43 protein-coding genes and 1 rRNA gene (1 of these 44 running past the window's edge) are annotated in these 57,671 nt (G+C 50.6%); 34 read left to right on the top strand and 10 right to left on the bottom strand.

Annotated elements, in window-relative coordinates; genetic code table 11:
* The 12 genes from FCN15_RS05915 to FCN15_RS05860 form a co-directional block, all read left to right on the top strand.
* Positions 1–433: the end of a HAMP domain-containing sensor histidine kinase gene (locus tag FCN15_RS05915; protein WP_138494280.1), read on the top strand. It extends 602 nt beyond the left edge of the window; the window shows 433 of its 1,035 coding nt (coding positions 603–1,035); its start codon lies beyond the left edge, outside the window; its stop codon occupies positions 431–433.
* A complete protein-coding gene (locus FCN15_RS05910; protein WP_420819549.1) occupies positions 430–1,089 on the top strand; it encodes a response regulator in 660 nt (219 codons plus the stop codon). Before FCN15_RS05915 ends, FCN15_RS05910 begins: the two co-directional genes overlap by 4 nt.
* A 206-nt stretch (positions 1,090–1,295) precedes the next feature.
* Complete coding sequence (locus tag FCN15_RS05905) at positions 1,296–3,152, top strand: S1C family serine protease (protein ID WP_238996527.1); 1,857 nt, start codon at positions 1,296–1,298, stop codon at positions 3,150–3,152.
* Between the two features lie 105 nt (positions 3,153–3,257).
* Positions 3,258–3,947, top strand: a complete 690-nt coding sequence (locus tag FCN15_RS05900; RefSeq protein ID WP_138494088.1) for a response regulator transcription factor — start codon at positions 3,258–3,260, stop codon at positions 3,945–3,947.
* Position 3,948: 1 nt separating this feature from the next.
* Complete coding sequence (locus FCN15_RS05895) at positions 3,949–5,424, top strand: sensor histidine kinase (RefSeq protein WP_138494087.1); 1,476 nt, start codon at positions 3,949–3,951, stop codon at positions 5,422–5,424.
* An 80-nt stretch (positions 5,425–5,504) separates the two neighbouring features.
* Positions 5,505–6,467: a 4-hydroxy-3-methylbut-2-enyl diphosphate reductase gene (locus FCN15_RS05890; RefSeq protein WP_138494086.1), complete on the top strand. Its 963-nt coding sequence runs from the start codon at positions 5,505–5,507 to the stop codon at positions 6,465–6,467.
* A gap of 218 nt (positions 6,468–6,685) precedes the next feature.
* Positions 6,686–7,546, top strand: a complete 861-nt coding sequence (locus tag FCN15_RS05885; protein WP_138494085.1) for an Hpt domain-containing protein — start codon at positions 6,686–6,688, stop codon at positions 7,544–7,546.
* Positions 7,547–7,788: 242 nt separating this feature from the next.
* Positions 7,789–8,847 (top strand): 3-deoxy-7-phosphoheptulonate synthase, encoded by a 1,059-nt coding sequence (gene aroF, locus FCN15_RS05880; RefSeq protein ID WP_138494084.1) that lies wholly within the window; start codon positions 7,789–7,791, stop codon positions 8,845–8,847.
* 284 nt (positions 8,848–9,131) lie between these two features.
* The gene (gene glnA / locus FCN15_RS05875) at positions 9,132–10,556 is read left to right on the top strand and encodes a type I glutamate--ammonia ligase (protein WP_138494083.1); all 1,425 of its coding nucleotides are present in this window, start codon (positions 9,132–9,134) and stop codon (positions 10,554–10,556) included.
* A gap of 200 nt (positions 10,557–10,756) precedes the next feature.
* Complete coding sequence (gene serC / locus FCN15_RS05870; protein WP_138494082.1) at positions 10,757–11,845, top strand: 3-phosphoserine/phosphohydroxythreonine transaminase; 1,089 nt, start codon at positions 10,757–10,759, stop codon at positions 11,843–11,845.
* 145 nt (positions 11,846–11,990) lie between these two features.
* Positions 11,991–12,455 (top strand): tRNA (uridine(34)/cytosine(34)/5-carboxymethylaminomethyluridine(34)-2'-O)-methyltransferase TrmL, encoded by a 465-nt coding sequence (gene trmL / locus FCN15_RS05865; protein ID WP_138494081.1) that lies wholly within the window; start codon positions 11,991–11,993, stop codon positions 12,453–12,455.
* 268 nt (positions 12,456–12,723) lie between these two features.
* A complete protein-coding gene (locus tag FCN15_RS05860) occupies positions 12,724–12,978 on the top strand; it encodes an AbrB/MazE/SpoVT family DNA-binding domain-containing protein (RefSeq protein ID WP_138494080.1) in 255 nt (84 codons plus the stop codon).
* A 96-nt stretch (positions 12,979–13,074) separates the two neighbouring features.
* Here the strand turns inward: FCN15_RS05860 and FCN15_RS05855 are convergent, their stop codons facing one another.
* Together FCN15_RS05855 and FCN15_RS05850 are read right to left on the bottom strand one after the other, a co-directional pair.
* The gene (locus tag FCN15_RS05855; RefSeq protein WP_138494079.1) at positions 13,075–14,148 is read right to left on the bottom strand and encodes a phosphodiester glycosidase family protein; all 1,074 of its coding nucleotides are present in this window, start codon (positions 14,146–14,148) and stop codon (positions 13,075–13,077) included.
* Positions 14,145–14,555 carry a hypothetical protein gene (locus tag FCN15_RS05850; RefSeq protein WP_138494078.1) on the bottom strand — a complete coding sequence of 137 codons (411 nt, stop codon included), beginning with the start codon at positions 14,553–14,555 and terminating at the stop codon, positions 14,145–14,147. The genes FCN15_RS05855 and FCN15_RS05850 overlap by 4 nt, the downstream gene beginning before the upstream one ends.
* A gap of 218 nt (positions 14,556–14,773) precedes the next feature.
* Between FCN15_RS05850 and FCN15_RS05845 the strand changes: the two genes are divergently transcribed.
* Positions 14,774–15,913 carry an aminotransferase-like domain-containing protein gene (locus tag FCN15_RS05845; protein WP_138494077.1) on the top strand — a complete coding sequence of 380 codons (1,140 nt, stop codon included), beginning with the start codon at positions 14,774–14,776 and terminating at the stop codon, positions 15,911–15,913.
* Between the two features lie 42 nt (positions 15,914–15,955).
* On the opposite strand, the gene FCN15_RS05840 is transcribed toward FCN15_RS05845, so the two are convergent.
* The gene (locus FCN15_RS05840) at positions 15,956–16,702 is read right to left on the bottom strand and encodes a DUF2161 family putative PD-(D/E)XK-type phosphodiesterase (RefSeq protein WP_138494076.1); all 747 of its coding nucleotides are present in this window, start codon (positions 16,700–16,702) and stop codon (positions 15,956–15,958) included.
* Positions 16,703–16,958: 256 nt separating this feature from the next.
* On the opposite strand from FCN15_RS05840, the gene FCN15_RS05835 reads away from it, so the two are divergent.
* Positions 16,959–18,854 carry a PrkA family serine protein kinase gene (locus FCN15_RS05835; protein WP_138494075.1) on the top strand — a complete coding sequence of 632 codons (1,896 nt, stop codon included), beginning with the start codon at positions 16,959–16,961 and terminating at the stop codon, positions 18,852–18,854.
* Between the two features lie 230 nt (positions 18,855–19,084).
* On the opposite strand, the gene FCN15_RS05830 is transcribed toward FCN15_RS05835, so the two are convergent.
* The 3 genes from FCN15_RS05830 to FCN15_RS05820 all read right to left on the bottom strand — a co-directional run bounded on the left by FCN15_RS05830 (position 19,085) and on the right by FCN15_RS05820 (position 22,423).
* The gene (locus tag FCN15_RS05830) at positions 19,085–19,447 is read right to left on the bottom strand and encodes a nucleotidyltransferase domain-containing protein (RefSeq protein ID WP_138494074.1); all 363 of its coding nucleotides are present in this window, start codon (positions 19,445–19,447) and stop codon (positions 19,085–19,087) included.
* A gap of 260 nt (positions 19,448–19,707) precedes the next feature.
* Positions 19,708–20,748 (bottom strand): HEAT repeat domain-containing protein, encoded by a 1,041-nt coding sequence (locus FCN15_RS05825; protein ID WP_138494073.1) that lies wholly within the window; start codon positions 20,746–20,748, stop codon positions 19,708–19,710.
* A gap of 220 nt (positions 20,749–20,968) precedes the next feature.
* Positions 20,969–22,423: a SpoVR family protein gene (locus FCN15_RS05820; protein WP_138494072.1), complete on the bottom strand. Its 1,455-nt coding sequence runs from the start codon at positions 22,421–22,423 to the stop codon at positions 20,969–20,971.
* A 256-nt stretch (positions 22,424–22,679) separates the two neighbouring features.
* Here FCN15_RS05820 and FCN15_RS05815 point away from each other — a divergent pair, with 256 nt between their 5' ends.
* The 3 genes from FCN15_RS05815 (at position 22,680) to FCN15_RS05805 (ending at position 27,437) form a co-directional block, all read left to right on the top strand.
* On the top strand, positions 22,680–24,143 hold the full coding sequence (locus tag FCN15_RS05815; RefSeq protein WP_138494071.1) for a methyl-accepting chemotaxis protein: 1,464 nt from the start codon (positions 22,680–22,682) through the stop codon (positions 24,141–24,143).
* Between the two features lie 87 nt (positions 24,144–24,230).
* On the top strand, positions 24,231–24,749 hold the full coding sequence (locus FCN15_RS05810) for an acyl-CoA thioesterase (protein ID WP_138494070.1): 519 nt from the start codon (positions 24,231–24,233) through the stop codon (positions 24,747–24,749).
* Between the two features lie 342 nt (positions 24,750–25,091).
* Entirely contained in the window at positions 25,092–27,437 is a 2,346-nt protein-coding gene (locus tag FCN15_RS05805; RefSeq protein ID WP_138494069.1) for an ATP-dependent DNA helicase, read from the top strand.
* A 201-nt stretch (positions 27,438–27,638) separates the two neighbouring features.
* Here FCN15_RS05805 and FCN15_RS05800 read toward each other — a convergent pair whose 3' ends face one another.
* Together FCN15_RS05800 and FCN15_RS05795 are read right to left on the bottom strand one after the other, a co-directional pair.
* Positions 27,639–29,129, bottom strand: coding sequence for a peptide MFS transporter (locus tag FCN15_RS05800; RefSeq protein ID WP_138494068.1), 1,491 nt, complete (start codon positions 29,127–29,129; stop codon positions 27,639–27,641).
* A 330-nt stretch (positions 29,130–29,459) separates the two neighbouring features.
* Positions 29,460–30,425 (bottom strand): quinone oxidoreductase family protein, encoded by a 966-nt coding sequence (locus tag FCN15_RS05795; protein WP_138494067.1) that lies wholly within the window; start codon positions 30,423–30,425, stop codon positions 29,460–29,462.
* A gap of 229 nt (positions 30,426–30,654) precedes the next feature.
* Between FCN15_RS05795 and FCN15_RS05790 the strand changes: the two genes are divergently transcribed.
* The 9 genes from FCN15_RS05790 (at position 30,655) to FCN15_RS05750 (ending at position 45,369) form a co-directional block, all read left to right on the top strand.
* Positions 30,655–31,419 (top strand): SDR family NAD(P)-dependent oxidoreductase, encoded by a 765-nt coding sequence (locus tag FCN15_RS05790; RefSeq protein ID WP_138494066.1) that lies wholly within the window; start codon positions 30,655–30,657, stop codon positions 31,417–31,419.
* Position 31,420: 1 nt separating this feature from the next.
* Positions 31,421–31,717 carry an ArsR/SmtB family transcription factor gene (locus tag FCN15_RS05785; protein WP_138494065.1) on the top strand — a complete coding sequence of 99 codons (297 nt, stop codon included), beginning with the start codon at positions 31,421–31,423 and terminating at the stop codon, positions 31,715–31,717.
* Between the two features lie 228 nt (positions 31,718–31,945).
* Positions 31,946–32,896, top strand: a complete 951-nt coding sequence (locus tag FCN15_RS05780; RefSeq protein ID WP_138494064.1) for a helix-turn-helix transcriptional regulator — start codon at positions 31,946–31,948, stop codon at positions 32,894–32,896.
* A 163-nt stretch (positions 32,897–33,059) separates the two neighbouring features.
* Entirely contained in the window at positions 33,060–34,307 is a 1,248-nt protein-coding gene (locus tag FCN15_RS05775) for a vWA domain-containing protein (RefSeq protein ID WP_138494063.1), read from the top strand.
* Between the two features lie 42 nt (positions 34,308–34,349).
* Positions 34,350–35,150: a hypothetical protein gene (locus tag FCN15_RS05770; protein ID WP_138494062.1), complete on the top strand. Its 801-nt coding sequence runs from the start codon at positions 34,350–34,352 to the stop codon at positions 35,148–35,150.
* Positions 35,151–35,303: 153 nt separating this feature from the next.
* Entirely contained in the window at positions 35,304–38,138 is a 2,835-nt protein-coding gene (locus FCN15_RS05765; protein WP_138494061.1) for a PD-(D/E)XK nuclease family protein, read from the top strand.
* Positions 38,131–41,433, top strand: a complete 3,303-nt coding sequence (locus FCN15_RS05760) for a UvrD-helicase domain-containing protein (protein ID WP_138494060.1) — start codon at positions 38,131–38,133, stop codon at positions 41,431–41,433. Before FCN15_RS05765 ends, FCN15_RS05760 begins: the two co-directional genes overlap by 8 nt.
* 148 nt (positions 41,434–41,581) lie before the next feature.
* Positions 41,582–44,716 (top strand): helicase-related protein, encoded by a 3,135-nt coding sequence (locus tag FCN15_RS05755; protein WP_238996526.1) that lies wholly within the window; start codon positions 41,582–41,584, stop codon positions 44,714–44,716.
* Positions 44,716–45,369 (top strand): DUF4391 domain-containing protein, encoded by a 654-nt coding sequence (locus tag FCN15_RS05750; protein WP_138494058.1) that lies wholly within the window; start codon positions 44,716–44,718, stop codon positions 45,367–45,369. The genes FCN15_RS05755 and FCN15_RS05750 overlap by 1 nt, the downstream gene beginning before the upstream one ends.
* Positions 45,370–45,408: 39 nt before the next feature.
* On the opposite strand, the gene FCN15_RS05745 is transcribed toward FCN15_RS05750, so the two are convergent.
* A complete protein-coding gene (locus tag FCN15_RS05745) occupies positions 45,409–45,795 on the bottom strand; it encodes a helix-turn-helix domain-containing protein (protein ID WP_138494057.1) in 387 nt (128 codons plus the stop codon).
* A gap of 131 nt (positions 45,796–45,926) precedes the next feature.
* On the opposite strand from FCN15_RS05745, the gene FCN15_RS05740 reads away from it, so the two are divergent.
* The 4 genes from FCN15_RS05740 to FCN15_RS05725 all read left to right on the top strand — a co-directional run bounded on the left by FCN15_RS05740 (position 45,927) and on the right by FCN15_RS05725 (position 52,048).
* The gene (locus FCN15_RS05740) at positions 45,927–47,786 is read left to right on the top strand and encodes a site-specific DNA-methyltransferase (RefSeq protein ID WP_138494056.1); all 1,860 of its coding nucleotides are present in this window, start codon (positions 45,927–45,929) and stop codon (positions 47,784–47,786) included.
* Positions 47,787–47,801: 15 nt separating this feature from the next.
* On the top strand, positions 47,802–50,858 hold the full coding sequence (locus FCN15_RS05735) for a type III restriction-modification system endonuclease (RefSeq protein WP_138494055.1): 3,057 nt from the start codon (positions 47,802–47,804) through the stop codon (positions 50,856–50,858).
* Positions 50,859–51,002: 144 nt separating this feature from the next.
* Positions 51,003–51,194, top strand: a complete 192-nt coding sequence (locus FCN15_RS05730) for a hypothetical protein (RefSeq protein WP_138494054.1) — start codon at positions 51,003–51,005, stop codon at positions 51,192–51,194.
* Between the two features lie 485 nt (positions 51,195–51,679).
* Complete coding sequence (locus tag FCN15_RS05725; RefSeq protein WP_138494053.1) at positions 51,680–52,048, top strand: HIRAN domain-containing protein; 369 nt, start codon at positions 51,680–51,682, stop codon at positions 52,046–52,048.
* Between the two features lie 95 nt (positions 52,049–52,143).
* Here the strand turns inward: FCN15_RS05725 and yhbH are convergent, their stop codons facing one another.
* Entirely contained in the window at positions 52,144–53,304 is a 1,161-nt protein-coding gene (gene yhbH / locus FCN15_RS05720) for a sporulation protein YhbH (RefSeq protein ID WP_138494052.1), read from the bottom strand.
* Between the two features lie 245 nt (positions 53,305–53,549).
* Between yhbH and FCN15_RS05715 the strand changes: the two genes are divergently transcribed.
* From FCN15_RS05715 to FCN15_RS05700, 4 genes are all read left to right on the top strand, one after another.
* Positions 53,550–55,160, top strand: a complete 1,611-nt coding sequence (locus tag FCN15_RS05715; protein WP_420819548.1) for an amidohydrolase — start codon at positions 53,550–53,552, stop codon at positions 55,158–55,160.
* A 124-nt stretch (positions 55,161–55,284) separates the two neighbouring features.
* Entirely contained in the window at positions 55,285–56,004 is a 720-nt protein-coding gene (gene sdaAB, locus FCN15_RS05710) for an L-serine ammonia-lyase, iron-sulfur-dependent subunit beta (protein ID WP_138494051.1), read from the top strand.
* Entirely contained in the window at positions 56,001–56,867 is an 867-nt protein-coding gene (gene sdaAA, locus FCN15_RS05705) for an L-serine ammonia-lyase, iron-sulfur-dependent, subunit alpha (RefSeq protein ID WP_138494050.1), read from the top strand. The genes sdaAB and sdaAA overlap by 4 nt, the downstream gene beginning before the upstream one ends.
* A gap of 452 nt (positions 56,868–57,319) precedes the next feature.
* Positions 57,320–57,671, top strand: a 16S ribosomal RNA gene (locus tag FCN15_RS05700); the annotation flags it as partial.

Below are 57,671 nucleotides of genomic sequence, written 5' to 3'. Positions count from 1 at the left end.
GCTGCGGCCGATGGAGCTTGTCGGCAAATCGTTATCCGAGGCGCTGGACCAGTGGTTTCCGGATTACTGCCGCCAGAACGGACTGAAAGGCATGATTGATCTCGATCTCCAGGGCGAGCTGTCTGAAGCGATTGAACACCAGCTTTTTCTCATCATCCAGGAGGCTATGGCTAACATCGTCAAGCACGCCGGGGCCCGGCTGGTCAGCCTTTCACTGCAGGAGTCTCCCCGCCAGGTGGTGCTGAGCGTCAGCGATGACGGCCAGGGATTCAGCTCTTCGGTGCAGAAGCAGGGCTCCTACGGGCTGTCCACCATGCGTGAGCGGGCGGAGAAGCTGGGAGGAACAGCTGAAGTGATCAGCAAGCCGGGCGCGGGAACCACAATCCGCATACATATACCGAAGTTTGACGATGCCAGGAAAGGGGAAGAATGATGAATAACAGGACAATCAGAGTCATGATCGTGGACGACCACGATATGGTGCGAATGGGTTTAAAGACGTATCTCTCGCTGGACCCCCAATTTGAAGTGATCGCCGAGGCCGGGGACGGACAGCAGGCGGCTGAAGCGGTTGATGCGATGGAGCCGGACAGCCGGCCGGATATTATGCTGATGGATTTGATGATGCCGGGAATGAACGGAGCCGAGGCTGCGCGTCTTATTCTTGGGCGGCATGCCGGGATAAAGATCATTATCCTGACGAGCTTTCTGGAAGATGATCTGGTTGTAGAGGCGATAGAGGCAGGGGCAGTCAGCTATGTTCTGAAGACCGTTTCGGCTGAAGAGCTCATTTATGCGCTGCAGGGGGCTTACCGGGGAATGCCGGTGATGACCGGGGATGTGGCCCAGGCGCTGACGCGCGGCATCCGCCAGAAAACGGTACAAGGCGACACGGCCGGGCTGACCGAACGGGAGAAGGAGGTGCTGCTTCTGATCGCCGAAGGCAAAAGCAACAAGGAGATCGGGGAAGAGCTTCATATCAGCATCAAGACGGTAAAGACCCACGTCAGCAACCTGCTGATGAAATGCGAGCTGGAGGACCGGACACAGCTTGCGATCTATGCGCACCGGCAGGGCTGGGTTTCCTGATCGGCTGGAGGCAGCAGTGCCGTGAACCTTTTTCCGCCTCTCCTTAATCTAGAATCTCGCATCTCGTATATTGGAGGTTTTTGTGGTTTCTTCGGGTTTTATTTTCTTTTTAATTGTTTTTAATGTTTGCTTAAGGTTTATAGTACAAAATAAAACCATCAAGAACATAACCCCTAAACAACCAGGGATGAGGAGGAAAATGAACGATGGACGAACGTAACAACAACAATTCCAGCTTTGGTTTCGGCTTTGGTGCCGCTTCGAATAATAACGACAATAACAACACTAACAACGATAACACTAACGATAACACTAACGATAACTTTAATCAGAACGATGAAATGAATAACCGCAGCAGCTACAGCGGCTATAGCAGAACCTCCAGTGACTACACTTCCAACAATGACTATACTTCCACCAATGACTATAGCAAATCCTCCAGCGACTACTCTTCCAGCAGCGAGTACAGCAAAAGCTCCGGCAGTCAGGAGCCGGCTTCTGCAGGCTCTGATTCTTCTTACTACTATTCTTACGGGCCTTACCAGTCCCAGGAACGCAGCCGCGAAGAGAGCAGCTATGATTCCAGCCGCCAGGACGTTGAAGTAACTCCGCCTCAGCCGGTTCGTCCGATGCCAGCTGGCTATCTGACACGCTCAAGCATGGATTCCGCGGCCAGTCAGGGCAGTTCCGATTCCGGCAATGCCGGAGGCAAAAATCCGAATTGGCAGTACAAGCAGAAGAAATCTAAATCACCAATTAAATCGGTTGTTGCCGGCGTACTGGCTGGCATGGTGCTGATGGGCGGAGCCATGGCTTATGCCGATTATGAGAACCTGTTTACGGGCGGCAAACAGCAGGTTGTATCCGCTGCAGTATCGGATACCTCTAGTTCCACCTCCGATTCTTCGGCTACAAATGTGAAGCTTCCGGTCAGCACGGGCGGCGATGTAACTTCTGTAGTGAAGCAGGCCGGACCGGCAGTCGTGCAGATCGAAACGCTGGTTAAATCCAGCAGCAGCAGCGGCAGCAGCTCCTATAACAATGATCCGTTCTTTAACTACTTCTTCGGGGATCAGTTCGGCGGCGGCAGCAGTAATGGAAGCAGCGGCAGCGGTAGCGGAAGCAGCGATGGAAGCAGCAGCAACGGAAGCAGCAGTGATCAGGGACTCGTAGAGTCCGGACTGGGCTCCGGCTTCTTCTTCGACAAGTCCGGTTACATTTTGACCAATGAGCACGTGGTGCATGGTGCGGATGTGGTACAGGTAACGGTGCAGGGTACGACCAAACCTTATGAAGCCACAGTGCTTGGAACCAGCTATGATCTTGACCTGGCTGTATTGAAAATTGAAGGTGACGGCAACTTCCCGTCCATCTCGCTGGCTGACTCCAACCAGGAGCAGGTAGGGGAAAGTGTAGTCGCAATCGGTAACCCGCAGGGCTTTGACCATACCGTCACTGCCGGTGTGCTGAGTGCGACCGGACGTGAAATTACGATTGCCGGTGAGGACGGCGAGGATGACCGTAAGTATGAGAATCTGCTGCAAACTGACGCATCCATTAACCCTGGTAACTCCGGCGGTCCTTTGCTTAACCTGAACGGTGAAGTTATCGGGATCAACGTGGCAGTCAGCTCGGATGCCCAAGGTATCGGCTTTGCGATCCCAACAAGCACGATCTCTGAAGTATTGGATAAATTGAAGAACAACGAAGAAATTCCGGCGACTCCAGAGCCGTTTATTGGAGCAAGCCTGCAGACGGTAACTCCGCAAGTTGCTCAGCAAATGGGCACCAGTGTAACCGAAGGCTCTCTGGTCATGGAGGTTCTTTATAAATCGCCTGCTTATCAAGCGGATCTGCGTCCATATGACATCATTACCGGAGCAGACGGCACCAGCTATGCAACGGCCGATGATCTGATCGCTTACATCCAGAAGAAGGAAGTCGGCGACAAAATTACGCTGAATATTGTCCGCGACGGCAAGAAGATTGATCTCCCTGTCACAGTCGGCAATAAAAATGATTACCAAACGTCAACCAGCAGCAGCAGTACAACTAATCCTTAATCTTGACGACGGCTGCATGTGGAGCTTTAATGAGAAGCGGCAGGGTTCATTCCCTACCGCTTCTATTTATAAGCAAGGAATATTGATTTATTGGAGGATGCTCGGGTGAGAAACGGAATTTTGGTTATTGATGATGATGAGAAGATTACGTCCATGCTGCGGCGCGGACTGGCATTTGAAGGATACGATGTTTATACGGCCAACAATGGACTCGAAGGTTTAAAAATGATGATGTCCTCCGATCCTGATCTGATCATTCTGGACGTGATGATGCCTCAGCTTGACGGCTTTGAGGTGTGCCGCAGATTGCGGGAAGGCGGAAGCACAGTTCCCGTATTGATGCTCACGGCCAAGGATGAGGTAGAGAACCGGGTGAAGGGGCTTGATAACGGCGCTGACGATTATCTGGTCAAGCCTTTTGCGCTGGAGGAGCTCCTGGCGCGCGTCCGTGCCCTGCTGAGACGCAAGGAGCCGAACGGGGAAGGCGGCGGTCAGCGCCTTATTTTTGAAGATATCATTATGGACCTGGACGCCAGGGAGGTTGTCCGTTCCGGTCAGCGGCTGGAGCTGACAGCGAAAGAATTCGATCTTCTCCATCTGTTCATGCAAAATCCAAAACGCCTGCTCACCCGTGACCTCATCATGGACAAAATATGGGGTTATGATTACAGCGGAGAATCCAACGTTCTGGAGGTTTATATCGCTATGCTGCGGCAGAAGACGGAGGAGTACGGAGGCAAACGGGTTATTCAGACGATCCGCGGAGCCGGATATATTTTGAGAGGGGATTCCTGAGATGTCCATCAGGCTCAGATTAACGGCCTGGTACACGGGTATTCTGGCCGTAACACTTCTTGTATTTTGTGCATCGATTTACGGCATCGTAAGGCATAATATTTTTTCAGAGGTCAAGAAAAAAATTATCGAGCAGGCGAATCCGACACTGGCTTCCCTCAACATTACTTCCATCCAAGGCTTTGATCTGACGCCTGATATGAATCAGCGGATCCGGCTGGAGGACGCCCAGATCTTCTGGCAGACCCACAGCTACATTTCCGGGTTAACGCAGGTGTCGAACGGCCTGAAGAACCGTGCCATGGAGTTTCCTGTCCCGGAAGCAGAGGAAATGGGAAGCAATCCAAAGGCTCATTTTGAAAATGTGAAGGTCGGAGGCAACCAGTACAGCGTCCTGCTGGTACCGATTACAGCCACGACGGACTCTGGAAAGTCCAGCGTGATCGGGCTTGTCGAGCTTGCAGCGAATACCGCATCCGAGAACCGGATTATGGATCAGCTGTGGCATGTGCTGTTATTCGGGTCGATCATTACAATCCTTGTAGCTTCAACGTTTGGCTTATTCCTCGCACGTACGTCTATGAAGCCGATCGGCAAGGTGATTAAGGCTGCGGATCAGATCCAGACCGGGAATGATCTCAGCGTCCGGATTGATTACGACGGTCCGCAGGACGAGATCGGGCAGCTGATCGGTACAGTGAACCGGATGCTTTCGCGGACGGAGACCTTTTACAATGAACTGGATGACGCCTATGCCGCGCAGCGCCGCTTTGTCTCCGATGCGTCGCATGAGCTCCGCACTCCGCTGACTACCATCCGCGGGAATGTAGATCTCCTGAAGAAGGTGTGGACGCAGGAAGACGAGGGCAGAAGCAAGCTTAATCCGGCCGATATGCATCTCATGTCCGTCGAAGCGATCAGCGATATTGCCGATGAAGCGAGCCGCATGAGCCGTCTCGTCAATGACATGCTGTCTCTTGCCCGCGCGGATGCGGGTCAAACGATCGAGAAGACAGCCGTGGAGATGGAGCCGCTGGTAACTGATGTTATCCGCCGTGCCCAGTTTCTGCCGAGAAAAGCCGAATGGCTGCAGGGCGATCTGAGTGCGCTGGAAGACGCTGTTGTAGAGGGAGACCGCGATTATTTACAGCAGATGCTCTTTATTTTTATTGAAAATGCTTTCAAATACACGCCTTCCGGTAAAGTAATAATTGATACGCTCCGAAATGACGGCCAGCTTGGGATTCGGATTGAGGATACAGGCATCGGTATGGAACGCTCGGAGGTTGAGCATATTTTTGACCGTTTCTACCGCGCAGACCAGTCAAGAGGCGTTACTCCCGGCACCGGCCTCGGCTTGTCTATCGGCAAGTGGATTATTGACGAACACCGGGGTTCGGTAGAGGTCTTTACCCGCAAAGGCGAAGGCACAACCTTCCTGATCTGGCTTCCGGCAACCTTTAACGCCGCTGCATAATAAGGTATAATGGAGTGGTTCCTGCATCGGTTACAGCACTTATTCTACAAGCAGGAAGATGGAAAGGCGGGTTAATTGCCATGGAAATTGTAAAAATATCGCCGCGCGGTTATTGCTACGGAGTTGTCGACGCGATGGTGCTTGCGCGCCAAGCCGCCAAGAACCTTGATCTCCCGCGGCCTATTTATATACTTGGCATGATTGTACACAACAGTCATGTGACCAATTCCTTTGAAGATGAAGGGATTATTACGCTGGACGGCCCGAACCGTCTGGATATTCTTGACCAGGTGGATCATGGAACGGTGATCTTTACCGCACACGGAGTATCTCCGGAGGTGCGGAGAAGAGCCAGGGAGAAAGGGCTCACCACGGTTGATGCTACTTGTCCCGATGTAACGAAGACCCATGTCCTGATCGAGGAGAAGGCTGCCGAGGGCTTTGAAATTATTTATATCGGCAAGAAGGGTCATCCCGAGCCGGAGGGCGCAGTCGGCATTGCGCCGGGACATGTCCATCTGATCGAGAAAGAAGAAGAGATCGAGCAGCTTCAGCTGCAGGCGGACAAGATTCTGATTACGAATCAAACGACCATGAGCCAGTGGGATATCAAGCATATTATGAAGAAGCTGCTGGAGAGATATCCGGCTGCCGAAGTGCATAATGAGATCTGTCTGGCCACTCAGGTCCGCCAGGAAGCCGTTGCCGATCAGGCTGGTCAAGCGGAGCTGGTCATTGTCGTGGGAGACCCCCGCAGCAACAATTCCAACCGCCTGGCCCAGGTGGCGGAAGAAATCGCCGGTGTTAAAGCTTACCGGATTGCGGACTTGTCAGAACTTAAACGGGAATGGCTCATCGGCAAGAAGCGGGTTGCTGTCACTTCGGGCGCTTCTACGCCGACTCCTATCACCAAAGAGGTTATCTCCTATCTGGAGCAGTATGATAACGATAATCCGGACACCTGGGAACTTGTGAGGACGGTTAATATGCAGAAACTGCTTCCGCCGGTGAAAGCCAAGGCGGCTGCTTCTGCGGAATCATGACCCGGCCGATTACAGTCCATTTAAGAATTTCCATATAAGAAATTGCATATTTAATTGTTTGGACCCGCCTCTGGCGGGTTTTTCTATGCTAGTAAAACGCTTATAATGGAAATAGATTGTATGATTTGGGAAAACAGGCCGGAACACGTTTCTCCAGTATTACTGATCCAGATAATCATTCACCGGTCCGCTCAGGACAGGTAAAGGAGGAGATTGGTATGGAAAGCGTAAGAGATTCACTTCGTTTGAAGCCGGAGCCGGCATGGGAGGAGAAACCGCCCGTAGAAGGCAGCTTAGCCTATTTGGAGGATGGCCCGGTTTCGGAGCAGGGTGCAGAGGACCTGGCCAAGGCCAGGCTTCTCGTTGTTGGGGATGCCGCCGGACAGGCAGCTTCTGTGCTGGACGCTCTTAAGAGGCTGGGCATCCGGGAGATTGATGTGGTCAAAGATTCGCGGCAGGCTGTTAATGCAAGATTTAATTATCCCTATGCACTCATTCTTTGGGATAACCGGACTGCTGAAGGAGCGCAGGAGGCTGCCTGGAAGATTCGGGCTCTGGAGAAAGAGAACGGCTGGTTTCCGGTTTCTCTGCTGCTTATTATTGATCGGACCAGTAAGGAAGAGCTGGATAAATACAGGTCAGCAGGGATAAGCGATCTGATTCCTGCGCCATTCGGTCTGGATGAGCTTCAGGCGGCGGTATACGGCTGGTTGACAGAGCCGCATCTTCAGCGGGGCCTGCTTAATATTGAAACCGTCCGTGCGCTTATTGAAATCGACGACGGGAGCCGGGAGATGATCCGCTCGCTGCTGGAGCTTCTGCGTAAGGAGACGCCTGAGCGGATAACCAAGCTCATCCGCTTGCATGAAGACGGGCAGCTTCAGCTGGCAGCGGAGGTGGCGCACAGCCTGAAATCCGGCAGCCTCAGCATCGGTATGGCTTATTTTGCCAAAGTATGCGGAGAAATCGAGCAGGGCTGTTTGGCCGGTCTGACAGCCAGCTATAGTCTGCTCGAGCGGTTAGAGCAGCTGTTTGAAGAGTCTTATGCCGCTCTGGAGAAGTCTCTGGCTGTTTTGTAAGAGCAGGTAAGATCATTGGGGGCGCCTAATCAGGCGCTTTTAATGTTTTATTGTCCTCTTGTTATCCTCTTATTGTCCTACAACCCCTATAACGAAATAACTTTCTTGACGAGAAAGGAAATCTCGATTATATTTACTTTAACAAATAAAAGCTTAAAAGCAAACAAGCGTTTAAGTGAGAAAGTGAAAAGCTGTTCTTATCCGAATGGCTAATGGTTAATAAATCGAGAGGAAGTGCCCTGATGATCGTCATTACTTCTGCCCATACACCGGAAGAGCGTGTCCGGGAAATTGCTGCATTAATAGAACAGGAAGGAATCCAAACCCATATTTCACGCGGAAATGACCGAACCGTTATTGGTCTCATCGGCCGGATTGAACCTAAGCTTGCCGAGCATTTAAGACAAATGAAAGACGTGGAGAGCGTCGTTAAGATCACCAAATCCTACAAATTGGCAAGCCGTGATTTTCACCCGGAGGATACAGTGATCCAGATCGGAGACGTCCGGATTGGCGGGGAAGAGATTGTCATTATGGGCGGTCCCTGCGCGGTCGAATCCCCGGAGCAAATTGATGAGATCGCCAGACTGGTCAAAGTTGCGGGCGCACAGGTGCTTCGCGGAGGCGCATTTAAGCCGCGCACCGGCCCTTACAGCTTCCAGGGCATTGGAGTGGAAGGACTGGTCATGATGGCCGAGGCGGGCCGAAAGCACGGCTTGCTGACGATTACGGAAGTCATGACACCGGAGTACGTCGATATTTGTGCCGAGTATGCGGATATTCTGCAGGTCGGTACAAGAAATATGCAAAACTTTGATTTGCTCCGCAAATTGGGGGAATGCGGCAAGCCGGTTCTGCTTAAGCGCGGCTTCAGCGCCACCTATGACGAGCTCTTGAATGCAGCTGAATATATCTTGGCAGGCGGCAATCCGAATGTCATGCTGTGTGAACGCGGCATCCGCACCTTTGAGACCTATACCCGAAATACGCTCGATTTGGCAGCTATTCCGTCCTTGAAGCACCTGAGTCATTTACCGGTCATTTCGGATCCAAGCCATGGCACAGGCCGCCGGGAGCTCGTTGAACCGATGTCCAAAGCCTCTGTAGCCGCCGGGGCGGACGGGCTTATTGTTGAAATGCACACGGACCCGGATAACTCCATGACAGGAGACGGCGTACAGTCGCTGTTCCCGGATCAGTTCTCGAAACTGCTTCAGGATTTAGGCAAGCTGGCTCCTCTAGTAGGCCGCAGCTTCAAAGTTCCGCAGCAGGAACTGGAACTAGGAATCGTGGGTTCATAAGATAACGGTTATAACGACCTCTGTACACAGCAGAAGGCGTAAGCGAGTCCAGCAGAGAACAGGCTTCCCCCAGCCCTTCGGAGTTCCGAAGGGCTATTGAAATTTTGTGCTTTACAGCAGTGGGGTAAATGTGATAATACCTGACACATATCACCGAAAATACCTTACATAGCTATTGACGTTTACCTATTTGAGATTTATAATGACCACAATAAAAATAAAAAAAGTATGAACGTTAATCGTCGGATTGCGCTTTAATGTTCGTGATTGGGAGGAAAAATAGGATGTCAGCACAGGATGTTTTGAAATTAATTGAAGAACAACAGATTGAGTGGGTCGATTTCCGTTTTACTGATTTGGCAGGCCGTTCACATCACATCTCACTTCCTGCTTCTGCAGTGGACGAAGAAACCTTCGTTAACGGTGTAGCTTTTGACGGTTCTTCCATTCCTGGTTTCCGTGGAATCGAAGAGTCCGATATGGTTATGATGCCTGACAGCGGTTCTGTATTCGTTGATCCTTTCACAGCTCACCCGACTTTGAACGTATTGTGTGATATTTATACACCAGAAGGCGAACGTTACGAGCGCGATCCGCGCAGCATCGCCGTACGCGCTGAGGAGTATCTGCAGGACAGCGGTATCGGTACTCACGCTAATTTTGCTCCTGAATCCGAATTCTTTATCTTTGATGATGTCCGTTTCGAAAGCGGCATGAATAAGTCCTATTACTCCGTTGATTCCGAAGAAGCAAGCTGGAACAGCGGCCGCATTGAAGAAGGCGGCAACCAAGCTTTTAAAGTTCCGGTTAAAGGCGGATACGTCCCTGTAGCTCCTACCGACAAAGGTCAGGATCTGCGCAGCGAAATGTGTCGTTTGCTTGAAGAAGCAGGCCTGGTCGTAGAGCGCCATCACCACGAAGTGGCTACAGCCGGTCAAGCGGAGATCAACTTCCGTTTCGACACTTTGGTTAAAACAGCTGATAACTTGATGAAGTACAAATACATTGTTCAAAACACGGCTTTCAAACATGGCAAAGTGGCAACCTTTATGCCAAAACCGCTGTTTGGCGACAACGGAAGCGGCATGCACGTTCACCAGTCGATCTTTAACGGCAGCGAGCCTTTGTTCTATGAAAAAGGCGCATATGCAAATCTGAGCGAAACAGCTTTGCACTACATCGGCGGTATCCTGCATCATGCCCCGGCATTGATCGCGTTCACGAACCCAAGTACAAACTCCTTCAAACGTCTGGTTCCTGGCTATGAAGCTCCAGTAAACCTTGTGTTCTCTAAAGGTAACCGTTCTGCAGCGGTTCGTATCCCGGTTGCTGCTGTAACACCTAAAGGCTGCCGCATCGAGTTCCGTACGCCGGACTCCACCGCTAACCCTTACCTGTCCTTCGCTGCAATGCTGATGGCTGGTCTGGATGGCATCAAGCGGAAGATCGATCCTAGAACAGAAGGCTATGGTCCATTCGATAAAAACATCTATGAATTGTCCGATGCAGAGAAGCAGAATATCCGCAGTGTTCCAGGCTCCCTGGATGAAGCGCTTGACGCATTGGCAGCTGACCATGAGTTCTTGACAGAAGGCGGCGTATTTACTAAGGAATTTATTGATAACTTTGTAGATTTGAAGCGTCACGAAGCAAGAGCGGTATCCACTCGCGTGCATCCGCATGAATTCAGCCTCTACTTTGATCTGTAAGATTGTTAGATCTTGCAAATCTCCGAATCGAAAACCTTCCGGATTTAACCGGAAGGTTTTCTTTTTGAACAAATTGTTACTTTAATGCATCAAGGCTTTAAAATATTAAAAAAAGATCAGAGATGACTCTTGATGGAATATACGAGAGTTGTTATGATATTCCGTAAATGAAGTGGCAGAAAAGAGAGGATGGGAGCATTTTGAACAAGAGAGCCTATAATTTTAACGCAGGTCCGGCTGCTTTGCCGCTTGAGGTGCTGCAGCGTGCGCAAGCTGAGTTTGTGGATTATAAGGAAACAGGAATGTCCATCATGGAAATGTCACACCGCGGGGCGGTATATGAGTCCGTCCATAAAGAGGCTCAGAGCAGATTGCTCGGCCTGTTCGGCAATCCTTCGGGATACAAAGTGCTGTTTCTCCAGGGGGGAGCTTCGACTCAATTCGCCATGATTCCGCTGAACCTGCTCACTGAGGGGAAAACAGCCGGCTATGTGAGAACAGGCAGCTGGGCGGATAAGGCGCTGAAGGAAGCTAAGCTGGCTGGTGAGGCGTTTGTAGCGGCTTCCTCAGAGGCAGCAGGCTTCAGAGAAGTCCCTGATTTGGCCGGTCTTGAGCTGCCGGAGAACACCGCATATCTGCACTTGACTTCTAACGAAACGATTGAAGGAACGGCGTACTTCACTTATCCTGATACGGGTAATGTGCCGTTGATCGCGGATATGTCCAGCGACATTCTGTCCCGGCCTTTTGACTTGCAGTCTTTCGGTATGGTTTATGCAGGTGCACAGAAGAACCTGGGTCCTTCCGGGGTAACGGTTGTGATCGCCCGTGAAGAGCTTCTGGAGCAGTCTCCGAAGCATCTGCCGACTATTTTCCGGTATGACACGCATTATAAAAATGACTCCTTGTATAACACTCCTCCATCCTTCTCCATTTATATGGTAAATGAAGTGCTCAAGTGGATTGAAGAGCAGGGCGGACTTCAAGGTATTGAGCAGCTGAATCGGAAGAAAGCCGGCCGGCTTTACGATACAATTGACCAAAGCGGCGGTTTCTATAAAGGTTTTGCTAATCCTGACAGCCGGTCGATCATGAACGTGACGTTCCGGCTTGGAACAGAAGAGCTGGAGAAGCAGTTCATTAAAGAATCTGAAGCTGCAGGCTTTATAGGGCTCAAAGGCCATCGCAGCGTAGGCGGCCTTCGTGCTTCCATCTATAACGCAGTGCCTTATGAAGCTGTGGATGCTTTGGCTCAGTTCATGGAGGAGTTTCAGCGTAAGAACGGCTGAATAGACTAAGCATTGTGAGTGAAGAAACCTTGCCTTGGGCAGGGTTTCTTTTTCTTTTGCTGGGGGACAGGTGTTTGCTATAATATAAAGGCTGCGAGTTTGATTGCGAAACTCTTAGATTATAGCAGAGAGGTGTCAGATTAACATGGCTTTACATATTGTATTGGTTGAGCCGGAAATTCCGGCAAATACGGGCAACATCGCGCGTACCTGCGCAGCAACGGGAACCCATCTGCACTTAGTTCGGCCGCTTGGATTCCGGACAGATGATGCGACGCTGAAGCGTGCGGGGCTTGACTACTGGTATGCGGTGCATATTGAATACCATGATTCCTTTGAAGAGCTTCAGGCGGCATATCCGGATGGCCGCTACTTCTATGCAACGACCAAGGCCAAAAATTATTATCACGAATTTACCTTTCAGGACGGCGATTTCCTTGTCTTTGGCAAAGAAACAAAAGGCCTTCCGCCGGAGCTGATTGAAGCCAACCGGGAGACCGCGATGAAAATGCCGATGACGGATAAGGTGAGATCCTTAAACCTGTCCAACTCTGCTGCTATCATTGTGTATGAAGCGCTCCGCCAGACCGGATTCCCGGGCATGAGCTAGCTTAGGCCGGCCAGCGCGGCGGCAAACTGCGGCTAAAGCAGGTATCAGGTATCAGCAAGAGCGGGGCAGCAGATCGGAATAGGAACTAATAGGAATTAAACTAAAGGGCCGGCAGACCTTACTGCCGGCCCTTTTCAGCTGCGTATCGGGCACAGACATATAAAAAATTTATAAAAGAAAAATAAAATTCGGCAGGATTCGATCTTATTCTGTCGAATAATATCTTATTGCTGCTATCCGCATTCCTATTTAAAGAAAGAGGTGCCTAATGAAACCAGCCGGTGTTGTACGTAAAGTAGACCAATTGGGGAGAATTGTGCTTCCAAAATCACTTCGCAAGCGTTATCAGATGAATGAGGGAGATCCTGTCGAAATTTTGGTACAGGGCGATCATATTATTTTGGAACGCTATCGTCCGAAATGTGTTTTTTGCGGTTCGATGGAGGAAGTTACAGAATTTAAGGAACGTACAATTTGCAAGCAGTGCTTGACTGAAATGAACGGACTTCGCAGACCAAGCTGATACATACAATTAAAGACATCAGCACATATAGATGATCCTATAACTACGAATGCCTAAACAGACAAGAGCCTCCGGGGAAGGGGGCTCTTGTTTGTTTTATTTGAAGAATAAGAAATGGGTCGGCACAGGCCGCAGGGCCTTGTCTGACGGGTGGTTGATGATCTGCCCGTTAAATATAAGCGAGGAGGACCCGCCTCCGTCAAGATTGTAAGCATTTTTAACCCCAAGATTAAACAGCTTGTTCTGAATCTCTTCAAGAGTAGCGCCGGAGTTGCCGTTCTCGTCATAACCGTCTACCACCAGGATCAGGAGCTGGTCATCCTTATAACTGCCAATGACGGTCCGCGGTGCGCGGTAAGGCGAGATTTTCCATTTGTCCGGGATGGTGGTTTTAACTCCGTTCTGCAGCAGAACGGGCACAAAGGAGGCGCCGAATAACGGCTGGAGCTTGTCGAGCTGCTGCTGGGAATAGAACTTCCCGCCGATCAGCTTGCCGGACGTGCTCATGCCGACAAAGAACAAGTCCTTAAAGCTCGGTTCAAATCCGGTCAAATATTTGCCGTTCAAGACGGTTGTGCTGAGCGGATAACGCTTGCCGCCCGCATCTGCAAATCCGCCGGCATTAATTCCTGCGACAGCACCATATCTGGAAACTGCATGCAGGGTAGTCTCAGAGCCGCCTAGAGTATCCTTGCCCAGGACCATTTTCATGGCGGACTTGTCCTTCAGCTTCACCTTCATCGCGTAGCCTTTATAGGTGCCTGAATTCAGTTTGTAGAGCTCTATCCGGATCCGGTCAGATTGGACGGTCTGAAAGGGGACACCCAGCCGGGAAACAATGCGCTTATTGTAGATGGTTTCAGGCCGTGCTGCCTGAACTTTGGCCGTGCTTACTATAGCGTTCATTGTCCGTGTCGTCTGCGTATACAGATTCGCCGTCTTCTTGATCGTGGTGACGGTATACTTTGCTGTTTGTTCGGCTTGGGACAGACCCGCCGAGATCGCCTGGGTCTGTTCGACAATAGCCGCATCATGCTTCTGCTCCAGGGACGAATTCTTCACGTTCCAGGACAGGGAAGCACTGCTGATCCAAAGTGTCAGTAGAAGTCCGAGAAATGGAGCTGTCGCCAGCAGAAAGAAACGGTTGACCTGTTTGACCTGCAGGTTCATTTGAGCAGATCCATCTTCTTCTGCAGATCACTCAGCTGCTTCTTGACTTCACTTAGCTGGGTGTACAGCTGATTGCTGTTATCGGTTTTGCTGCTGGCGTTGTCTTTCGTAAAGGTCAGGAGCTCATTAAAGGACTGCACTTTGGTTTGCAGCTCGGCTACCTCACCGTTAAGCGTCTTAAGCTGATTCTGATAATCGGATTGAATGAGCGAAACTTGCTGCTGCCATTTCGCGTCCAGCTCCTTAACCATTTGCTTCTTCATATGATTGCTGTACATGACGGTCGCAGATACTCCTACTCCAATCAGCAAAATCCATACGGCTAAAAAAACTTGTACGGATGGTCCCCGCTTTCTCTGGTTGCGCGGCGATGGAGACGTGGAAACTTGCTCCGCAGCGTATGGCATTTGATCACCTCTAGCATCTATGAATTTTTGAACACGTTATATTCTAGCATGACGGGTTTTCTTTCGCAAAATATGACAGTATTTTCATAGAGTTACATTTTGGATAGGCGGCCTTGCTCTTCTGCTTTGTCCAGCGTTACAATTCTGGAAATCAAATTACAGGGGAAGAAGGGCGGTTTCCATGTGAGATGCATCTTATAAGATAGGAGGGAATGACCATGGCAAACGGCAAGGCAAGCGGCAAGGCGAGTGAATGGGAGCATTGGAAGGCACAGCTCCGGGAGCTGGAAGCGGCAGAGGATCTGATTAATCTGGCGGAGGAACGGCGGGATGAAAGTCTGGTTCCGCACAGGGAGCTGGCTGAAGCGCTGCAAAGGATTGAACCGGCGGGCAGCCGGAAAAATAGGAAGGCCGCAGAGGACGGCATGACTTCTGCGGCGCTGCTGCTGGCCGCGGACGGCAGGGACGCGGCAGACCGGGTATTTGGGAGCCTGATCGCAGAAGGCGACCCTGTGCTGGTGGAGGGGCCGTCGGACCCGGAACTGCTGGAGGCGCTGCGGCGAGCGGGAGCCGCAGTGCTGCAGGTGGAGAGCGGCGAGGCGGGCAGCGCTGCCGTGACGCTCGAAAGGGCCGGCGCAGGCGTTAAGCCGAAGCTGGCTGTGCTGGCCCCCGGCGCCGGTATCTCCGGCGCCGGGGGCGGCAGCGCCGCGCTGCTGGAAGCTGCAGCGCGCCTTGGGGTGACCGTTGTCGTGTACAACGGTCCCGGGCTGCCCTGGCGCGGCAGCAGCGCGCCAGAACGCGCGGCCCTGCTGCAGGGGCCGCGCAGCGGGGCCAGCGGCGTCATAGAGATCGGCTCCATGGAGCCGCATCTCCCGCCGCTGGGCTGGGTCCGCGCCGCGGGAACCGGCGCGGAGGCCCTGGCGCAGGCGGGCTGCGCCGCGCCTGCGCCAGGCAGCGAGCAGGTGCTGCTGCACCTGCTCGCCGGGGCGGCCGGATTCTCGCCGGCCGCCTATGAAACCCGGCTGCGGCGGGAATACGCCGCGCGCCGCGGGCTGATGCTGTCGAAGCTGAGCGGCCCGTCCTGGCGCGGGACGGCCGTCCTTCCGTCCGGCGATCGCCATCTCTGGCTCCGCCTCCCGGCAGGGCTCAGCGGCACGGCTTTGCTTCGTGCCGCCCTGCTGGAGGGCGCGGCCTTCCTGCCCGGGCCGCTTGCCTTCGCGGAGCCGCCGGAAGCTGCGGACCGCCTGATCCGGCTCACCTGTACCGGGTACGGCAGCAGCAGGCTTGCCGAAGGGCTGGACCGCATTGCGGCAGCCCTCAGTGCCTTCACTGCCCGCCTGGATCAGGGCGGGGACTGAGACGGTTGTTCTCAGTCCAGCCGGCTCTCATCCAGCCAGCTCTCACTCCTCCCAGCTTTCCAGCCCCGGAGCGGCCTCAGCCTGCTCAAAGCCTTTGAGCAGTGCTTCATACTCCGCCAGCGCAGCGATTCCTTCCGAAGTCAGTGTGTAGCTCCCGCGGGCCACGCGCCGGAACCATCCGTAATAATTGCGCTGCATGATTGCGGCGGCTGCAGAAACGCCGGAGCGATCTTTGGCTTTGCTGGGAGAGATCTGCCCGCCTTCCTGGACGGCAGCGGCTATCTTGAGCGCTTTTTCCCTATAGGCTGTATAGAGCTTGCGTCCGGTGCTTCCGCCGACATTATAGTCCCCTGAACGCTCATTGAATTCGGTAATCAGCCGGCCGGTGCGCAGCTTATACGCCCGCTTGTTCACTTCGCTGCCGGAAGGCTCGCAGAGCACTTCGACAAACGGGGCCTTGGTTTTGTAGAAGGTCACCGTCATCAGCCCGAGGCCCAGCCGCCGGCATAAGGCAGCCAGCTCGTTCCAGCGCTGGTTGTGGGCCCCTTTCTTCGCGCGGTTCCGTTCGACGGCGAGATAGACCTCGCTTGTCAGCTTCTGGCGCTCAAGCCCCTGCAGCAGCAGGGCCAGATTGAACGTTTTTTTGATCTCCACAATTAACGGCTCGGTTTGACCGGGGTGAATGCCCACCAGATCGCAGTTTCTTACCTCGCCTTTGACCAGATATCCTAACTTCTCGAAATAAAGCTTTAATGGCTTATATAATTCCGTTTCATGCTGAACGGCCATGCCTTTGTCTCCTTTTGCCTGATTCTTCTCTGCTTATTTTAACACAGGCTTGAACCGCAGCCCCGGCTGACCGCGGTGACAACTATTTTTTCTCGCCTGCGAGGCCGCTGTGCAGTTAAAAAACAGCAATAATCCGTTTATCTGCCGCATACTATTGTAATAATCTTTTTTACAAAATCATTGAATTGCAGGACCTCATTTATAGGGCGGCGGGAAGGATGCGAATACTAATAGTGGAGCACAGGAGGTACCGATCATGGATATTTTCGAACGAATAGCGGCCTATCGGGCAGAACATGACTCACTGGCATGGAGCGGCACGTTTAAGGAATATATCGAACTCTTGCGGCAAGATCCCAGACCTGCCATGACTGCACATGCCCGCGTATATGAGATGATTCGCTCATACGGTGTGGAGGAAGAGGGGGGCCGCAAAACCTACAAATTTTTCGAGCAGGAGCTTTACGGCCTTGACCGCCCGCTGGAGAAGCTGGTAGAGGAATATTTCCATTCGGCTGCCAGAAGGCTAGATGTCCGCAAGCGGATCCTGCTGCTCATGGGCCCGGTAAGCGGAGGCAAATCAACACTGGTTACGCTGCTCAAGCGAGGCCTGGAGCAGTTCTCCAAAACGGATGCAGGGGCTGTTTATGCCATAGAAGGCTGCCCGATGCACGAAGATCCGCTGCATCTGATTCCCCACGAGCTTCGTCCGGATTTCGAACAGGAGTTTGGCATCCGCATCGAAGGCGAATTATGCCCGGTATGCCGTCTGAAGCTGAATGCGGATTTCGGCGGCGATATTGAGAAGGTGGGCGTCGAGCGGGTGGTTCTTTCGGAAGCCGGCCGGGTCGGCATCGGGACATTCAGCCCATCCGATCCGAAATCCCAGGATATTGCCGATCTGACGGGCAGCATCGACTTCTCCACGATTACCGAATACGGCTCGGAATCCGATCCGCGGGCGTACCGGTTCGACGGCGAGCTGAACAAAGCGAACCGCGGTCTGATGGAATTCCAGGAAATGCTGAAGTGCGATGAGAAATTCCTGTGGAACCTGCTGTCGCTTACCCAGGAGGGCAACTTCAAGGCCGGGCGGTTTGCGCTGATCAGCGCCGATGAATTAATCATCGCCCACACCAACGAAGCGGAATACAAAACGTTTATTGCCAATAAGAAGAATGAAGCCCTTCAGTCCCGCATGATCGTAATGCCGATTCCTTACAACCTCAAGGTTTCTGAGGAGGAGAAGATCTACTCCAAGCTGATCTCCCAAAGTGATATGCGGCATATCCACATCGCTCCGCACGCGCTCAGGGCGGCAGCCACCTTCTCTATTCTCACCCGCCTGAAGGAGAGCAAGAAGCAGGGCATTGACCTTTACAAGAAAATGCGCCTGTACGACGGGGAGGAGCTCGAGGGTTTCAAGGAAGCCGATCTGAAGGAGCTGCAAAGTGAATACCTCGATGAAGGCATGTCAGGCGTCGATCCGCGGTATGTCATCAACCGGATTTCCAGCGCGCTCATCAAGCAGAATCTGGATTCCATCAATGCGCTGGACATTTTAAGAGCGATCAAGGACGGCTTGGATCAGCATGCTTCCATTACGAAGGAAGAGCGCGAGCGGTATTTGAATTTCATTTCGATCGCCCGCAAGGAATACGATGAGCTGGCCAAGAAAGAAGTGCAGAAAGCGTTTGTCTATTCCTTTGAGGAATCCGCCAAGACGCTGTTCGAGAATTATCTCGATAATATCGAAGCCTTCTGCAGCTGGACCAAAATCCGTGATCCCCTTACCGATGAGGAGCTTGATCCGGATGAGCGCCTGATGCGCTCCATTGAGGAGCAGATCGGCATCTCTGAAAATGCGAAGAAAGCGTTCCGCGAGGAAATTATGATCCGCATCTCCACCTACTCCCGCAAAAATAAAAAATTCGAGTACCATCATCACGACAGATTAAGAGAAGCGATTGAGAAGAAGCTCTTCGCGGATCTGAAGGATATTGTCAAGATTACGACTTCCACCAAGACGCCGGACGAAGCGCAGCTTAAACGGATCAACGAGGTCATTAAACGGCTGGTCGATGAGCATGGTTATTCCACCGTGTCGGCCAACGAGCTGCTCCGTTATGTCGGGTCACTGCTGAACCGGTAAGTTAAGATAAGTTAAGTTGAGTAAGATAAGATAAGTTAAGTTGAAGTTGAGCAGTTGGAAAATAGAATTGCAAAGGACCGGGGCACCCCGGTCTTCTTTTTGCGTCAGAAACCAATTAATCTCCCGGCCTGATCACAAAAAAATAAACCTTGATTACCGGCTGGCACCGGATCAAGGTTAAGATTGGAGGGGTATATAAGAGGTTAGGAATACCGTTTCTGATCTTCCGATTAGGCCTGATTCTGCAGGACATAATCTCTAAGAGCCTGCTTGAACACATATTGCCTGGTGAGCGGCTTCCGGTCGTAGAGCAGCACTCCGCTGCTGACGATCTGCACTTTATGAGCCGGCATAGCCTGATTGAAATCGACAATCATGACTTCTCTGTCCAGAAACAAGGAGAGCTCGCGCACCGCCTTAGCATGGAGCTCAGATGAAAGCGAGGAGTCGGATAAATAAGCGACATTGACATTGCTGTCCTTCCAGAGCGACTGGCTTGCTGCTGAACCGAACAGGACAACGGAATAAGCTCGCAAATGACGGGCAAGACAGCGGACAATCTGAATTTTTTGTTCCTCGGTTAACCCGGCCATATTTCCACTCCTTCGTTTTCATCAACTTCCTAGTTCTTACAATATCCGAAACGGCTTGAAATGTAAATAAAGATAACACAAATTGGCGATTTGACTTATTTTTATTGGTGTAAAATAACATTTATTAGGATTTTACGTTGGAAACTCCTTTGTTTGCGTCATGTAAGATGACACTAACGTTACCTCAATTTAACATAAGATTCTGCCGGAAAAATAAGGAGCCGCCCTCAGTGTGAACTAAGGACGGCTCTGGTCGATTCTTAGAGAAAGGATTCTCTCCACTCGGCAAGCTGAGGGAGTTCGGTTTCATTTAAGATGCAGCAGATATACAGAGGTTCTCTTAAATCAAGGTAATCGTCGTCATATCCCGCTTCAATCAGCCGGGCGACAACCGGAATACTCTGTTTGGACCCCATAAAGCAGAGAGCGGCGGCAAGCTTGGTTGCGTGGGTCAGATTCCGCTCCTTCTGCAGCAGAGCAAGGACAGCGGACTCTGCTGCCGGATGGCTGATCCGCCCCAGACAATCTGCGGCATACAGCTTGAAGTAATCATCCTGCTCTTTGGCATAACGCTCGGCGAGCTGGTTCACGACCTTCTCCGTGCCGATCCGCACCAGGGCATCACAGGCCTGCTCGGCGAGCAGATCGTTCGTAGAGAAGAGATAATCGATCAGAACGGGCACTGCCGTCTCCAGCTTCAATTTTCCAGCGGCTTGGGCGTAATAGACCGATTCATAATTTGACGTGTCTCCAGGGTCCGCCTGGTCCAGCTTCTCTAATACAAATTCAGGAGTTAAAGCCTGCCTGCGGACGGCTTCATTGATCAGATCATCCAAATAATCATATTCGAGGTCTTCGTATTCAAGCCCGCTGCTGGCTTCAATCATCTGCTGAAGCGTCTCACGGAGCTCTTCTGCACTCAGCTGCCCGATTCTAATATGCTCTTCTGCCTTCACCCCGGTTTCATCCTGAAGGCCTTGAAGCTTGGGAAGCACGGGCTCCAGCAGGGCCGGAGGGCTGTTCAGCAGGATCTGCTGGAGATGCAGCCGGCTGGTGCCTTTGAGAGCGCTGCTGGTGAGCAGGTCTGCCATTCTGGCAACCGTGGACGGCGTTTGCGGGAACTGATAAGCAAGATGCAAATAAACCTGGTCCGGCTGACCGGAGCTGCCCAGCTTGTCCAGGACAAGCTCCATGATGCCGTCCGTGTAATTGAAGCTCTCGGCAAAATATTGAATAGCCCCGTTGCTGACAATCGGATCTGTATGAGTCAGGTAAGCCTTAACCTGTTCGGAAGTGTACATTATCTTCGGATTCCTTTCTTAAGCACAAGAGTGGACTCTATTATATCACACCGGACAGGTAACCTTTAATGGACAGGCGGGAAATAGGAGGCGGGAAATAGAAGGCATGAAAAAGAATCCCCCGGCATCAGCATCTGCTGCGCGCGGGGGAAGCGGTGGCTTCCAAATCGAAGCCTTTCAGATTGGAAGCTTCCACACCTGAGGCTTCAAAAATTCCACCTCAGAGCATCTTGCGGTAATGCTTCTTGCCGTCATAGCTGAACATCGCTTTCTGCCCTTCGACGACCGTTTCCAGATGAACCGGATGGCCCCAAAGCTTGTAAACGTAAGGCAGGGTGCGCTCCAGGTACTTCAGATCAAGCTCGATGCCTTCGTAGCGGTGTTCCAGCAGCAGCTCCCCGGTCCGTTTGAAGTCGCCGTCGGCAACGACGATGTAGGGACTTCCGCCGTTAATGCGGGAATAGACCAGCTGGTCACGGATTTTTTCCCACGTCTTATCTGTAATTTTCCATTCCGGACCCTGCTTCTCAAATACGTAAAGATCGAGATCCTTGACCAGATCCTTCGTTAAATAATTGCGCAGGAAGGAGGTGTCCATGTCGAGCTCACGCACTTCAAAAATCTTCTCGCGTCCCTTGCCGGGCCTGCGGCCAAGACGCTTCTGCTCTTCCTCGGTCGGCTTATCCCAGCGGCGCTCGATATCCTCGAAGATCTTCAGGCCCAGGTAATAGGGATTCAGGCTTTGCGTAGAAGGCTGCACGACAGACGAGTTCAATTTCGCGTATTCAATCGTTTCTTCGCTCGTCAGATCCAGCTCGCGGATAATCCGCTGATGCCAGTAGGAGGCCCAGCCTTCGTTCATGATCTTCGTCTCCATCTGCGGCCAGAAATACAGCATTTCGTCCCGCAGCATCGTCATAATGTCCCGTTGCCATTCCTCCAAGACCTCGGAATATTCCTGGATAAACCACATGATATCCTTCTCAGGCTCCGGGGGGAAAGGGATGCGCAGCGCTCCGGCAGCCTCTCCGTTATCCGCTGGTTTGGACTGCTGTCTTTCGTCCAGGGACCAAAGATCATGATATTCGCCTTCAAATGAATTGCCCTTGGCCTCGCGTCTGGCTTCCTTGATCTTCTCTTCGATATAACGCCGTTTATCCAGCTTGCGGGGTTTAATGATCTGCGGGTCCACATGCTCCTGGATCGCCAGAACGGCGTCGATAAATTTCTCGACACTTTCAGAGCCGTGAATCAATTCATATTGGGCGATGCGCTCGGCTGTTGCCGACATGCTCTCCACCATATCCCGGTTAGAGGCGGAGAAGCGGGCATTATTTTTAAAGAAATCGCAGTGGGCCAGCACATGAGCTACGATGAGCTTGTTTTGGATCAGAGTGTTGCCGTCGAGCAGGAAGGCGTAGCACGGATTGGAATTGATGACAAGCTCGTAGATTTTGCTTAATCCAAGATCGTACTGCATCTTCATTTTGTTGAAGCTCTTGCCAAAGCTCCAGTGGGAGAAGCGGGTCGGCATGCCGTAAGCGCCGAAGGTGTAAATAATGTCAGCCGGGCATATTTCATAACGCATGGGATAGAAGTCCAGGCCGAAGCCTTTGGCGATTTCGGTAATTTGGCTTATCGCGCTTTCAAGCTGATCTAACTCATCCTGATACATATTCGATCCCTCCACATGGTTGTGAACCGGTCATTTGTCAGCTTAAGCTGCTGTAACTAAAGTATATTCAGGAGATGTTCCGATATGTGGGTTCCTGGCGGCAGGCATGAGATTGGATGTGTGAAGCGAGATAGGGACAATGAGGAGAAAGACAAGAAAATTAATGTCGATTCAATAACTTTTTCATCGAGAAATGCCGATATAAAGATTACAAATAAAATGAAACAAATCATATCGGCGCAAAGGGTGAAGGCACATGCAGTTAAGTAAGCTGGACGAGATTCTTTGGAAGAGAAACAAATTAATCACTTGGGTATTCTGGATCATAGCGGTACTCGGATGCTTTCTGGCTTTGAAGAGCAGTTCAATGTGGATCTCAAACGCGGCAGCGCTGCTGTTCAGCATCTGGCTGACTTATGCCAATGCAAAGAAGAAGTGTATCCGCTTAATTCCCTGGCTCGTAGTCGGGCTGATGAGCTTGATTTCAATCTATTTCAGCCTGGACAGCATCAACATTTCGATCAGCCTGTTATTTATTTCAATCCTTTTGTTCTACCCGAGTTTCCGGTATTTCTCCGCAGGCTTTGGGGTCACGCTGATATATGTCATTATACAGATAGCTTTCGGTGTACCTGTTGCTTCTTTGGCGGAAACTGGCGGTTATCTTGATGTAATCGTTATCCTGGCCGTAACCGGCGGCGTCCTGGCGGCTGTGTCTTATCTGAATCAGAAAATGTTTAAGGAAAGTGAGCAGCGCCGGTCCGAGATAGATGATTCGAGCAAACGTATGGAATTTCTGCTGGGCCGGATCAAGGAAGCTGCAGAAAGCCTGGCCTCCTATACGGACGTGATCAGGGGCAAGGTGCAGGTTACCGGAACGATCACTTCAGAGGTGACTACAGCCTTCACAGAGGTGGCCAAGGGGGTTGAGTTTCAGGCAGGGAGCATTTCTGAAATCTCCGAGACTTTGTCAGTAAGTGACCAGCACATCCGGGATGTAGCGGTCAATTCCAAGGAAATGAAGCGGCTGTCGGAACGTACGGCCCATGTCAGTGAAGAAGGCAGCGAGCACATTCGGCAGCTGTCCGAGCAGATGGTCCGTGTCTATGACCTCATGAAATCGACGTCCGCCGAGATGGAGAAGTTTAAGCGCCAAAATGAAGAGATGGCTCATATTTTGAATGTTATCTCAGAGATCGCCCAGCAGACGAATCTGCTTGCCCTAAATGCAGCCATTGAAGCGGCGAGAGCCGGTGAGCAGGGCAGAGGCTTTGCAGTGGTATCTGGTGAGGTGCGCAAGCTTGCTGAAACCTCGGATGAATCGACCAAGCAGATCTCGGACATTTTGTCCAAGCTGCAGGCTCAAACCGAATCGCTGACCGTCCAGTTCGGACAAGGTACCGAGGCGCTGGAGCAGGGCAAGGAGACGGCCGTGCATGCGCTGAATATTTTTAACGATATCCGGCAGGATACCCGCCGCGTGCTCAGTCAGGCAGTTGAGGTGGAGGCAAGCTCGTCCAGCATCCAAACCTTCTCCTCGCAGGTTGTAAATGAGGTTACGGAAATTTCGAGCATTACCGAGGAGTCGAGCGCGGCAGCCCAGCAGATCATGGCGAGCATGGAAGAGCAGCGCAGCATTACGGATGATATGGTGAACGGCTTTGGCGAGCTTGAGAAATTGATCGAGGCGCTGAGCGAGCTTGTGAAGGACAAACAATAGGGACCGCCTGCTTGTTCATTAGAACTTAAGCCCCAAAACGATTATACTGATGAGGGTAATGGATCCTAATCAGAAAGAAGCGAAGGTATGGAGCGGAAGAATAAATTCGTAAGAGAGACCCGCAGCTTTAAGACGGCAAGGGTATTTCCCAGCGACGTTAACAATCACAATACCTTATTCGGCGGAAAATTAATGGCCTACATCGACGACATCGCCTCGATCGCGGCGGCCAAATTCTGCAGAGGAAGCACAGTCACGGCTTCGACGGACTCCGTTGACTTTCTGCATCCGATTATGCCCGGTGATTCCGTCACGCTGGAAGCGTTCGTCACCTGGTCGGGACACAGCTCGATGGAGATCTTTGTGAAGGTGATCCGCGAGCATTTGACCACAGGAGTAAAGCTGATCGCTGCCACCGCGTTTCTGACCTTTGTCGCCTTTGACGAGCAGGGGCAGAAAATGCTGGTTCCTCTGATCGTCCCGGAGACGGAAGAGGAGATCAAGCTGCACCAGACCGCCCCGCAGCGGGCGGAGCAGCGCCGCGTCCGCCGCGAGGCAAGCCGGGAGCTTGCCGCGTTCCTGACCACGGAGTATCCGTGGGAGTAAAGGAGCGGGACTTTGACCCGGCGATCCGCCGAATAATTGAAGCGTCAGAGAAAGATTTAATGGAGGGCAGGCTGTACTCCACATAAGACCCTATCGAATCCATAGAGCATAGTGTGCAGTAGTAGATTGTCCAATGGACAGGGGCGGCGGAGCAATGAACCGCAGATCTTAACTTTAATCCTAAGCTTAAGCTTAATCTTTAACCGATTCCTCCGGGAGTCGGTCTTTTTTTTTGGCATCAGGCTGGATTACTAATCCCAGAAAATCCCCCTAATCCAACTAGCATCCCCCCTTCCCTTCTGTTAAAGTGAAATGACGAATAGATTCAGGGCGGTGAAGGTTATGCCATACGAAATTTCTATATCTGTCAGGCCTTTGGTCGAGTACGTCTACCGGAGCGGCAGCATTACGGGCGGGTTCCGGACGAACGCCACGATGCAGGAGGGCACCCGGATTCACCAGAGCGTCCAGAAATCCTACGCGGAGACGGATCAGAAGGAAGTGTTCCTGACTGCTGACATCTCATACGGGGACTTGCTGTTTCAAATTGAGGGACGCTGTGACGGTCTCATCCAGCTGGATGGGATCTGGACGATCGACGAGATTAAATCGACGGCGGCGCCGCTTCAGGAATTGGGAGACGGGCTTCCGGTGCACTGGGCACAGGGAAAAATGTACGCCTACATGTACGCCAAAGCCGAAGGGCTGCCGGCCATGCAGGTTCAGCTCACCTACGTGCGGACCGGGAGCGGAGAGCAGCGGAAGCTGCTCGTCTCCCATACTTTTGAAGAGCTGGAGGCTTATGCGCTTGAGGTTGTCGCAGCTTATGCGCCTTATGCGGAGATGCTGAGGCAGCATGAAGAGGAGCGGAACGGCTCGATTGCGGAGCTGCCGTTTCCTTTTCCGGCCTACCGGGCAGGCCAGCGGAAGCTTGCAGGGGCTGTATACAAGACGATCCAGGAAGGTGCAGGGCTTATGGCCAAGGCGCCGACGGGAATCGGCAAGACGATGTCGACCTTGTTCCCGGCCGTTAAGGCGATTGGAGCAGGCCATATTAACAAGATCTTTTATTTGACGGCGCGGACGACGACGCGGGCAACGGCCGAGGAGGCTTTTTCCAGGATGCAGGCTCAAGGTCTTCATCTGAACGCGGTAACCGTTACGGCCAAGGACAAGATCTGCTTTAAGGAAGAGGAAGCGTGCGATGCCGGGCAGTGCAGCCTGTGTGAAGGGTATTATGACCGGATTAATGCAGCGGTGCTCGATATTATGCAGCATGAAACACTGATGACCAGGCCTGTAATTGAGGCTTATGCGCGGAAACACCGGGTGTGTCCGTTTGAGTATTCGCTAGACATCGCTTACGCTGCTGATGCGGTTGTGTGCGATTATAATTATATTTTTGACCCGCGGGTATCCCTGAAGCGGCTGTTCGAGGAGCAGAAGAAGCAGACAGCCGTTCTCGTGGACGAGGCGCATAATTTAGTTGACCGGGGACGGAATATGTTCTCCGCGGAGCTGTTCAAATCGGTGTTCCTCAGCATTAAGAGCGAATACAAGACGGCGAACGAAGGGGTTTCGCGGGCGGCGGGTGAGGTCAATTCCTTTCTGGTAGCGGTTAAAAATAACTGCAGCAGCGAAGGCCGCATCATCCAGGCCGAACTTCCGGAAGAGCTGATTACACGTCTGGAAAAATTCGTGGAGACCGCTGAACTGGAGCTTGCAGCGAACAGAGGGGCAGACGGGCCAGCCTATAATCAGGGCAGCCAGGTCAGCCTTGAGGCGCAGGAGGAGCTGCTCAGCACGTATTTTGCAGCCCAGAACTTTATCCGGATGGCCAAGCTGTACAATGATCAATACTTGACCTATGCCGAGATTATCCGCACCGACCTGCGCATCAAGCTGTTCTGTCTTGATCCGTCGGAGCTGCTCCGCCAGGCCGGCAAAGGCTACCGTTCAATTATTCATTTCTCGGCGACGCTGTCTCCGATGAGCTATTACCGGGATATGCTCGGCGCGGATCAAGAGGATTACACGCTCACCATTCCTTCGCCGTTCCGTAAGGAGCAGCTGGAGGTGCGGCTTGTTCCGCTGTCCGTCAGATACAATGACCGGGAGAAGTCCAAAGGAAAGATTGCCAGACTGCTCCAGCAGGTGTGCGAGGAGCGGCGGGGCAGCAATCTGCTTGTCTTCTTCCCCTCATATTCCTATATGCAGGAAGTGTACGATACTTATGTGCAGCACGAAGGCAAAGGAGTGGATGTGATCCTGCAGCAGTCCTCGATGTCGGAGGAGGAGAGGGAGGCATTTCTGTCCGGCTTCCAGCCGAATCCGAAGCGGACGCGGCTTGGTTTTGCTGTGCTGGGAGGCGTCTTCTCCGAAGGAGTCGATCTGCCAGGGGACCGGCTGAACGGCGTCATTGTGGTCGGCACGGGCCTTCCGCAGATTGGACTGGAGAACGATATGCTGCGGGACTATTTTCAGCAAACCGGACGCAACGGGTTTAACTATGCTTATGTATTCCCCGGGATGAATAAGGTGCTTCAGGCAGGCGGCAGACTCATCCGTACCGAGACCGACGAAGGCGTACTGGTGCTGGTGGATGACCGTTTTGCCCAGGAGCCCTACCGTTCCCTGCTGCCTGAAGAGTGGCGGGAATACCGGCTGGTTCAGACGGCTTCGATCTGATGCCAGACCATTTGCCTGATGCCAGACCTTTTGCTTGATGCCGGATGGCGGCGCGCACTGGCAGCATGGGCAGCACGCGCCGCCCATTTCTGGCGAAGCACAGGCTCACGGCCATCCCGCCGCCATGAAACACGACAAAAAAACATGACCCTGAATCAGCAGAGTCATGTTTTTTGTGTTTCGTATTCTTTTTCAAGACAATTACTTGATGCCTTTCATCGCTCTCTGAATGATTGGCGAGATAGCGAACAGGATCACGCCGAGTGCAATTGAGATGACACCGATAATGCCGAAGTACGCCATTTCCGATTCAGGCGAATACAGCTTGACCACCTGGGCGTTGATCGCCTGAGCGGCAGCGTTGGTCAGGAACCACAAGCTCATCGTCTGTGCAGAGAACGCCGCAGGCGCCAGCTTGGTTGTAGCGGACAAGCCTACCGGTGACAAGCAGAGCTCGCCGATCACGACGATCAGGTAGCTGAGCACGAGCCACAGCGGATTCACCAGGCTGTCACTTCCGCCGAAGTATGCTGGCAGCAGGATGACCAGGAAGGACAATCCGGCAAACAACAAGCCGAGTGAGAACTTCTTCGGTATAGAAGGCTGACGGTCGCCAAGCTTTACCCAGAACCAGGCAAACACCGGCGCCAAAATGATGATAAACAGCGGGTTCAGCGATTGGAACCAGGCCGGAGTAAGCGTAATGCCGGCAAACTCAAGCTGTGTCCGTTCTTTTGCATAGGAAGCAAGAATCGTTGAGCCCTGCTCTTGGATCGCCCAGAACATTACAGAGGCAATAAAGAGCGGGATATAAGCCAGAATCCGAGAGCGTTCGTCACGGTTTGTTTTTGGACTATGATACATCATGATGAAGTAAATGGCCGGAATGACAATCCCCAGGATTCCCACCAGCAGAATGAACCGGTCAAAGGTCAAGATTCCCGTCACAATCCCGATCACCGCGAGAGCGGCTACAACGATAATACCGCCGCCGATCCGGGTGTACACTTTCTTCTTCTCTTCAGGAGCCAGCGGGTTGGCGACAATGGTGCCTGCCAGGGCCAGGTTATTTTTTCTGGTAAGCGCAAATACAACAAGGCCAAAGAACATCCCGACAGCTGCCACCCCGAAACCGAGATGGTAGTTATAGTCGCCGAGCGTACCGACGATCAGCGGAGAGAGGAAGCCCCCAAGGTTAATGCCCATGTAATAAATACTGAAGCCCGCATCGCGGCGCTCGTCTGTTGGAGAATAAATTTCCCCGACAATACTGGAGACGTTCGGCTTAAGCAGGCCTGTGCCCAGCACGATCAGCACCATGGATGCAAAGAACAGCGGCACACTGCCCGGAATAGCAAGCACGATATGGCCAAACATAATGAGCACGCCGCCAAAGAACACTGCCCTTGAGGTGCCCAGCACGCGGTCGGCCAGCCAGCCGCCGATAATCCCTGACATGTATACCAGGGAACCGTAAATGGACATGATAGACAAAGCTGTAGTTTCATCTATACCAAGACCGCCGTTCATGACGGTGTCGTACATATAGTAAAGAAGGATTGCTCTCATTCCATAATAAGAGAACCGTTCCCAGAACTCAGTAAAGAAGAGGGTAAACAATCCTTTCGGATGTCCGAAAAATCCTTTCTGCGGGACACTGTTCGCAATTTCCTGTTTCGTGATTTCTGCCATGTAATAACCTCCTGCTGCGATAACTGCTATTAGATATATCAAAATCTCTTCCGTTATTAATACCCATCTTCAAAGGGAATTAACAGAACATACCAATCCTTCATACATCAATCGTGAAAAAGGATAAGATCTGCGGTCCCGACAGCGGTTTCTGGACAGCGGATGGCTGTATTATGTTGAACGCCTTTGAAAATATTATGAAAGAGCATGAAAACGATATGTCTGGATTTCTAATGTAGACTATGAAGCGCTTTCTTGTCCAGTTCTAATTTTTAGCTGTTGCGTTAAAGAGAAAGAACCCCTTCCTCCGCTAATCCGTGGATTCCGGAGTTAAGGAATGAGCAAAATCTTTCCCACACTCTTCCGGCTTTCTAGCAGCTGGTGAGCAGACACCCCTTCTGCAAGAGGAAATGTTGTGACAGGCGGCACACACAGCTGTCCGCTTGTAATCCACTCAAATAGCTCGTGTGCCCGCTTCAGCCGTTCCTTGCGAGACGTTAATACATTCCATAAATCCCCGCCTGTAAGTGTTTTAGATGTATCCATAAGCATACGAGGATCTATGTAAGCCGGATCTCCGCCAGCCATCCCGTAAAATACAACCGTTCCGCCTGTGCGGACTGCCTCAAAGCTCTCGGATAAGGTTGCGCCAACAGATTCATAGACAGCATCCACGCCAATACCTTCCGTCAGCTCTTTGATTCTTTCAACCCAGTTGTCTGAGTACAGCAGCACAGAAGAGGCCCCCGCCTGGGCAGCAGCCTGCCGCTTGCTGTCTGTTGACACCAGCCCAATTGCTGCGGCTCCCAGCATTTTTACAATCTGGATCAGCAGTTGTCCGACTCCGCCAGCGGCTGCATGAACCAAGACGGTATCTCCCTGCTTTACTATATAGCTGTCTCTCGTTAAATAATGAGCGGTTAAACCTTGCAGCAAGACAGACGCGGCCGTTTCACAGGAGATTCCCGCAGGAAGCGGAATAGCTTTCTCAAACGGAACTGCGACCAATTCCGCATTTGCAAACGGCACATCTGCAAAGCCAACGGTGTCCCCAGCCTTCACCCCAGTAACAGAGCTTCCGACCTTCTCGACGATTCCCGCTCCCTCATAACCTAGAATATAAGGAGGATTACCCGCAAGATGATAATTCCCTCTCCGTCTATAAACATCAGCGAAATTTAATCCGATGGCCTGCATTCTCACTAAAATTTCATTGGGCCCGATAACCGGATCTTCCACCTCTCTAAACTGCAATACCTCAGGACCGCCAAAAGCTTCAAATACAAGTGCTTTCATCTCTTTTACCTCGATTACTGTTCGTTATTTTACCACTGTTCTATACATTGTATAAGATAACTGATTGAAAAGGAATTCCGGCACGCCGCGCAAAGCGGCCCTCCAGCAAATGGGACTCTAGGCCCTCCAGCAAATGGCACTCTAATTGATAGCATTATAAATTCCGGTTACAATAGGTTTGTAGGTTTAAATGTTTAAGTATATAAACAAAACAAAAGGAGGGCTTATTGTGAATAAAACGGTTCTGATTACTGGAGCAACAAGCGGACTGGGGTATGATTTTGTGAAATTGTTCGCTGCTGACCAATACAATCTCGTGCTGGCTGCGCGAAACGGAGACAAGCTTCATGAAATCCAACAGCAATATCCTCAATTAAAAGTTACGGTAATCCGAAAGGATTTGAGCATTCCGGGAGCTGCCAAAGAAGTGTTCGATGAACTTCAGGCTAAAGGGATTACAGTCGATGTGCTCGTTAACAATGCAGGCTTTGGCCTTATGGGAAAGTTTGACGAATTAAGCATAACCAAACAAACGGAAATGATTCAGGTAAATATCACCGCTCTGACCGAGCTGACTCATTACTTTCTGCCGCAAATGAAGCTTCGCAGAAGCGGACAAATCATGAACGTGGCCAGTACGGCGGCCTTCCAGCCAGGACCCTTAATGGCGGTCTATTATGCGACCAAAGCATTCGTCCTTTCTTTTTCTGAGGCGCTTGTAGAAGAATTGAAAGGAACGGGCGTAACGGTGACAACTCTATGTCCTGGACCAACCAGAACGAAATTTGGAGAAACCGCCAGTGTGGAAAATACGAAAATGTTCAGCCGGGCAATGGATTCCGCCGCAGTTGCAAAACAGGGCTATAAAGCATTACTGAGGGGACAGCGGGTTGTAGTGACAGGCAGTCTGAACAAGGCAGGGACAATCGCTGCAAAATTTTTGCCAAGAAGCCTTTCAGCTAAAGCTGCAAAGTACATTGCAGGAGAAAAATAAAATGAGCAGACAAGCAATTGACGTATTCAGGTCCTGTATCCCTCTATTCACAGCATTAAGCGATCCAGCGAGGCAGGACATCATTATTCTCCTCGCCGATAAAGAGCCGCTCAGCGTAAATGAGATTGCCCAGCACTCAAACTTGTCCCGGCCCGCGATTTCCCATCATCTCAAAATCCTGCGGGACACCTCACTAGTCACCATAGAGCAAAAAGGGACTCAGCGATACTACTCCCTTGCCTTAGGGCAAAGCATCGAACAGCTAAAGGAACTAATTGAAGTTGTAGAGGATTGCTAGGTATCTTTAGTTGGCGGTAATAAGATCATGTTCTCGACCTGGCATATAGTGCATCTTTAACTTCGATCACTGGCATCACCTCCTTTCGGAGATGGTTGCCAACCGCCCTTTTAGCCGTTAAGTCATTCCTATTAAATGTCTTTATAGATTCTTCCAGCTATGCTACGATAAATCTATAAATTACCTATATCTATAAATTACCTATACATGTAACTTGAGGGGATTGAAATGATCGACAAAGTGATTCGGATTTTTAACATCATTAATGCGATTCAGGCGAACCCGGGGATTTCGGCAAAGGATCTGGCGTTTAAATGTGACGTGAATATCCGCACGATCTACAGGGATATGGATATTTTGGAGCTGATTGCCCCAGTGTCCAGGGAAGGCCGGGGTACCGGGTACCGGTTTATGGGCAGATTTTTCTTGTATCCGCTTAACTTTACAGAGCAGGAGGCGCTGGTCTTTTCTCTGCTGCCTTCCATGCTGGATAAGGAGAAGCTTCCACCGGGGTTTGATACGGCCTACGATAAGGTGATGGGGACGCACCGCAAGGAGAAGTCCACGCAGAATAATATTATCGAAGATATAGCGGGAATTATCCAGATGGGTTCTCCTGCTTACCGCAAGGAAAGTCCGAATTTTCTGCAGCCGATTATTCAGGCCATTTTGGAACAGAGAACGATAGACGCGGTTTATCACACCCAGTATAGAAATGAGACAACGGAACGGAAGATCGATCCTTATTATCTGATCCCCCGCGACCAGCGGTTTTATCTAGTCGGCTACTGCCATGTCAAACAGGGAATCCGGACCTTCCGGATCAGCCGCTTCCAGAACGTTGAGCTTACGAATGAATCCTTCGATAAAGGCAATTTTAATATCAAGCAGTATTTGAAAAATACCTGGTCTATCGACCGTGGAGAGAAGAACACGACCTTCCGGGTCCGGTTTGACCCGGAAGTTGCCCGTTACATCAAGGAAGAAGAGCTGTTTGTTCATCCCCGGATGAAGGATCAGAAGGACGGAAGCCTCATCTTTGAAGTAACCGTAAACAACGAGAAAGAGTTCCTGAAATGGATCCTTCAATACGGCCCGTCGGCAGAAATTCTTGAGCCCAAGGCTGTAAGGGATAACCTTAAAGAGCAGCTGCTGCAGTGGGTAAACATGTATCAATAGGTGTCAATAATGGTTGAGTCAGCAGGTATAACCTCCGCTTCCAGGAAGCGGGGGTTATTTTTTTTGCCAAATTTTATGCCGAACATTCATTCGCTGACAAACAGATGCCCAAAAGACACTTTAAGATTGTATTCAAAGAGAGACAAAGGAGGGAAAGTGCAAAGTGAACCAGGTTATATCGTTTAACTATGCATGGAACAAGGGGTATTATCCGGCCGGCGGGGCAGAAAGCGCCTATTTGCTGATCGAGCTCCAGGGAAGCGGGAAAGACAAGGGCCACGCCCGCTCGCCAATCAATTTGTCTGTGGTGCTTGACCGGAGCGGTTCGATGTCAGGGGACCCTCTCATGTACAGCAAGAAGGCATGCCAATTTGTCGCAGAACAAATGAATGGATCTGACCTGCTGAGTCTTGTGGCTTTTGACGACCATGTTCAAACCGTGATTCCCCCTTCGGCGGTGTTAAATAAGGACTTAATTAAGCAGCATATTGAATCCATCCAGGCTGGAGGTACGACGAATCTAAGCGGAGGGCTGGCTGAAGGAGCGCAGCACGTCCTCAGGAACCGGCAGGAGGGAAGAATTAACCGGGTGATTTTACTGTCGGACGGCCATGCCAATACAGGTATTACAGACCGCAGCCAGCTTAATGCAATCGCCAAGGAATACCGTTCATCCGGGATCGGGATCAGCACCATAGGGGTTGGGGACGGTTTTGATGAAGAGCTGATGGAGGGCATCGCCGAGCATGGCGGGGGCAATTTTTATTATATTGACAAGGCAGACGGGATTCCCGGAGTTTTTGAGCAGGAGCTTGAAGGATTGTTATCGGTGGCTGCTCAGAATATTAAGCTCACCTGCAGCCCTTCTGAGGGCACTCAAATCGTTGGGATTTACGGGTATCCGTCAGAGGGGAATGGGGAGCAAAGCCTTATCCAAATGGGCGACATCTATCATAACGAAGTGAAGACTCTTCTGGTTGAATTGTCCTTTGACCCGCGCGCCGCAGGCGAACACCAGGTACTGCAGTTAAGCTGGGATTATATCGACGTGACGGAGAGTGCGGCTGCGTGCAGCTTCAGCATGGAGGTATCTGCCTCCTTTACGACGGATATTAGTCTCTTGAACGAACCGGGCAGCGCAGAGGTGGAGCAGCAGGTCGGGGTAACAAAGTCAGCTAAAGTCATTGAAGAGGCTATAAAGGCTTTCGACACCGGCAATACGGAAGAGGGAAAGCACCTGCTCAAAATCCAGGCGGATGAACTGCTGCTCATGTCCGTGGTGATGAACAGTCCCATGCTGGCGGAGGAATCAGCCAAGCTTTATACGCACTTAGATAACTTCGAGTATTCGAGCAGGAAGAGGAAAGAGCTGAATCAGGAGAAATACCGCAGGATGAAGCGGAAGTCGTAGGAAGCGCGGTTAGCTTAATTTAAACGAAGAGAGGTAGTACCCATGGCACCCTTATTAATCGTTATTTTTACTTTCTTATTCTTTGCGTCCATTGCGGGCCTGATCTATCCCAAGATGTTCGATAACCTATTTAAACGCCGCGTAAAACGCTGGATGTTCGCTGCCGGAGCGCTCTTATTATTGGTTCTGATTGCAGTCATCGCTCCCAGTGATCCCAAAACAGAGGCTGCTGATGCAATAAGCAGGAAGCTGTCAGAAGAAGACTCCTCCAATGCAGCATCCGCTGATGCGAAAGCAGAAGAGGCCGCAAAAGCCGAAGCTGAGCAGAAGAAAGAGGAGAAGGAAAAGGCCGAGGCTGCTGAGAAAGCTGCGAAAGCAGCGGAAGCGGCCAAGAAGGCAGAGGAAGAGAAGGCGGCAGCACTCGAACAGGCAATGCACCCTGACTGGGATAAGTCTGAAATGGATGCTATGAATAATGGGAATCCCCAGTTAGCCTTTCAAATGCTGGAAGCAATGGGGGACACAGCAGTTACCCCTGCAACCGTTAATGCAGGATTGGTGTTTAAAGCGCCTTGGAATTATTACGGCAAAGCCATCGAGTTTACGGTTGATGTTGCGATCGTTCAGGATTATCCGCCAGATGGAGACAGTTACGTTAAATCCGAAATTGTAGGCGAGGCTCCGGATGGAACGATTTTAGACATTTTCAGTATGTCAGACAGCGGCGAAATTCAGGTGGGAGATCAGATAACAGTGGTCGCTTACCCTGTGGGACTTGTAACGGTCGAGAACAAGCTGGGCGGTCAAACGGATCAGCTCGCACTTGTAACTAATAAATTTTAAGCTTAGTGCCGGCAGCCGGCCGAATTCATCCTTAAACTAAGATCAAAAGCCTCTTCAATTCCGGATAATGGAAGGGAAGAGGCTTTGATAGGGCGAATATAGGCATATCGAACTATTTGAACTATTTGAATTATTTTGCGAGGAGGTCTTTACGTGAATCTGATCGATCGGCTGTATCAAGAAATCATGGAGACTCCGCTGGCTCCCAAGATCCTATTGGCAGACTCATATGCGCAGGGGACTCAGCTTCTCGAACAGATGTGCAGACGGTACGGTGCTGTATTCCATGTGGAAGTCCAGACGCTTCGCGGACTGGTCACCAAACATGCCAAATTAGAGATGTTCCGCAAACAAATCACTCTGCTGGATGAGATGCAGTCCTTATGGGTTGTGCGTTACCTCATGAAACAGCTGACTGAAAAAGATCAGGTGAGCTACATAACGGATTCCATGCTGAAGCTTGGCATTGTCAGAAGTGTCCACCATACGCTTATGGAGATGCGGCTGGCAGGTATCCAAGCTAAGGATGTGAAGGCCGAGCATTTCACGAACCTCAGTAAGGGCGAGTACCTGCAAAGGCTGCTTGCCTTATATGAGTCTTATCTCGCCGAACATAAGCTGACGGATTTTGCCGGATTGATTGAATATGTGAATGGGAAAGAAGAAGATACCCGGTACCTGGCCTTCAGCTGGGCAGGCTGGTCCCGAATCGAGCGGCTCATGCTGGAGAGGCTGGCGGGGGAACGGCTTTGCCTGATGGAAGCGGGTGCTCCTTTTAATTTGGATAAGGATTATCTGGCGAATTCCTTCTCAATGTTCCGGGCAGCCGGGAGCTTAGCTGAAATCCGGGAAGGGTTCCGCAGAATCGTATCAGATTCCGGAGCGCTGGACCATACAGAAATCATGCTGTCAGATTATGAGCATTACGCCCCGATTGTCTTCTCCCATGCCGAGAAACTTGGAATCCCGTGCACTTTCTCAAGTGGACTGCCCCTGGTCTTCTGTTCAGCGGGAAGAGCAGCTGCAGGCATACTGGATTGGATTACAGAGGGATTCCCTGTCGCCAAGCTGACGGAACTGCTGAGACACGGCTGCCTGTCTTTCCAGGATGAGAGATGGAGCAGAAGTGATTGGATCCGGCTGCTTGAGAAGTCCGGAATTGGATGGGGGAGGGAACGGTACCTGGCTGCTTTCAGGCCGGAAAGGCTGCAGGAGCAGGACCGGGAACAGGGAGCTGTCCTGAGCAGGTATTTTTCAGCTTGGTTTGACGGGCTGCCCGGACAGAAGGAGTGGAACCCGCTGTTGCTGCTTAAATGGTTAGCGGATTTCATCAAAAATATTGCCGTCATCTCTTCTCCGGAGGACGCCGCCGTGTCTGCGGCTCTTCAGGAGATGGCGGGCAGATGCAGCCCCAGCCTGGGGGAACAACTCCCGGTGAACCTGGCGGTCCAATATGTCAAAGAGATGCTCAGCGAGATTCGCATTCATTTGTCCCCGGCACCGCAGCCAGGGGCGATCCATGTTACTTCTTTACAAAATGGGGGCTGGAGCGGCAGAAAGCATACCTGGATTGCCGGTATGGATGAGCGGGCATGGAGTATTTCCGCGGCGCAGGATCCGCTCCTTCTGGATCAAGAGAAGCGGGCCGTTTCCACTTCCTTGATTCCTAAATCCGATCGTGCGAAGCAAATCAGGAATGAGCGTGAATCCAGGCTGTCGCTTATTCGGGGCGAGATCTGGCTCAGTTATTCCTCTTATGATCCCGGGGAGCAGAAGAGCCAGGGGCCGGCTTTTGAAATGCTGCAGATGCTGCGGCTCCGGTCCGCCGAACCTGCCCTGGATTTTGGAGCATTAGAGCAGGAGCTGGGAGAGCCTGTCAGGGTGATGAATATCGTGAATTCAGCTGTGCAATCTGCCCAGCAGCTCATCCTGCAGAGCTATCCTTCTCTCGCAGACGGGCTGCGGGCCCAGCGGCTCCGTGCAGGAGAGCAGCTTTCGGCCTATGATGGCTGGGTCCCGAACGCCGGCTCCTTCTATATTCATGCCGAGCAAGAGGAGCCGCAGGACCGCCATTTTGTTAGCGTTACTCAGCTCGAAAAATACGCATCCTGCGGGCTGCACTATTATTTCTACTACCTGCTCAAGCTTCGTCCGAAAGAAATCCCGCAGTATGATCCGGCCAGGTGGCTGCAGGCAAGTGAAAGAGGCTCCCTGCTCCATGATATTTTTAGAAGATATTTGGAGGAGGTTACCGCTCAAGGGGCACAGCCGGCTGCACATGATCAAAACCGGCTGAATGAAATCGCAGAAGCGGTAATTGAAGAGACGGTGCACTTCATTCCTGCGCCTAATCCTCATGTATTCGCCAAAGAATGCGGGGAGCTCCGCCGTGATGTGGACATCTTCTACCGCCATGAAGTGCTGAAGACCGACCAGCCCTATTTATTTGAACTAGAATTGGCAGCACCGAATGGAGAGCCGATGGAACTTCAACTGCCGGGCGGCATCCGCTTCAGACTAAAAGGGTTCGTTGACCGGGTAGACCGGATTGGACCGCATGAATACCGGATTATTGATTATAAAACGGGCAGCACAAGCAAGTACAAGGAATCCGAATATTTCAGCGGCGGTTCCCAATTGCAGCATGCTCTGTATTCGATGGCAGTCGAGCAGTGGCTGCGGGACACGGGGATCGATCCTGAGGCTCGGGTTACGGAGGCGGAATATTATTTTCCTACAGAGCGGGGAAGAGGAGAATACGTCCGGCGGACACAGAACCGGAGAGATGATGTAGTAACCATCCTTGGACAGCTGCTGGAGTCGCAGAAGAAAGGCATTTATGTTCCGACCCATAACAAAAAAATGTGCGGCTGGTGCGATTACAACGCGGTATGCGGCCCCCATTCGGAGTGGATGGCCTTCAAACGGCAATCTGCCGGTAACGAGGAACTGTTGAAGACCCTGCTGGAGGTGGAGGCATTTGACTGAACTACATCAACCAAATAGACGGGTAGACCCGGCAGACCTGGCTGACCGCAGCCGGATTCTTGCAGACCTGGACACCACCCTGCTGGTGGAGGCCGGAGCCGGTTCCGGCAAAACAACGAGTCTCGTGGGCAGACTTCTCTCGTTAATCAAGTCGGGCGTTAAGGTGGAGCAGATTGCCGCCATTACCTTTACAAACAAAGCTGCAGATGAGATGAAGGAACGCTTCCGGCTGGCATTGGAGCAGGCATTCCGGGGAGCAGAAGAGGATTTTTTAACTAGGGAAAGACTGGGTAAGGCTCTGGAAAATCTGGACCTTATCTTTATTGGAACGATCCACTCCTTCTGCGGGTCCCTGCTGCGGGAACGGCCGATTGAGGCAGGCCTGGATCCTTCTTTTGAGGAAATGGACGAAGATCAGGATCAGCTGTTCCGCGCCTATTGCTGGGATGACTACATGGCCGGACTGGATGGAGAGGCACGTTCGCGGCTGGATGAGCTGTTATCGCTCGGGGTTGATGTCAATACCCTTAAGGACGTGTATGACCGGGTGTCTTTATTTACGGATGTCGAGATTCCTTGTGAAGAGCGAGCGCGGCCCAATTTTGACCGGATTCGGGAGACCCTTTTTCCGCTGATTGAAGCTGCTTCTCCTTACATACCAACCGCCGAGCCGGACAAGGGCTGGGATACGGTGCAGAAGCTGGTGCGGCAAACCCGCCGGAAGCTGCGGTACGCCGATTTATCCGATGACATGCGGATACTCGAAATCGCAAAGGAGTTTGACCGCAAGCTCGACGTGACGCTTAACCGCTGGACCTCTAAAGAATATGCTGGAGAGGTGAAAAAGAACTTTCCGGATTGGCAAAGCCGAGTCCTCTATCCATTTCTGCAGGAGTGGCGGGAATTTTTGTATCCGAAGCTCATTTGCTTTGTTCAGCCGGCGCTTGCTTATTACGGGTCCCGTAAACTGGCCGCAGGAAAATTGAATTTTCAGGACCTGCTTCTGCAGGCCGCTGAATTAGTGCGTGAGAACAGGGAAGTTAGAGCTTATTTCGCAGAGCGTTATACCCGGCTGCTTGTCGATGAATTCCAGGATACGGATCCGATTCAGGCTGAGCTCATGTTCCTGCTGACAGGGGAAGGGGAGTGCGAAACAGGCGATTTGGTGCGGGATTGGAGGCAGTTAACGCCGAGACCCGGCTCCTTGTTTGTGGTAGGCGATCCCAAGCAGTCGATCTACCGTTTTCGCAGAGCGGATATTTCGATCTATAACGAGGTCAAAGCGCGCATCTCCGGCTGTGGCGCAGTTCTGCGGTTAACCGCCAACTTCCGTTCCGTCCATTCCATCGGTGATTTTATTAACGGCCAATTTACAGGTAAACTGCCTGCTTCCGAATCGGAGGTTCAGGCCGCTTATGTGAAGATGGAGACTCATACCCCAAATCCTCAAGCAGACCGGAGAACGCCGCATGGCATTTATGTCATCAGCTATTCAAAAATCTCCGGCGGCAAAGCCGTGGTTGCCCAGCTGGATGCGGAGCAGATTGCCAGATATATCTCCTGGGCCTGCTGGAACGGACAGGTGCAAATTGCCCAGAGTGACGGCAGCACCCGGGCTGCGGTCCCCAGCGATTTCCTGATCCTGACCAAAACCCGCGAGTTCATCCATCTCTATGCGGAGCAGCTTGATTTGTACGGCATTCCTGCTGATACTTCCGGAAGCACGACGGTATACGAAGAGCAAGCCGCGCTGCTGCAGCTGGTTCGTTATTTAGATGACCCTGCGGATCAGCCGGCACTGCTGGCGGTGATGCGCGGAATGTTTTTTGGCTTAAGCGACCAGCAGCTATGGGCTTATAAACAGGCAGGCTTCCGCTTCTCCTTATTTAACCTGCCGGAAATGGAGGAATGCAGCGAAGAGGCAAGAGCGGCTGCCGCCGTACTGGGCAGAATACGAGATTACCGGGACCTGGTTCGGACGAAAAATGCTGCTACTGCGCTCAGCCTGATTATTGAGGACCTGGGCTTGCTGCCCTATATCTCAACCCTGCCTGCAGGCTCTATTCGAGCGGGGACTCTGCTGCGAACCTTGCAGCTTCTTCAGGGCGATCCTTTAGCGGGTTCGAGCTGGCCGGAGCTGCGGAGGGCTGCCGAGAATATGCTGGCAGGCCGCGGTATGGAAACCTCAAGTCTGTATGCCGGGGGCAGCCAGGCAGTCCGGATCATGAACCTGCACAAAGCAAAAGGACTTGAAGCGCCGATTGTATTCCTTGCTTGTCCGTGCGGGGAGTTCGACCATGATGCGGCGCAGTACATCAATCGTTCGGCTGATCCGGCGGAAGGATATTTTACGATAAGCAGAAGCGTAGGAGAGTTTAAAACCGAATTAATCGCCGGCCCCGCGGGCTGGGAGGAAATGAGTCAAAAGGAACGTTCTTTCTCAAGCGCAGAGAAGGACCGGCTGCTCTATGTTGCCGCAACACGTCCCAAGCAAATGCTGGTCATCAGCTTATATCCGGATCAGCCGGCGAAGTGTCCCTGGACGCCGCTTGCCGAGGGGATGGAATTCGCCCGTGAGCTCGATATTCCTGCCCGGTCTGCCGAAGAAACGGGGAGTAGAGCAGTGGCGATGGTACAGCAGGATACCGCCCTGTTGACAGGACCGGACCTGGCCCAGATTAAGACGATCCGCCAGCAGAGACTGGGAGCGATCGCTCAGCCTACGTATGCTCTTGCATCGGTTACGGGGCTGACCAAAGCAGGCGGCGATAAACCGGAATGGTCGTCGGAAGGCAAAGGGATGGCATTCGGAAGCGTCGTTCACCGGACGATCGAGCTACTGGGCAAGGGCCTGCCTGAGGAAGAGCTGGAGGATGCGGTCTGTCTGCTGGCTGAGGAGGAAGGTCTGGCCGCAGAGCATATTCAAGCCGCTGTTCAAATGGTACGGAACGTGCTGGCCGGCGAGCTCTGGCAGCGCAGCCTGCGTGCGCGGCGGAGACTTTTTGAAGTGCCGATTATGGTGCACAAGCAGAATGAAAATAACGAGCCGGCTGCTTATGTACGCGGCGTGATCGACTTCCTGTTCGAGGAAGAGGACGGATGGGTCATTGTTGATTTTAAAACGGACAGCGTGACGGAAGAGAATCTCCAGTCGTTCATTGATTATTACCGTCCGCAGGTGGAGGCTTATGCGGGGGAGCTGACGAACACTTTCGGCTACAAGGTGAAAGAGTCGGCGTTATATTTTACATCGCTAGTTGAAGGATTTTACAGTAAAATTGTCGAAAAAAGGTAGACAATCTTTTTAAAACAAGAGGTCAACGATGGAAGTTATTAATAATATCGATAAGCTATTTGGTGATGATTTAAAGCAAACTATTCGTAAGGGCGGGAAGCTGTCTGTAGCAGCCTCCTGTTTTTCTATTTATGCTTATGAGGCATTAATGAAGGAGCTTAACCAGATTGATGAAGTCCGCTTCATCTTTACTTCTCCTACCTTCATTGCAGACAGCTTCAAGAAGGAGAAGAGGGAATTCTACATCCCTAAACGGGGCCGCGAGAAGAGTTTATACGGGACAGAATTTGAACTCCGGCTTAAGAACGAGATGACACTTAAATCCATCGCCAAAGAATGCAGTGATTGGATTCGGAAGAAAGTTACCTTCAAATCAAACAGAACTTCCGGTTCTATGCAGGGGATGGCCAATCTGCAGGGGGCGGAGGAATCCGTAACCTACATGCCTTTGGACGGCTTTACTACGGTGGATCTGGGATACGAGAAAGGCAATGCCTTATCCAAGATGGTCAACAAGCTGAACGAAGCCCCGTTTACAAAAATGTATTTTGAACTGTTTGACCAACTTTGGAACGATAAGAGCAAGCTTGAGGATGTTACCGATCAGGTTGTTGAGCATATTTCATCCGTATACAGGGAGAACTCGCCGGAGTTTATCTACTATGTCATTCTGTACAATATCTTTAATGAATTTCTGTCGGACATTACAGAGGATATTTTGCCGAATGAAGCAACAGGGTTCAAGGACACGGAAATCTGGAAAAGGTTGTACCACTTTCAGAAAGATGCTGTGCTGGGTGCGATTAACAAGCTTGAGAAATACAATGGCTGCATCCTGGCAGACAGTGTTGGTCTGGGTAAGACGTTTACTGCTTTAGGAATTATCAAGTATTATGAGCTGCGTAATAAGTCGGTTTTGGTGCTCTGTCCCAAGAAACTAGGGGATAACTGGCTGACGTATAAACAGAATGTTACGAATAATATTTTGTATACAGACCGGCTTCGATATGATGTTCTCTATCATACAGATGTTTCGCGCGAGCGTGGCAAATCCAACGATATTCCGCTGGACCGGCTGAACTGGGGCAACTATGACCTGCTCGTAATCGATGAGTCCCATAATTTCCGGAATAACGAAGCCAAGAAAGATAAAGAAACGCGCTATCAGAAACTGATGCGTAAAGTGCTTAAGAACGGCGTAAAGACCAGGGTACTCATGCTGTCCGCGACTCCGGTCAACAACAAGTTCATGGATCTTCGCAATCAACTTGCTCTGGCCTACGAAGGGAATCCTGAAGAGATCGACAACAAGCTGGGGACGGAGCGGGGAATCAACGATATCTTCAAACGGGCACAGTCTGCCTTTAATCAGTGGTCAAAGCTGGAACCGGCTGAGCGGACAACAGAAACGCTTCTCGGAATGCTTGATTTTGATTTCTTTGAGCTGTTGGATAGCCTGACCATCGCACGCTCGCGGAAGCATATTCAAAAGTATTATAAGGCTGAGGAGATCGGCGAATTCCCAAGGCGGTTACCACCGGTATCCAAGTTTTGCGATTTGACAGACCGGACGGATGTTCTCGGTTACAACGAAATATTTACGGAACTGTCGAGAATAAACCTGGGCATTTATGCTCCGTTCAAATACATCCAGCCTAGCCGTCTTCGCTTCTATGAAGATCTGTATGACACCAGCGTCAAGGGGGGGAGCGGAAGCTTTAGGCAAGTGGACCGCGAAGGCAGCCTCCAAATCCTCATGCGCATTAACTTGTTGAAGCGGCTGGAAAGCTCCGTAGAATCCTTCCGGCTGACCCTGTCGAAGATTATATCCAAGCTGGAGGGGACGCTCCGGCAGATTGAGGCCTTTGAGCGCAGCGGTAAATCCGGTGATGTTGATTACACCGATATTGAGAGCACTAATCTCGATGAGGATGACTGGCTGGATGAAGACTTTAATATTGGCGGGACAATTAAGATTAACTTATCGGATATGGACGTTCTCCGCTGGAAGGAAGACTTAACCAGTGATTGTAACGTACTGACAGCATTGCTGAATGAGATGCATAAGGTTTCGCCTGAGCACGATAAGAAACTAAATGTATTAAAACAGGTAATCGACCAGAAGATTCGTCAACCGATTAATCCAGGCAATCGGAAAGTTATTATTTTTAGTGCATTTACCGATACCACGGCATATTTGTACACGCACTTATCTGAATACATGAAGTCAAAGTATGGTATGGATACGGCAAAAATCGTGGGCAGCGACGAGAATAAAAATTCCGCTGGTTTGCGTAACGATATCAGCACACTGCTGACGTGCTTCTCGCCGCGATCCAAGGAGAAGCATCTGACCATGCCCGCTGTCGAAGGCGAAATCGATCTGCTGATTGCTTCTGATTGCATCTCTGAAGGGCAGAATTTGCAGGATTGTGATTTCCTCATCAACTATGATATTCACTGGAACCCGGTTCGCATTATTCAACGGTTCGGACGGATCGACAGGATCGGATCAAGGAATAAAGAAATCCAACTGGTCAACTTCTGGCCCAACATGACGCTGGATGAGTACATTCAATTGAAGGAGCGGGTTGAGAATCGCATGGTCATTATGGACATGACGGCCACAGGAGACGACAACGTCTTGTTCAATCAATCCAGCGATCTGGAATACCGGAAGCAGCAGCTAAATCGGCTGCAGAAGGAAGTCGTCGATCTCGACGATATGAATACCGGAGTGTCCATTACTGACCTGGGTCTTAACGATTTCCGGATGGACCTGGTGAACTATGTGAAGGAGAACGGCGAGCTTGATAAGGTTCCAAGCGGGCTGCATGCAGTAGTAGCCGCTGACGAGGAGAAGGGCGCAAAGCCGGGGGTTATATTTGTTCTTCGCAATATTAATGAGGAACTGAATCCCGACAAGCAGAATAGACTGCATCCCTTTTATCTGGTCTATCTGAGTGATGATGGTGAAGTGTTAACCAATCATATGGACGTTAAGAAGACACTTGATATGATTCGGGCGATCTGCAGAGGGCAATCTGAGCCGGTCTTAGAAGCTTGTCGCAGCTTTAACGAGGCGACGAAAGACGGCAAGAAGATGGATATGTATTCAGTGCTTCTGGAGGAGGCCATCCGTTCAATTGTAGAGGTGAAGGAAGAAAGCGATCTGGATAGCTTATTCAGCTCGGGAGGAACAACGGCTTTAATCGATTCGATCAAGGGACTGGAGGACTTTGAACTCATTACCTTTGTCGTCATAAGGCAGGTGAATGGATAATGTTTCAATTGCCGTCAAACACAATCGTCAACCGTAAAATTCCAAAGAACAAATTCTACGACAAACTGCATGCTAATCAGCATCTGAAGGAGTTGTTCACTGATCAAGTCGATACAATCATTTGGAAGCACAAGCTATCCAAGGAAACAATCCGGCTTAGCCCCAAGGATGACGTTGAAGAAATCCAGGTGTTTGAAATTCATTTGAAAGAGAGGAGTTATTCCCAGGACCTGCTGAGGAGCATAGACAAAGCGATCCCTTATCCAATCCTCCATGTCTTGATGAATGAAGGAATGGTCAAACTCGCTATTGCCTTCAAAGAGCGAAATCAGATGGACGACAACCGTTCTGTGGTTCGTTCCTACCATGAGACACAGTGGCAGCCGGTAGAGAACTTGAATATGAATCTGCTGCAGGGGCTCGACCTGAAGGCGGTATATGAGAACATAATTCGAGGGCTGCTGCCCGTTAACTCTAGTCCTGATGTTAAGCTTATTGACGCACTGGAGCAGCAGGCCCGAATAGACAAGCTGAAACTGGAGTGCCAAAGGCTGGAGGCTAAGATGCGGAGTGAGAAACAGTTCAACCGTAAGGTTGAGCTTAATATGGAACTTCAGCGTAAACGAAGGGAACTGAATCAGCTGATTAACTAATTAAATGTTTGCTTAAAGGTCTGTTCATTCGAACAGGCCTTATTTGTTATCCTTGCTCAGTGAATTCTTCGAATCTACCGTACCAAAGAAGTCTTTCGTCGTGCGGACGACATATTTAATTTCATCTACAGGTCTTTCCATCAGCATGTATTTGTAAGCTTCTATCATCTCGCTCTTATCCTTAAAATCAAGCGGGTCCTGGTATTGATTAAAATCAAACAGCTCATAGGGAGTGATTCCAAGAGCCGTCATAATTGTCTCAAGTGTCTCCAGCGTAATGTTGTCCTGCCCTTGTTCAATTCGGGAAATTCTGGAGCGGTTGAAGCCTTCCTTGCCCGTTCTTTCAGCCACTTGCTCCTGCGTGAGGCCTTTCTTCTTGCGAATGGAGTGAATCTGCTTTCCGATTAGCTCGCTGAGCTCTGACATTTTACTCACCTCATAATGAGGGTAGTAAAAGTTGCTTGTAAAATAGATACCAATATAAATAAACAATATTTAATATGTTTCACTATAATGATACAATTGCCTTGACAATGTAATAGAATCGAGGGGATTGTATGCCTAAATTAACGATGAAGTCACCTGATGGGGTTCAGCGTAACATGGAGCAGCTGGCTTCTCTTTTTCCAAATGTGATAACAGAGACAAAAGATTCTGACGGGAATGTAACCACAGCGGTCGATTTCGATCTGCTGAGGCAAGAACTGTCCGATGTATTGGTTGAAGGGGAGAAAGAGCGTTATCAATTGACTTGGCCGGGGAAAAAGGAAGCGATCCTGCATGCCAACACCCCGATCGACAAGACGCTGCGCCCGGTGAAAGAGGACAGCGTGAACTGGGATGAGACAGAGAACCTGTATATTGAAGGGGATAACCTTGAGGTATTGAAGCTGCTGCAGGAGTCCTATTTAAATAAAGTGAAATGTATTTATATTGATCCGCCGTATAATACGGGGAATGATAGCTTTGTTTATAATGATAATTATAAGAAGTCAGTAGATGAGTACCTGGATGAATCTGGACAGGTCAGCGTTGATGGCCATCGTTTAACTTCCAATCCTACTTCCAATGGGCGGTTTCACAGTGATTGGTTAACCATGATGTACTCAAGAATAAAAATATCTAGAAGTTTGCTCAGGGAAGATGGAGTTATCTTCATAAGCATTGATGATAATGAAATAGATAACATGAAAAAGATCTGTGATGATGTATTTGGCCGAGATTCGTTTGTAGGTTGCTTCGTTTGGAAAAGAAGAGCTTCTTCAGCATTGGCATCTAATCTAGTCTCAACTGATCATGAATATGTATTAACATATGGGAAAAATAGTGGAGTAGTATTCAAAGGCAAACAAAAAAATTACTCGACGTACAGCAACCCCGATAATGATCCCAGGGGCCCCTGGACTCTCGGGGATTTGACAGTTGGTATGACTAAAGATCAAAGACCGAACCAGTTCTATGACCTTGTTGATCCTAAAACAGGAAAAGTATATACGGCTAATCCTAATCGAGTGTGGGCATTTATACCTGAATCTATGAAGAAGTTGCTTGATGAAGATAGAGTAGTATTCCCTGAAGATACCAATAAGCGCCCAATGATTAAGAGATTTATGAGTGAACTTAGAAGAGATGTTGATCCCATTTCTACTTTGCTGTTAGATGTCGGCATGAACTCTGAAGGAACCAGAACAATAAAAGATCATTTTGAAATTCCAATATTTAATTACTCTAAGCCGCTTTCGTTGGTAGAACAGCTTATTGAGCAGGTAACCGGGTCATCAGATATTATTTTAGATTTCTTTTCGGGTTCTGCGACTACTGCCGAAGTTGTTTTGAAGTTGAACGCTAAGGAATCTGGACGCAGAAGGTATATTATGATTCAAATACCTGAAGCTATTGATGCTGCTGCTGAGGGACAGAATATAGGGTTAACCAACATCTGCGAAATCGGCAAAGAACGCATCCGTCGCGCCGCCAAGAAAATCAAAGAAGAAACAGGCGCGGACATCGACTATGGCTTCCGCGTCTACCGTGTAGATTCCAGCAACATGAAGGATGTGTACTATACACCGGATAAGATCGTCCAGATGGATATGGATGATGCGGCAACGAACATCAAGGAAGACCGCACTGGCGAAGATTTGCTTATCCAGGTCATGCTGGAGTGCGGACTTGAACTTTCGCTGCCAATGGAAACCAGGGAAATAGAGGGCAGAACTGTCCATTACGTCGCAGGCAACTCGTTAATCGCCTGCTTTGATGAGAATGTAACTGAATCGGTCATCCAACAAATAGCAGCAGATCAACCGCTTCGAGTGGTTTTCCGCGACAGTTCGTTCGAGGATGACTCAGCCCGTATCAATGTAGAAGAACTGTTCAAGCTGCTCTCCCCGGGCACAGAAATTCAAGTACTGTAAGGGAGGCGGACAGGGATGAAGATTAAATTTAAACATCAGCAGTTCCAATTGGATGCGGTAAACAGCGTGGTTGAGGCCTTTCAAGGACAGCCGAACGAATCCTCCCGTTTTACACTGGACAAAGGCCGCAGGCAAAAGAGCGTGGAACAAATAGACTTGTACCAACTCGCGAACAGCGAGTCTGGTCAATATGGATTCAAGAATAATCCGATTAAGCTTATTGATCAGGAAGTGCTGACTAACATTCAGGCTGTCCAGCGGCAGAATGGATTAATGCTGTCGGAGCGGCTTGAGGGAAGATACAACCTGACCGTTGAGATGGAGACCGGTACAGGCAAGACTTATACGTACATTCGGACGATGTTCGAATTGTATCAAAAATACGGCTGGAGCAAATTCATTATTGTTGTCCCATCTATTGCAATCCGGGAAGGTGTGCTCAAGACCTTTCAAATGACGGAAGACCATTTTATGTCAGAGTATGGATCAAAAGCCCGTTATTTCGTTTACAATTCGAAGCAGCTTCACCATATCGAGAAGTTCGCCAGTGATGCCGGAATTAACGTTATGATTATTAACGCTCAAGCTTTTAATGCCAGAGGCAAGGATGCCAGAAGAATTACAATGGAGCTTGACGATTTCAATTCCCGGCGTCCGATTGATGTTATCGCCAGCACGAATCCGATTCTGATCATCGACGAACCGCAGTCGGTGGAAGGCCAGAAGACGAAAGAGGCGCTGAAGGACTTCAAGGCTTTGTTCACGCTGCGGTATTCGGCAACTCATCGTGAGGATTATAACAAGATTTATCGTCTGGATGCCCTGGACGCTTATAACATGAAACTGGTTAAGAAGATCAGCGTCAAAGGCATCTCTGTAAAAGGAACGAGCGGGACGAACAGCTACTTATATCTGGAAGGCATTGATGTCAGTGACAAGCATGCGCCTATTGCCCGGCTTGAATTTGAGAAGCGCACGAAGTCAGGGCTAACCAGAGTATCCCGAAAAATAGTTACCGGCGATGATCTTTATCAGCTGTCCGACCGCCTTGAGCAGTATAAAGGCTTTAAGGTTGCGGAAATCAACGGACAAAATAACAGCATCAGCTTTATTAATGGCGTTACGCTATATGCTGGAGATGTACAAGGCGACGTTAGTGAGCATCATTTCCGCCGGATTCAAATCCGGGAGACGCTTAAATCTCATTTTGAGAAAGAGCGGGTTCTTTTTTATAAAGGAATTAAAGTCCTGTCCCTGTTCTTCATTGACGAGGTCGCCAAGTATCGTCAGTACGACGAAGCTGGGGATGAGATGAACGGCGATTATGCCGTCATGTTCGAGGAAGAGTACTTGGGACTGCTTAATGAACAATTGTCCCTCTTTGCAGATGATCCATACATGCAGTATTTAAACGGTATTGAGGTGCGTAAGACGCATAAGGGGTACTTCTCTATCGACAAAAAGAGCAGACGGTTTGTGGACTCCAAAGTATCGGCCAGAGAGTCGGATTCAGATGATGCAGATGCCTACGATCTGATTATGCGGGACAAGGAACGGTTGCTAAGCTTTGAGGAGCCGACCCGGTTTATCTTTTCCCACTCGGCTCTGAAGGAAGGCTGGGACAACCCGAACGTGTTCCAGATTTGTACACTCAAGCATAGCGATTCGTCAATTAAGAAGCGTCAGGAAGTCGGCCGCGGCCTCCGGTTATGCGTCAATCAGCATGGGGAACGAATGGATGCGAGCATTCCAGGGATCGACGTTCACGAAATTAATGCCTTGACCGTTATTGCCAGTGAATCTTATGAGCAGTTTGCCAAAGACCTGCAGAGCGAGATTGCCGCCGCCTTGTCGGACCGTCCGCGGAAGGCCGATAAGAACTTTTTCCTGGATAAGGTGCTTGCCAATGCCCGGGGGGAACAGCTGCAGATCGACGAACGGCTGGCGACCAAGCTGCAAAATACATTCATTCGTCATGAATATACGGATGATGATTACAATCTGACGGATGCTTATTTCTCGGCTGTGGAAGAGGGGGAGATCAAGCTCCCGGAGGAATTGGATGGTGCTTTTCATGAGTCGTTAATCAAACTGGTCAAGTCGATCTACGTTGAAGGCAAAACGGATATTACAAGTGACGAGCGGAATAATACGATCCCTGCCGTCACTGTAAATCATAACTTTAATAAGCAGGAATTCAAGGAGTTGTGGAACAAGATCAACAAAAGATCGGTGTATACCGTTCAGTTCGACTCGCAGGAGCTGGTGCAGAAATGTATTTTGGCCATTAATATGAGCCTGGATGTACCTGCAATTCGTTACTCCATTAAACATGGGGAAATGAACGATATCGAATCTCGTGATCAATTGAAACAAGGCGGGGCGTTTACTGCCCGGGAAACGCAGACAGAATATGTGCACCAGGCCGCGGCGTCCAAGATTAAATATGACTTGATCGGCAAGCTGATGGATGAAACAAAACTCACCAGAAGGACGATTGCTGCCATATTGAAAGGAATCACGCAGGCCAAATTCATGCTGTTCCAAAAGAATCCTGAGGAATTTATAATACGGGTATCCAAATTGATTAACGAGCAGAAAGCCACAACGATTATCGAATCCATTTCCTATGATGTGATCAACGAGACATTCCAGACCGATGTATTCACAAAGAGCATGTTGAAGGGACAGCTTGGACATAACGCGATCGCCGTTGATAAACATATTTACGACTACGTTGTAACGGATTCTAAGATCGAGCGGGCATTCGCCAAGGAACTGGATACGAGCAAAGAAGTAAATGTCTACGCCAAGCTGCCGAGAGGCTTTTATATTCCTACTCCAGTAGGAGATTACAATCCAGACTGGGCGATTGTGTTTAAAGAAGGCGGCGTAAAGCACATTTACTTCATCGCGGAGACGAAAGGCTCCTTGGATTCCATGGAGCTGCGGGAAATTGAGAAGGCGAAGATTGAATGCGCACGCCGGCATTTTGCCAAGCTTAATTCAGATCAGCTGAAGTACGATGTGGTTAACAGCTATGAGAAATTGCTGGAGATTGTAAAAGGTTAAAATCAAGGACATATTAGCTTTTATATGCAAACATAAGTTCCCTGGCAAACAGTTGTCAGGGAACTTTGCTATTCTACGTCAAGAGGCAGCAAGATCACGATAACTTAATAAATATGAAGTCCAAATTATGAAGGAGGATTTAACATGCAGAACCTTCAATTAACAGCCGATGCCCTCAAGTCACAAGGCTGGGCTTACCAATTCAACTTATCTGTCTTAGCGGACCAGAGTGAAGGCGTGATCAACGAGTATATTCATAACATTCACCAGTCTGCGATTCAAACCCTGAGCAAACAGAAATCCAAAAAGATGCTAAAAGGCCCTTTCTACATTTGAACATGCCGCAAAAGGCTGCTGGATAACAATAACACTTATGTTGACGGATTTGCCTTGATGGTTACGCCATTCTATCATGCAGTCACTGGTAGAGATAGAGATCCGATCGTGGAGGTTATGTGGCAGCACAAAGGATATCTGTGGATGGAATCGGTTATTCCGATCTTGGAAGGAGCAGTCCCAGTATCAATCTTCGAAAAATGGAGAAGCATCCCTTATTGAAATGGACACTAACTTAATATCCAAACTCTCGGATACCTTTGAGGAGCATCAGTACATGTTGTCTTTAGTCAATCCAGGCATGAGAATTAAGAGTAATCCTTACGAATGAACAAACGATAAAAGTCTAATCTGTTTTTAAATATTCAGCACCGCAAACTCATCTCGAGCTTTGCGGTGCTTTTTTACCCAAACATATATTCGCTGACAAGCTATAGTCACTTCCAGCTTTCATAATAAAGGAAAGACTAGAGGGAGTGAGTTGCATGGATCAACCGATATATGTTGCTCTTACGGGCACACAGCACTATCATGGTGCAGCTATTCTGAAACCGGGCCAAATTGTTCACCTGATCAAAGACCCGGATAATTCGCATGATCAAGAGGCGATTAAAGTGGTTTTGACTCCGATCGGCAAGATTGGATACGTAGCCAACAGTACTTATACCGTTCCCAAAGGGTGTTGGAGCGCCGGCCGGATTTACGATACGTTTGACCAGCAAATTTGCGGTATTGTGCGTTTTGTCGTTAAAGAAACCGCGATCGTTGAACTGGCACCGGATCTGGAGGAGGTCTACATCGTCAAATCCGTAAAGCATCTATCGCTTTCTGCTCTTTTTGGCACAAAGTTCTGAAGGACAAGCAGCAGATTTACATAAAAATCAAAAAAATCCCCCTGAACGGGGGATCGCCGGAATGTCGGAATGTAAAAAACTTCACTGCTGTCTATCTAAACCCGAGCCTCCCTCTTCTGAAAAAAATGCTTCAGCGCACCGTACACCTCGCCCCGCTCCTTGATGATAAAATGCATAAACTCCGGCTTCTTGATATTCCGGTAAGCCGACATCAGCGTGCTGCTGCGGTTGTACTGGTTCACTTCGCCGTAGCCGAACAGATTGCTGCGCTTCAGCAGCTCGTCGATCAGCTTGACGCAGCGCTCGTTATCGGAGGTCAGGTTGTCACCGTCCGAGAAGTGAAACGGATAAATGTTATAGCTCGAAGGCGGATAACGGCTGTCGATAATTTCAAGCGCCTTGAGATAGGCGGAGGAGCAGATCGTGCCGCCGCTTTCGCCGCGGTTGAAGAAATCCTCCTCGGTCACCTCTTTGGCTTCCGTATGATGGGCGACAAACACGATTTCGACCTTCTCATACTGCTTGCGCAGGAAACGGGTCATCCAGAAGAAGAAGCTGCGGGCGCAGTATTTTTCGAAGGAACCCATAGAACCCGAGGTATCCATCATGGCGATGATCACCGCGTTCGAGCGGGGCACCACAATTTCCTCCCAGGTTTTGTACCGGAGATCATCCGGTGAAATGCCGTGAATCCCCGGCTGGCCTTGTCTGGCGTTGCGGCGGAGGTTCTCCAGAATCGTCCGTTTCTTGTCGATGTTGGACATGATGCCCTTTTTGCGGATGTCATTGAATCGGATGGCTTCCGTTTCGAGCTCCTGCTTATCTTTCTCCTTCAAATGAGGCAGCTCGAGCTCACTGAATAATATTCCCTCCAGATCCTCGATGTTCACCTCGGCCTCTACCACATCTTCGCCCGGCTGGTCGCCGGCCTCGCCGCCTTTGCCCGGTTTGCCTGCTTTCCCCGGACGGTCCCTTGCCAGCACGTCTCCGACCTCGGAGCTGCCATCCCCTTGACCGACATGCTTCTGCTTATTGAAGTTATGGATGAAACGGTATTCTTCCAGATTGCGCAGCGGAATTTTGACGATCTGCTTGCCGTCGGACATGATGATATTTTCCTCAGAGACGAGATCGGACAGGTTCTCCTTGATCGCTTCCTTTATTTTTTGCTGGTGACGCTGCTGATCCTGATATCCTTTCCGGTGCAAAGACCAATCCTCGCGTGAAACAACAAAATTATGCGATGAAGACGACATTAGCGGCACCTCCCCGGTTGAAGTCAACAGCCTATGGCAATACAACGATTGTAAATAAAGTATATTCGCGAGAGTGCCTGATATGTGAGGGACTTCGCCGCCCTGAAAATGCAATTTTAACGCGCAGAAGCGCTGCCTTTCTGTTTCACAAGCCCGGATGTATAATCGAGTCAGGTTTCTTGCGGGGTACCATTTTTTATTCAGATAGAGCGGTTAAACTAGAGTGATTAAGGAGATGAACGCCTGTGTCGGCAGCCTTATTTAAGAATGGGATCTTCCCCTTCGCATCTAAAAATAATCCATCGAATTCCGTACCATCGAACTCCATTTATGTAGAGAACGGAATCATCAAGGCGATCGGACCTGCGTCCGAGCTGGAGCTGCAGCTGTCCGGACAAGCCTACAGCACGATTGACTGGGAAGGCGCCTATGTGCTTCCGGGGCTGGTTGACGCCCACATGCATCTGGGCATGTACGGGATGAAGCTGAGCATGCTGGATTTTACCGGAGTGAAGTCTAAAGCGGAAATGCTTGCCCTAATCAAGGAACGGGCCGCGGTTACGCCGGCAGGCGAATGGATCACAGGTCTCAACTGGAATGAAAATGAATTCTCGCCGGCTGCCGCCCCGACGCGCCAGGAGCTGGACGAAGTGACAGACCGTCATCCGGTCTTTTTGACGCGCACTTGCTTTCATGCTTTCCTTGGCAACACTGAGGCCTTTCGCCGGGCTGGTATTCCAGATGGGGCGCCTGATCCTGATTCCGGCGCGTTTGGCCGTCATGCGGATGGCAGCTTTAACGGCTGGATCTATGAGGAAGCGTGTTATCCTTTTGAACAAGCGCAGCCTGAACCTGATTATGAAACGAAGAAGGACGTGGTCCGGCGCGCCATGCTCAGTGCTTTGAGCCTTGGCTTGACCGGCGCGCATACGGAGGATCTGCGGTTCCTTGGCAGCGTAGATACGATGCTGCGCATTCACCGGGAGCTTAGAGAAGAAGGCATCGCCTTCCGAACCCACCAGCTGATGTTCCATGCCTATATGAAGGAAGCCGCGGGACTGGGCGTGATGGCAGGCAGCGGAGACGAGTGGACACGGATCGGTGCGATGAAGATTTTTGCAGATGGAGCGATCGGCGGCCGGACCGCCTTATTGCAGCAGCCTTACAGCGATGCGCCCCACACCAGAGGCATGGCGATTCAAACGGAGGAGCAGCTGCACGAGCTAGTGGCGATGGCCCGCAGGCATGGCTACCCGATAGCCGTTCATGCTATTGGTGACGGAGCGGCAGCGCTGACCTTGGGTGCGATGGAGAAGCATCCTCTTGGTCCTTCCTCCGGTCTTCCGGACCGCTTTATCCATGCGCAGGTGCTTGACCGGAACCTGGTTGAACGCATGAGTCGGCTTCCGCTGATCGCGGACATCCAGCCGCGGTTTGTGGCCAGTGATTTTCCGTGGGTGCTGGAGAGGGTTGGACCGGACCGCCAGGATTATTTGTACGCCTGGAAAAAGCTTCTGCAAGCCGGCATCGTCTGTGCCGGGGGCAGCGATGCGCCGATCGAGCCGCTTGATCCGTTCCTCGGCATTCATGCCGCCGTCACGCGGCGCAGGCCCGGACAAACCGGAGAAGGTTACCTGCCGGAAGAATGTTTGTCCATGCAGGAGGCGGTGCACCTGTTTACGCTGGGAAGTGCAGCCGTCGTGGCGGAAGAGAAGCAGCGCGGCAGTATAGAGGCCGGCAAATCTGCAGATTTTACAGTCATCGACAGAAATATAACGGACGACCCGGAGTCTCTGCTCGGGGTTAACGTAAAAATGTCCGTTGTCAACGGACAAATCGGCTATTCAGCCCTCTGACAAAGGACTATAATAGAGAAGGCGGCACATCCGCCCCAGCATATTTTGAATAAAAAAGCATTCTGAACCTGTCCGAAAGCTGCTGCAGCTAAGACAGGCCAGGACTGCGCGGAGGCTTTGTTAGATGCGTTTTAAAGATGTTTTTTCCATTATAGGACCTGTTATGGTCGGACCCTCCAGTTCGCATACTGCGGGAGCAGCCCGAATCGGCCGTTCGGCCAGGCATCTGTTCGGGAAGCAGCCGGATCGAGCTGAGGTGATCTTTTTCGGGTCATTTGCTGCTACCTATCAGGGGCATGGGACTGACCGCGCCATTGTCGGAGGGCTTTTGAATTATGAAACGGATGATCCCCGTATTCCGATGGCGCTGGAGTATGCCAGGGCTTCCAAGCTGGAGGTTTCTTTTCGTGAGGGCAGAGGGGTTGTCCGTCACCCGAATACGGCTCAGCTGATCTTAACCGACTGCGGAACAGGCAGGGAACTGACATTGACAGGGATCTCCATCGGCGGCGGCAACATTGAAATTATTGAAATAGACGGCTTTAACATAAAAATGACCGGCGTCTACCCAACCCTGGTTATTCAGCATTATGATCTGCCGGGCGTTTTGGCCTACATCACCCAAACCTTAAGCCTGGAGGGCACCAATATTGCACAGCTGTCCCTGGACCGGAAAAATCGCAGCGGCCACGCCATGACCGTCGTCGAGATTGATGGAGAAATTAAAGAAGAGGCAGTGGCTCAAATTAAGAAGATGGATGCTTTGATTTCCATGGGGTGCATTGATTTAACAAGAGCAGATTTGGAGAACTGGCTGCTGCAGCCAGAGGAGGAGCAGAAGTGAATTTTAGAACGTTAGAAGAGCTTGCGGTTTTATGCTCGGAGAAGAAGATGACCATCGGCCAGCTGATGCTTGAGGAACAAAGCGGGGAATCAGGCCGCACTCCTGAAGCGGAATTTGAGACGATGAAACAATATTATGAAGTAATGAAGGATGCCGTGCATAAGGGATTAAGCGAGGATACCACTTCCCCCAGCCAGCTAACAGGCCTGGATGCTCAGAGAGTAGTCAGCTATGGAGACCGCACGGAAATGAACCTCGGCGGAGCTGCGGGAGAGGTGATGGCTTACGCGCTTGCTGTATCCGAAGTAAATGCATCTATGGGACGGATTGTTGCCACACCTACTGCCGGCTCATGCGGCGTGATTCCCGGAGTCTTTGTCAGCACGCAAAAAAGATTCGGCTGGACCGATGAGCACATGGTCTACGGTTTGTTTGCAGCCGGAGCAATTGGTTATGTCATTGCCAACAATTCATTCATATCTGGTGCCGAAGGCGGCTGCCAGGCTGAAATCGGATCCGCGATCGGGATGGCGGCTGGCGCACTAGTGGAGCTGCGGGGCGGTACGCCTGCTCAAGCGGTTCATGCTGTCGGTTTGGCCTTGAAAAATACACTCGGCTTAATCTGCGACCCCGTCGCCGGTTTGGTTGAGGTTCCGTGCATTGTGCGGAACGGGTTTGGTGCCGTAACCGCTCTGGCGGCTGCGGATATGGCGCTGGCAGGAGTGCGCAGCGTCATTCCGTCCGATGAAGTCATCCAGGTCATGCTTGAAGTCGGCTCCTCGATGCCTGAGAAGCACCGCGAAACCGCTAAGGGCGGGCTTGCCCAGACACCAACCGGCCGCAGAATCATGGAGAGTCTTTAGGGTAGTCTTTTTAGGGCTGCTAAGATTGCTGCCGCTTCTTTCAATAAAGGAAGAGGGAATAAGAAGAGAGAAAGAAGCGGCATTCAAACAAGCCGAAGAGGTTTGAATTAACGTTTTTTTGCTGAAGCAGAATAATTATTAATAAAATGATAAAAAATACTTGCGTGAATTCGTTTGAGTATGGTATATTCTTGTTCCGGCCAATTAAGCAAGATTGTTAGCCGGCAAGCAGTGAAGCAAAGCAAATGAAGAGGAAATAACTTCCTCGAAAAAAAGCTTGCAAAGTTGCTTCGAAGATGATAATATATAAGAGTTGCTGCTGAACGTGATTTTTTAATAGCGATGAAGCAGCAATTACAGAAAAAAGTTTGATCTTTGAAAACTGAACAACGAGTGAGAAATAAATAACGAGTAACAACTCGTCAGATTCAAAATGAGCTACAAACTTTACTTTTATGGAGAGTTTGATCCTGGCTCAGGACGAACGCTGGCGGCGTGCCTAATACATGCAAGTCGAGCGGACTAATAGGTTCTTCGGAACCTGTTGGTTAGCGGCGGACGGGTGAGTAACACGTAGGCAACCTGCCTGCAAGACTGGGATAACTACCGGAAACGGTAGCTAATACCGGATACGCAAGGGAGTCGCGTGATTCCTTTGGGAAAGATGGAGCAATCTATCACTTGCAGATGGGCCTGCGGCGCATTAGCTAGTAGGTGAGGTAACGGCTCACCTAGGCGACGATGCGTAGCCGACCTGAGAGGGTGAACGGCCACACTGGGACTGAGACACGGCCCAGACTCCTA

Source organism: Paenibacillus pinistramenti (assembly GCF_005869875.1).
Taxonomy (GTDB): domain Bacteria; phylum Bacillota; class Bacilli; order Paenibacillales; family Paenibacillaceae; genus Fontibacillus; species Fontibacillus pinistramenti.
This window is presented reverse-complemented; position numbering and strand designations above follow the sequence as displayed.

Excerpts from the sequence above, each read along its gene's own strand:
- FCN15_RS05910 (WP_420819549.1), top strand. The coding sequence starts at position 430 with ATGATGAATAACAGGACAATCAGAGTCATGATCGTGGACGACCACGAT.
- FCN15_RS05905 (WP_238996527.1), top strand. The coding sequence starts at position 1,296 with ATGGACGAACGTAACAACAACAATTCCAGCTTTGGTTTCGGCTTTGGT.
- FCN15_RS05895 (WP_138494087.1), top strand. The coding sequence starts at position 3,949 with ATGTCCATCAGGCTCAGATTAACGGCCTGGTACACGGGTATTCTGGCC.
- FCN15_RS05890 (WP_138494086.1), top strand. The coding sequence starts at position 5,505 with ATGGAAATTGTAAAAATATCGCCGCGCGGTTATTGCTACGGAGTTGTC.
- FCN15_RS05885 (WP_138494085.1), top strand. The coding sequence starts at position 6,686 with ATGGAAAGCGTAAGAGATTCACTTCGTTTGAAGCCGGAGCCGGCATGG.
- aroF (WP_138494084.1), top strand. The coding sequence starts at position 7,789 with ATGATCGTCATTACTTCTGCCCATACACCGGAAGAGCGTGTCCGGGAA.
- glnA (WP_138494083.1), top strand. The coding sequence starts at position 9,132 with ATGTCAGCACAGGATGTTTTGAAATTAATTGAAGAACAACAGATTGAG.
- trmL (WP_138494081.1), top strand. The coding sequence starts at position 11,991 with ATGGCTTTACATATTGTATTGGTTGAGCCGGAAATTCCGGCAAATACG.
- FCN15_RS05860 (WP_138494080.1), top strand. The coding sequence starts at position 12,724 with ATGAAACCAGCCGGTGTTGTACGTAAAGTAGACCAATTGGGGAGAATT.
- FCN15_RS05855 (WP_138494079.1), bottom strand. The coding sequence starts at position 14,148 with ATGAACCTGCAGGTCAAACAGGTCAACCGTTTCTTTCTGCTGGCGACA.
- FCN15_RS05850 (WP_138494078.1), bottom strand. The coding sequence starts at position 14,555 with ATGCCATACGCTGCGGAGCAAGTTTCCACGTCTCCATCGCCGCGCAAC.
- FCN15_RS05845 (WP_138494077.1), top strand. The coding sequence starts at position 14,774 with ATGGCAAACGGCAAGGCAAGCGGCAAGGCGAGTGAATGGGAGCATTGG.
- FCN15_RS05840 (WP_138494076.1), bottom strand. The coding sequence starts at position 16,702 with ATGGCCGTTCAGCATGAAACGGAATTATATAAGCCATTAAAGCTTTAT.
- FCN15_RS05835 (WP_138494075.1), top strand. The coding sequence starts at position 16,959 with ATGGATATTTTCGAACGAATAGCGGCCTATCGGGCAGAACATGACTCA.
- FCN15_RS05830 (WP_138494074.1), bottom strand. The coding sequence starts at position 19,447 with ATGGCCGGGTTAACCGAGGAACAAAAAATTCAGATTGTCCGCTGTCTT.
- FCN15_RS05825 (WP_138494073.1), bottom strand. The coding sequence starts at position 20,748 with ATGTACACTTCCGAACAGGTTAAGGCTTACCTGACTCATACAGATCCG.
- FCN15_RS05820 (WP_138494072.1), bottom strand. The coding sequence starts at position 22,423 with ATGTATCAGGATGAGTTAGATCAGCTTGAAAGCGCGATAAGCCAAATT.
- FCN15_RS05815 (WP_138494071.1), top strand. The coding sequence starts at position 22,680 with ATGCAGTTAAGTAAGCTGGACGAGATTCTTTGGAAGAGAAACAAATTA.
- FCN15_RS05810 (WP_138494070.1), top strand. The coding sequence starts at position 24,231 with ATGGAGCGGAAGAATAAATTCGTAAGAGAGACCCGCAGCTTTAAGACG.
- FCN15_RS05805 (WP_138494069.1), top strand. The coding sequence starts at position 25,092 with ATGCCATACGAAATTTCTATATCTGTCAGGCCTTTGGTCGAGTACGTC.
- FCN15_RS05800 (WP_138494068.1), bottom strand. The coding sequence starts at position 29,129 with ATGGCAGAAATCACGAAACAGGAAATTGCGAACAGTGTCCCGCAGAAA.
- FCN15_RS05795 (WP_138494067.1), bottom strand. The coding sequence starts at position 30,425 with ATGAAAGCACTTGTATTTGAAGCTTTTGGCGGTCCTGAGGTATTGCAG.
- FCN15_RS05785 (WP_138494065.1), top strand. The coding sequence starts at position 31,421 with ATGAGCAGACAAGCAATTGACGTATTCAGGTCCTGTATCCCTCTATTC.
- FCN15_RS05780 (WP_138494064.1), top strand. The coding sequence starts at position 31,946 with ATGATCGACAAAGTGATTCGGATTTTTAACATCATTAATGCGATTCAG.
- FCN15_RS05770 (WP_138494062.1), top strand. The coding sequence starts at position 34,350 with ATGGCACCCTTATTAATCGTTATTTTTACTTTCTTATTCTTTGCGTCC.
- FCN15_RS05755 (WP_238996526.1), top strand. The coding sequence starts at position 41,582 with ATGAAGGAGCTTAACCAGATTGATGAAGTCCGCTTCATCTTTACTTCT.
- FCN15_RS05750 (WP_138494058.1), top strand. The coding sequence starts at position 44,716 with ATGTTTCAATTGCCGTCAAACACAATCGTCAACCGTAAAATTCCAAAG.
- FCN15_RS05745 (WP_138494057.1), bottom strand. The coding sequence starts at position 45,795 with ATGTCAGAGCTCAGCGAGCTAATCGGAAAGCAGATTCACTCCATTCGC.
- FCN15_RS05740 (WP_138494056.1), top strand. The coding sequence starts at position 45,927 with ATGCCTAAATTAACGATGAAGTCACCTGATGGGGTTCAGCGTAACATG.
- FCN15_RS05735 (WP_138494055.1), top strand. The coding sequence starts at position 47,802 with ATGAAGATTAAATTTAAACATCAGCAGTTCCAATTGGATGCGGTAAAC.
- FCN15_RS05730 (WP_138494054.1), top strand. The coding sequence starts at position 51,003 with ATGCAGAACCTTCAATTAACAGCCGATGCCCTCAAGTCACAAGGCTGG.
- FCN15_RS05725 (WP_138494053.1), top strand. The coding sequence starts at position 51,680 with ATGGATCAACCGATATATGTTGCTCTTACGGGCACACAGCACTATCAT.
- yhbH (WP_138494052.1), bottom strand. The coding sequence starts at position 53,304 with ATGTCGTCTTCATCGCATAATTTTGTTGTTTCACGCGAGGATTGGTCT.
- sdaAB (WP_138494051.1), top strand. The coding sequence starts at position 55,285 with ATGCGTTTTAAAGATGTTTTTTCCATTATAGGACCTGTTATGGTCGGA.